Here is a 57,671-nt window from a genome sequence, read left to right as displayed (position 1 = left end):
GGGGAAAACCGAATCCGGGTGCAGCTGGCAGGCATCGAAGACCAGGAGCAAGCACGGGAATTAATCGGTACGTCTGCGCAACTGTCCTTTCGGGATGTGAACGATAACGAGCTGCTAAGCGGTACCGATATTAAAGAAGGAAGCGCCAAGCAGGATTTCGACCCGAATACAAATGCACCTATCGTCACGTTGCAGTTAAAGGATGCGAAAAAATTTGGCGAAGTAACATCAAAAATAGCCGCGATGCCGTCGCCGGATAATGTGCTTGTCATCTGGATGGATTATCGGGAAGGGGATTCCTATAAGGAAGAAGTATTAAAGGAAAATCCGAAATTTGTTTCGGACCCAAGGGTAACGGAAACATTAAACACGACGAATGTTATGATTAGCGGCAATTTTACCGTAGAATCAGCACAGCAGTTGGCAAACATCATTAATTCAGGTTCCTTGCCGGTCCATATGACGGAAATTTATTCCAACTCGGTCGGAGCCCAATTTGGTGAGGAAGCATTAAATGAAACCGTGTTTGCCGGTATCATCGGTGTCGCCATCATTATTTTATTTATGATTGCTGTATATCGTTTTCCAGGTATCATCGCCGGGATTAATATCATTATTTATACTTATTTGGTACTGTTAGTATTTAATTTAATGAATGGCGTATTAACTTTGAGCGGAATAGCTGCCCTTATTTTAGGGATTGGGATGGCAGTGGACGCCAATGTGATTACTTTTGAACGGATCAAGGAAGAACTTCGGGTCGGAAAATCCGTAAAAGGTTCCTTTAAAGCAGGGACGAGCAATTCCTTGAGAACGATATTTGATGCCAATATTACGACGTTAATCGCTGCGGCGGTACTGTTTATCTTTGGTACGAGTTCGGTTAAAGGATTTGCGACGATGTTGATTATTAGCATCCTTGTCAGTTTTCTCACCGCTGTATACGGTACAAGGTTGCTGCTCGGACTTTGGGTTCAGAGCGGATTTTTATCCAAAAAGAAAAATTGGTTTGGCGTAAAGGAAAAAGAAATTCAAGATATTCATGAAGGCGAGCTGGAGCCGACAATCTTTGGAAGAAAAAGGGATATTGTCAGCAACCGGAAAAAGTTTTTCCTCGTTACGGCTTTAGCAGTTATTGTCGGAGTCGTTTCCTTAATTGTGCTGAAAATCAATCCTGGCATTGACTTTACTAGCGGATCCCGAGTAGAAGTGGTAGCGGACACTACCGTTACTGCAGAAGTGGTTGAGGAGGAATTTGCAAAATTAAAGCTAGATCCGAAATCGATCGTATTATCCGGAGACCAAACAAGTGCTGTTTCCCGATTTGATACGGTATTATCAGAGGAGCAAATCGCCGAAGTACAAAACCATTTCAAAAATGAATACGGACAAGAACCGACCATTAGTGTCGTTTCTCCGATTGTCGGAGAGGAACTCGTTAAAAATGCGATTTATGCCGTTGGGATTGCTGCAATATTTATGATTATTTATGTAGCGTTTCGCTTTGAAATTTTCTTTGGAATTACGGCAGTCATTGCGTTGCTTCACGATGTATTTATTATGTTGACCTTGTTTAGCATAACCCAAATGGAATTTGACATTACGATTGTTTCGGCAATATTAACGATTGTCGGATATTCGATCAATAATACGATCGTTATTTTTGACCGGGTAAGGGAAAATATCCGTCACCATAAACGGGTCAGGTCCTTTAAAGTTCTGGCGGAAATTATTAATCGAAGCATCGTCCAATCCTTTACAAGGACATTAAATACAACAATTACAACGCTAATTGCTGTTGTTGCATTCTTAGTATTGGGAGCCTCTTCCATTTTCACCTTTGCATTGGCAATTGCAATCGGCCTGATTGCAGGAATGTATTCGTCATTAATTTTAGCAGCCCAATTATGGCTCGTTTGGAGAGGAAAATTTATTAAAGAAAAACCTCTCGATTTTACAAAGAAAAAACGGGTAGAAGGTCCGCAAGTGTAACTTAATTGGCAAAACCCTTATTGACGATTCGTTAATAAGGGTTTATTTGCTTTTAAGTGTAGCCTTGCTATGCTAAAAGCATTTTGCCAATTGCCCCTAAAATCTCTCTCTTGTATAATAAATAAGTCAGGGGTGAATCTATGTTAAAAAGCAAATGCAATTGGAAATATATCGATACGTCAACAACGACAGGGATCAATGAACTGGAAGGAATATCCCCCATCATGAAAAAGCTCCTACTGCAAAGAGGTATAACGACGATGGAGCAGGCTGATAAATTTTTGTCTCCCCGGTTAGAAGATTTACATAATCCAAATCTGCTCCAGTCGATGGAAAAAGCAGTCGACCGGGTTCATCAGGCGATACAGGATGATGAAAAAATTCTAATTTACGGCGATTATGATGCCGACGGGGTCAGTTCAACAGCCGTAATGCTAAAAACATTAAAGGAATTGAATGCAAAAGCAGATTACTATATACCGAATCGCTTTACTGAAGGATACGGACCAAACGAAGAAGCTTTTATGGAAGCATATAAAAACGGTTATTCCTTGATTATTACAGTCGATACCGGCATTGCTGCCGTCCATGAAGTGGATGTTGCCAATAAATTAGGAATCGATGTCATTATAACCGACCACCATGAAATCCAAAGCGAACTGCCGGATGCTTATGCCATTTTGCATCCGAAATGTTCCCCTGATTATCCGTTTAAAGATTTGGCTGGAGTAGGAGTGGCATTCAAATTTGCGGAAGCATTGCTCGGCTATTTCCCGGAACACTTATTGCCTTTTGCTGCCATCGGTACCATTGCTGATTTAGTTCCTCTTATCGGAGAGAATCGCATATTGGCCTACCACGGGTTAGAAGCACTAAGCAATACGAAAAATCCGGGAATTCAAGCGTTGAAAGAAGTAAGCCAAATTGATGGCAAGGTTAATGAACAAGATGTCGGCTTTTCCCTCGGTCCGCGAATTAATGCGGTCGGCCGGCTGCAGGATGCAAGTCTTGCAGTGGAACTGTTCATGACGGAACAGCTGGAAGAAGCAAAGGATATCGCAAAGGAATTGGAAGAGATTAATGAACTCCGAAAACAGATCGTGCAAGAAATTGTAATTGAAGCGGAGGAAATGATTAAGGAAGAAAAATCGGACGTTTTAGTCGTGGCAAAAGAAGGATGGAATGAAGGCGTTCTCGGCATTGTTGCCTCCAAACTAGTGAAAAAATTTGACCGGCCCGCCATCGTACTGACGATTAAAAAGGACAAACAGGAAGCGAAGGGGTCAGCACGCAGCATCCCAGCATTTGATTTGTTTGAACATGGAATGCGGATTCGTGAGCTGTTCACCCATTTTGGCGGTCATCACCAAGCGGCGGGAATGACATTGCCGGTGGAAAATATTTCATTAGTGAAAGAAAAATTAAATCAGTTTATTCAAGAAGAACTTACAGAAGAAGATTTTAAACAACAAATTGAGATCGCCCATCAATTGTCCATTTCGGAAATAAGTGAGCATTTAATCCGGGAAATGGAATCAATGGCTCCATTTGGGATGAGCAATCCAAAACCGGTTTTTCAATTTACTGGCGTTCCAATGGAAGTCCGTCAAATTGGCAGCACAAAGAACCATTTAAAAATGCTCTTTCAAGAGGATGGATACCAATTAGAAGGAATCGGTTTTGGTCTGGGCGAATATAAAAATAATATTTCCGAGCGGGCGGAAGTTTCCATCGCAGGAGAATTGGGCATTAATGAATGGAATAATGTAAAAAGATTTCAGATAATGATTCATGATATGAAAATTGATGAATGGCAATTATTTGATTTTCGGGGTAAAAGGCATTTTCAGCCTGTACTTCCATCAAATGGAAACAGTATTGCCGTTTTTAACGAAATTAATTCATCGGAAGAATACGTACAGCAAATTACGTATCGTACAGATGTGAATGATATCCCGGAGACGGATTCATTATATATTTATGATTTGCCGGAAGACATGGCGGATTTAAAGAAAATTGTTCAAAAAACGAAGCCCTGGAATATCTATGTATGTTACTATATGAATCAGGGAGCATACTTACAGTCGTTTCCATCCCGGGAAGAATTCGTTTGGTTTTATGCGTTTGTCCGCAAGCATCAAGCGGTGGATCTAAAGCAACACTTGGATTGGCTTAAACGGGAAAAGGGCTGGAGCAAGGAAAAAATAATTTTTCTTACAAAAGTATTTTCCGAATTGGATTTTGTAAGAGTCAAACAAGGTGTCATTTATATAAATCCAAATCCGAAAAAGCAGGATTTGCAAAATTCACCGACCTACCAAAAACGCCTGAAACAGATGGAAATCGAAAAAAAGCTGTATTATTCTAATTATGACGAATTAAAAACGTGGTTCGCCAGCTGTATGGACCATATCGATAATCGCAAGGAGGAACCAGCATATGGACTATAAACAATATATTGAAATTGTGGAAGATTATCCGAAAGAAGGAATCAGTTTTAAAGACATTACACCGCTTATGAATAACGGCGAAGCATTCAAATCAGCAATTGATGAAATTGTTCAATTTGCGAAAGAGAAGAAAATTGATCTTGTAGTCGGTCCAGAGGCTCGCGGGTTTATCATTGGCTGTCCCGTTTCCTACGCTTTAGGCGTCGGATTTGCTCCAGTCCGGAAGGAAGGGAAGTTGCCCCGTGAGGTCATCAAAGTTGACTATGGTTTAGAATATGGCCGAAATGTGCTTACCATTCATAAAGATGCGATTAAACCTGGACAGCGTGTTCTTGTAACGGATGACTTATTGGCAACCGGCGGTACAATCGAAGCGACAATCAAATTAGTAGAAGAACTTGGCGGAATCGTCGTTGGCTGTGCTTTCCTTGTCGAGTTAAGCTACTTGGACGGAATGGATAAATTAAAAGGCTATGATGTCCTGACTTTAATGAGCTATTAACAGTCATAAAATTTAGGTCTGACATGTTTTGGTCAGACCTATTTCCGTATTTTAATGCGAGTATTGTAGTTCATCCTGCGTTGGACAGTATGATAAAATTGTCCTATAATAAAAATATTTAATAAATGAATCTAGTAACGGAGCTGCTATGTTTATCAAAAAACGTCTGATAAACATAGCTTTTATATAAAACCTCCAAAAATTAAAGGTGATCTTATGGCAAAAGATGAAAACGTAACGATTGATGATATTATCCATAAAGCAAAAACCTATCTTTCCGATGAGGACGTGGAATTTATTTATCGTGCCTACGAATATGCGTACAATGCGCATAAAGATCAGTATCGGAAATCGGGAGAACCGTATATTATCCATCCTGTGCAAGTAGCGGGCATTCTAGTTAACTTGGAAATGGATGCAGAAACCGTTGCCTGTGGCTTTTTGCACGATGTAGTTGAAGATACTTCCATTTCATTAGAAGATTTAGAGAAAGCCTTTAACCGGGAAGTGGCGATGCTCGTTGACGGCGTAACCAAATTAGGAAAAATCCAGTACCGGTCGAAAGAAGCGCTGCAGGCAGAAAACCATCGGAAAATGTTTGTCGCCATGGCGAAGGATATTCGGGTAATATTAATTAAGCTTGCAGACCGTTTGCATAACATGCGGACGCTAAAATATTTGCCTCCGGAAAAGCAACGACAGAAAGCAAATGAAACGTTGGAAATTTTTGCCCCGCTGGCCCACCGCCTTGGTATTTCCACGATTAAATGGGAATTGGAAGATACTTCCCTCCGGTACCTTAATCCGCAGCAGTATTATCGAATTGTCCATTTAATGAAGCAGAAAAGGGAAGAAAGGGAAAAATATATCCAAGAAGTAATTTCTGAGATTTCAGAAGAGTTAGAGCGGGTATCGATAAAGGCGGAAATGTCCGGCAGGCCAAAACACATCTACAGTATTTACCAAAAAATGGTAAAACAAAACAAACAGTTTAATGAAATCTATGATTTGTTGGCGATACGAATCATCGTCAACAGCATTAAAGACTGCTATGCTGTTCTCGGCATTATCCATACGAACTGGAAACCGATGCCGGGCAGATTTAAAGATTATATCGCCATGCCGAAACAAAATCTTTACCAATCTTTACACACCACGGTGATTGGACCGAAAGGTGACCCATTGGAAGTGCAAATCCGCACAAAGGAAATGCATGAAATTGCTGAATACGGTATTGCAGCCCATTGGGCATATAAAGAAGGAAAACAAGTAAAGAAAGGCAGCAAATCCTTTGAAGAAAAGCTGACCTTATTCCGGGAAATATTGGAATGGCAAAGTGAAACCCATGATGCGGAAGAATTTATCGAATCATTAAAGGTTGACTTGTTTTCCGATATGGTATACGTGTTTACACCGAAAGGGGATGTCATTGAACTTCCGGCCGGTTCTGTACCGTTAGACTTTGCCTATAAAATTCATACGGAAATAGGAAATCGGACAGTTGGTGCAAAAATAAACGGAAAAATCGAACCGTTAGATTATAAACTGAAAAACGGTGATATTGTCGAAGTTTTAACGTCCAAACACTCTTACGGGCCATCCCAGGATTGGTTAAAAATTACCCAGACTTCTCAGGCAAAAAGCAAAATCAAGCAATTTTTCAAAAAACAGCGGAAAGAAGAAAATATCCTGAAAGGGAAAGAAGCCGTTGACAAGGAAATTCGCGCAATGCAGCTCAATCCGAAGGACGTGCTGACGCCGGAAAATGTTCAGCGGGTTCTTGAACGGTTTAATTTTACGAATGAAGATGATATGTATGCAGCTGTCGGCTATCAAGGAATTACCGCATCTCTTATTGCAACGCGGCTGACAGAAAAGATACGCGAACAGCAGCAAAAAGAAAAAGACTTAGAAAAAACGCTTGATGAAGTAAAGACGGAAACTTCCTGGAAAAAAGAAAACCGAAAGGATTCGGGAGTCCGGGTAGAAGGGGTAGACAATCTGCTTGTAAGGCTTGCGAAATGCTGCAATCCGGTACCTGGAGACAAAATTATCGGCTATATTACGAAGGGCAGAGGCGTTTCCATTCACCGTACCGATTGCCCAAATATATTAACGGAAAAAGCGAAAGAACGCCATTTGCGTGTTGAGTGGATCAATGAACAAACAGATACGAAACAGTATCATGTCGACCTTGAAGTAACCGCCTATGACCGGCGCGGCTTGCTAAATGAGGTTTTAATGGCGATTAATGAGATGAAGACGAACCTTACCCATGTCAACGGACGGTCCGACCGGAATAAAATTGCTACCATCCAAATTACGATTCTAATTCATAATACAAGCCATTTACGGCAAGTGGTGGATCGAATTAAACGGATTAAAGATGTATACAGTGTTACAAGAATATTGCATTAAAGGAGATTAGCATAATGAAAGCAGTGTTGCAGCGGGCTATAGATGCCAGTGTCACCGTCGATTCGGAAGTAATTGGAGAAATAGAAAACGGTTTTGTCTTATTAGTTGGCGTTAAGCACGATGATACGGAAGAAGACGTGGAGTATTTGGCGAATAAAATTGTACACTTGCGCATTTTTGAAGATGACGAAGGGAAAATGAACCGTTCCATTTTGGACGTGAACGGCAGTATCCTGTCTATTTCCCAATTTACATTATATGCGGATACGCGAAAAGGCAGAAGACCGAGTTTTGTCAAAGCAGCGAAACCGGAATATGCTAACCGGATGTATGAATTGCTAAACGAAAAACTGCGGCAATACGGTGTTAAAGTGGAAACGGGGAAATTTGGCGCAATGATGGACGTCCGCTTGACGAACGTCGGGCCGGTAACAATCATTATCGAATCGAAAGAAAAATAGGAACAAGAAAAATGGGAGTGCGTCACTCCCATTTTTTATTGCATCGGTCAGAAAGCAGAAAAATATTTTTGCAATCCTTTCAAAATGCCATTGACAATTTTTTGCTGATACCAATCCATCTTTAAATTTTCTTCCGTCTCGATATTGGAAAGGAATCCTAATTCGATTAAAAGAGCCGGTTTCATCGTTTGCCGCAGCACATAAAAGTCGCCGAAAGTAATGCCCCGATCCTTATCTCCTGTTTCTTTTATAATCTCTTCCTGTATCATTTGGGCGAGCATTTTATTTTGTTCCTGGTTGTAGAATGTTTCGATGCCGATAACGTCAGGCTGTTCGGCAAAGCTATTGTAATGAATGCTTAGGAAAACATCGGCATCGGTCATATTGGCATAGCTTACCCGGGAAGCAAGGGAAATGAATTCGTCCTTTTCTCTTGTCATATATACGGTGGCGCCAATCGAAGCCAGTTTTTCCTTTAGTTTTAATGCCGTCGCAAACGTAAAATCCTTTTCGTATGATCCAGTTGCCCCGATTGCGCCAACATCATGCCCTCCGTGTCCTGCATCGATGACAACCCCAATATCGGATAGCTGCATTTCTCTATGTTCCTTGTTTGTTACAAACGGTTTATATACGAATCCATGCACATTTTCATTTACAATTTCATACCATTCTTCTGTTTCAGAAAGGACTTGAAACGATTCTCCTTTTTTGGCAAAGTAAATGATGTCGCTTTCCGTTGACGGACCGCTGCGGATATGAATATTATCCAATTCTACCGTAATGTTTGAGAGCGGCGGACTGGAATTGTTTTCTTTCGGGCCGGCAATGGTTACATATTGTTTGTTTACCCATCCAGCTTCATTGTTATATGTAATTTTAATCCATTCTCCCTCTTGTTGTAGAACGGAAAATTCCTCTCCAGAATTGACCTTGCCGATAATCGGATAGTCCAATCCTGGACCGCTGCGTACATTGAGTCCGTCAGCAGTTACGGTAATATACATGGCATGGATAGGAATTGCATGGGAAAGGAGCAGAAAAAAAATGAAGATGATACTGCATGTCCTTTTTAACAATATAGTATGACCTCCGCTAGCAATAAGATTACGTCATAAGTATAATAAAAATCCCTCCGATAGGCAAAGATAGATATAACTAAAGGAGGATGACCCGATGCGTATGCAAGATAAACATTATCATACAGCCAACAATAAGGATATTTTCGGCGTAAATCTCCACCAGTTTGTAGAGATGCAAGATCAGACAAATTATATGGAAATTGCTGAAGAGTTCGGAATTTCCATCGGTGAAGTGAAAAAGCTGAAGAAAAAATTACAACGGTCTTGACAATCTGCAGTGGAAAGCTTATTATAATAATCATTAAAAAAGTACGTATATTCGACATACCGATGAAGGAAAGAGTAATTAGCAGACTCTGTCTAGAGAGAAAATGCCGCGGCTGAAAGCATTTTCCAGAAAGGGCTAATGAAAGACATTCCTGAGGATTTATGCCGAAATAGCAGTAGGTATAAACGTATGCAGGCGTTAACTGTGAAAGTGGATGCTCCAAAAGCATCAACTAGGGTGGCAACGCGGGTTAACTCTCGTCCCTTTTATAGGGACGGGAGTTTTTTCAATGTGATTTAGGATACATATATTGAGGAGGTAATTCGAATGATGAAAGCCCCTAGGGGAACGGCAGACTTATTGCCGAAGGATACAAAACGGTGGCAATATGTAGAAAATAAAATAAAGGATATTTGCCGAAGATACAACTATCATGAAATTCGCACCCCTGTATTTGAACATACGGAAGTATTCCAGAGAGGGGTAGGCGATACGACGGATATTGTCCAAAAGGAAATGTATACATTTGAAGACCGGGGCGGACGCAGCATTACGTTAAGACCAGAAGGAACAGCGTCGGTTTCCCGGGCCTTTGTACAATATAAGCTCTATGGCGAGGCGAACCAGCCGGTTAAATTGTATTACTTAGCGCAAATGTTCCGCTATGAACGTCCGCAAAAGGGAAGAATGCGGCAATTAAACCAATTTGGTGTGGAAGTTCTCGGCAGTGACGACCCGAGTGTTGATGCGGAAGTCATTGACTTGGCAATGACAGTATATAAGGAACTGGGACTAAAATCTATAAAATTAGTGATAAATTCGTTAGGCGACCAGGAAAGCAGAGTGGAACATCGAAATGCTTTGGTTAAACATTTTACGCCAGTGCGAAGCGAACTTTGTGAAGATTGTCAATCCCGTCTGGAGCAAAACCCGTTGCGGGTATTGGATTGCAAAAAAGATCATAACCATCCTGCGATGAAAACTGCTCCTTCAATACTGGATTATTTAAATGAAGAGTCAAAGGAATATTTTGAACAAGTGAAAAAATACTTAACGAAAATCGGTATAGAGTACGAAGTGGACCCGACCCTTGTCCGCGGCTTAGATTATTACAATCATACTACTTTTGAAATAATGAGCGATGCGGATGGATTTGGCGCCATTACGACTTTGGCCGGCGGCGGAAGATATAACGGTCTGATTGAAGAATTGGGCGGACCGGAAACACCTGCCATCGGATTCGGCATGGGAATGGAAAGACTTATGATGGCATTGGAGGCGGAGGATATTTCCATTCCGATAGACGAACGGCTGGATTGCTTTGTCGTTGCGGTCGGAGATGAAGCGAAAGAAGAAGCTGCCAGAGTTGTCCGCGAATTGCGTTCCATGGGCATTCAGACGGATCAGGATTATTTAAACCGGAAAATGAAAGGTCAGCTGAAAGCTGCCGACCGTTACCAGGCCAAATTTGTCCTCATACTAGGGGATGAAGAATTACAAGAACAAAAAATAACGGTAAAATCAATGGATACGGGAGAACAAAGGGAAATACCTTTAAATACCCTTTCAGAAACGATGCAAAGGCTGCTTGTAGGAGGTCAAACAGATGCTTAAGAGAATTCATGCAGGAACGATAACCGATTCACAGATTAATGAAGAAGTGCTGTTAAAAGGCTGGGTCCAAAAACGGCGGGATTTAGGCGGATTAATCTTTATCGACTTGCGGGACATTTCCGGTATTATTCAGGTAGTGTTTAACCCGGATGAGTCAAAGGATGCCTTGGAAGTGGCGGAAAACATCCGTTCTGAATACGTCGTTGAAATAAGAGGGCGGGTTGTGGCAAGAAGCGAGGAAACGGTTAATCCCAACTTGCCGACAGGAAAAGTAGAAGTTGTTGCACAGTCAATCCGCGTACTAAATAAGGCGAAGACACCGCCTTTTACGATTAGTGATGACACCGATGTGTCCGAAGATTTGCGTCTGAAATACCGCTATATTGATTTGCGGAGAAAACCATTGCAAGAAGTGATTATTTTGCGGCATAAAACAACCCAGGCTGTACGCAGCTTTCTCAATCAGGAAGGGTTCTTCGAGATGGAAACTCCGATATTGACGAAGAGCACGCCTGAAGGTGCGAGAGATTATTTAGTACCGAGCCGGATACACCCGGGAGAATTTTACGCGCTGCCCCAATCGCCGCAATTATTTAAACAGCTAATTATGGTGAGCGGATTTGAAAAATATTATCAAATTGCAAGATGCTTCCGTGATGAAGACTTAAGGGCAGACCGACAGCCGGAATTTACTCAGATTGATATTGAAACTTCTTTTATGTCGAGCGATGACATTATGGATATGACAGAAAGAATGATGCAGCATGTATGGAAAGAGGTAAAGGGAGTCGATATTGAATTGCCGCTGCCGCGTATCAGCTATGCCGAAGCAATGGAACGATTTGGTTCGGACAAGCCGGATACAAGGTTTGGACTGGAACTGATTCATGTAAGCGACATCGTGAAAAATTCTTCGTTTCAGGTCTTTCGCAATGCAGTAGCAGAAGGCGGCAAAGTAAGCTTATTAAACGTGAAAGGTGCTGCAAGTGATTTTTCGAGGAAGGATATTGATAAGCTTACTGACTTCGTAAAAATTTACGGTGCAAAAGGGCTGGCCTGGATTAAACTGGAAGAAGACCAGTTTAAAGGGCCGATAGCCAAGTTTCTGTCAGCTGAAGAACTGGAAGCAATATCTGCAAAAGCGGATGGAGAAAACGAGGATTTACTGCTGTTCGTTGCAGACAAACCAGCTGTCGTATACGAAAGTTTAGGTGCATTGCGGCTGAAATTAGGCAAAGAACTGCAATTAATTGATGAGGAAAAATTTAATTTCCTGTGGGTTACAGATTGGCCATTATTGGAATATGATGAAGAAGAAGGCCGGTATTATGCCGCTCACCATCCATTTACCTCTCCACAGGAAGAAGATATAGACAAATTAGAAACGGATCCTGGAAGCGTAAAAGCGAACGCTTATGACCTTGTGTTAAACGGGTATGAATTGGGAGGAGGATCCATTAGAATTTACCAGCGGGACGTGCAAAATAAAATGTTTAAAGTGCTGGGCTTTACGGAAGAAACGGCAAGGGAGCAGTTTGGTTTCCTTCTCGATGCCTTGGAATATGGCGCTCCTCCCCACGGCGGAATTGCCCTCGGTCTTGACCGAATTATTATGCTTCTAGCCGGAACGACGAACATCAGGGATACAATTTTATTCCCGAAAACGGCATCCGCATCGGATTTATTGACAGAGGCGCCAAGCCAAGTCAGCAATGCCCAATTGGATGAACTGGCAATCGGCATTAAAGTAAAAAATGATTAACCATCCGTGTAATGGAAATGTAACAAAAGAGGACGCATCTTTTCATACAGGAATTATTGAAAAAGGGAATCTCGTATGTTAAGATAAATTTACAAAGCAGTACGATATTTTATCGTACTACAAATCCTGATTTGTGCGTCTATCGTAAAGTAATTGACCGAACACCATTAACAAAGGGAGCCTGCAGTTTTTATGTTGCATGCAGGCCGCAGCTTTCAGCGGAAGCATAATAAACATAAAACAGGGCACCCACCTGCCAAGAGCGGGATCAAAACGATACGAATAGACGGCATATCGGGATTTGTACATAGGAATGGAATCTTTAGAACCCTCCAGGAGGGTTCTTTTTTTACAAATAAAAACGACTGGATAATTCTTTCTATCCAGTCGCTGCTCTTAATTTGTGCTATTTGCTACCTGTTCCAAATTGCCGTTTTTGTCCATGCGGAACGTTGGGGCTTTCATCGTTCCATGGTCTTCAAAAACGGTCATCTTTCTAGCCCGTTCCATAATTTGAATAAAAGTCTGGTAATCTTCTCTCATTGTTGTTAATTCTTTTTCTTTTACTTTAAGTTCTTTTTCCAATTCGGAAATTTTCTGCTTTAAAGTTTCATTTTCCTTTTGGAACTGTTCCAATGTAGTTTTTGATTGGTTCGATACTTGATATTCTTTTTTTAGCTCTTTTAAAAAATGAATAACAGTATCTATCGTAATGACAGGCGGATTTTCTGAACCCGTTCCTGAATCTATATCACTACTGAGGGAAATTGCTGGTTTTTTCCACTTTTGCGATTGTTTAGCCATTGCCCGCTTTTTCTCTTTTCGCTGGCGTTTTGCAAGTTCAATGGCGCTTTGATACCTCTGCCGCACCTCTGCATTCCAGCGAAAACCGCAGGCGGCGGATGTACGATTTAATTTGTCGCCAACTTCCTCAAAAGCATTTAATTGCGTACTGCCTTCCCGGATATGCCGCAGCACCGTTTCTGCAAGCAATAAATCATCTTCATGGGACCAGGCATCTTGTCTGACTTTTGCCATTTCGTTCAACTCCTTTATCTAGTAGCATTACAGAAGATTCCTTCTTTGATTTACAGTCAGCTAGTTTTGATTTCCATTGCTGGCAATTGGGACAATTGTTATGCATCCAGAGATTTCATTAACTAGTATTCTGACTGTAAATTCTATTTTGATTATGAATCCAAATTGGTACTACTTATTGTTGCCGTAAGGAGCTGAATTTATACCTTAATTCTTTTTTTGCGAACGAATTTTATCATAGACTTGTTTCAAAGATTGCTCGAATTTACCAGAGTTTTTTGGATAGTAGTATTGTTTATTTTTAATAGAGTCCGGCAAATATTGCTGATCCACCCAGCTGCTGTCAAAATCGTGGGGATATTTATAACCTATTCCTCTATCTAATTTTTCCGCCCCTTTGTAATGCGCATCTTTTAAATGTTTCGGGATTTCACCTGCAAGACCGTTCCGAACATCTGAGATGGCCGCATCTAATGCTTTGTATGCGGAATTTGATTTTGGCGACAGACAGAGCTCAATTAAGGCGACGCTTAGCGGAATCCTGGCTTCAGGAAATCCGAGTCGCTCGGCAGCTTCTACAGCAGCAAGGGCGCGCGGTCCAGCCTGGGGGTTGGCAAGGCCGATATCTTCGTAGGCTGTAACGATGAGTCTGCGGGCAATACTGTCTAAATCACCAGCTTCAATTAATCTTGCCAAATAATGTAACGCCGCATCGACATCACTTCCGCGAATCGATTTTTGAAAAGCGGACAATACATCATAATGGGCATCTCCATCTTTATCATGGGAGAAGCTCTTCTTTTGCATACACTCCTCGGCGATGGGAAGATCGATGGAGATCGTCCCTTCTGAATCCGGCGGGGTGGATGCAACCGCCAATTCTAAACCGTTTAACGCTGCCCTTAAATCTCCGCCGGAAGCGAAGGCAAAGTGTTCCAGCGCTTCCTCGGAAATATCAATCGATTTATCGCCATATCCATTTTCCTTATCATGGAGTGCACGCAGCAACGCTTCCATCACATCATCTTTCGTTAAAGGATGCAATTCAAAGAGATGACACCGGCTTCGGATGGCCGGATTGATAGAATGGTACGGATTGCTTGTTGTACAGCCGATTAATGTGATTAAATTGTTTTCCAAGTGGGGAAGCAAGAAATCCTGCTTTCCTTTATCCAGCCGGTGAACTTCATCTAAAATTAAAACGAGATTGCCGGTAAATTTTGCTTCTTCCACGGCAATTTCCATATCCTTTTTTTTATCGGTAACCGCATTAAGCATTTTAGCCTTTAAGCCTAAAGTTTTAGCAAGAGCGACGGCTAAAGACGTTTTCCCGGTTCCCGGAGGTCCGAATAGAATCATGGATGCCAGCCGGTTAGCCTGAACCATCCGCGACAGGATTTTTCCTTCCCCGACCAGGTGTTTCTGTCCGATAATTTCGTTAATATGGGTCGGGCGCATCCGGAATGCAAGAGGTTGTTTCATTGCCATCTTCCTTTTAATAGTATCTTTAATTAAGCTTAATTCCAATCCGGGACAAATGCAAGAACAATACGATTCATGCTATAATAACTAGTATTGTAGGGTAATGTGAATTGTAGATAAGAGGTGCTAAAGTTATGAAAATATCAACAAAAGGAAGATACGGTCTGACGATTATGATCGAACTGGCAAAAAAAGAGGGGGATGGCCCCATTTCCTTAAAATCGATAGCTAGTGACAATAACCTGTCAGAGCATTATTTGGAACAGCTTGCTTCTCCTTTAAGAAATGCCGGTTTAATCCGCAGTGTCCGGGGAGCTTATGGCGGTTATGTTTTGGCGAAGAAGGCAAAAGATATAACTGCAGGGGATATTATTCATGTTTTAGAAGGACCGATTGTTCTCGTGGAAGGAATTGAAAATGAGAAGCCGGCACAGCAGGAATTGTGGAAACGGATCCGGGATGCGGTTAAAAGTGTTTTGGAACAGACAACGTTAGAAGATTTGGCAAACCATGACAATGGGGATGAAAATCAGTCGTACATGTTTTATATTTAGTAGTTTACGAAGAAAGGGAATGAACAATGGAAGCCATTTATTTGGATCATGCTGCAACGACACCGATGCATCCTGACGTTATTGATGTGATGCATCAAGTTGCAAAAGAGGTGTTTGGCAATCCGTCCAGCGTCCATTCATTTGGAAGAAAGGCAAGGCGTCTGCTGGACGAAGCAAGAGAAACGCTGGCGCAGAGCATCGGTGCCGATGAGAAGGAAATTATTTTTACGAGCGGGGGGACGGAAGCAGACAACTTGGCATTGATCGGCACGGCGCTGGCTAATCGAAACCGTGGGAATCATATAATAACAACACAACAAGAACATCACGCTGCCCTTCATACCGCTGAATATTTGGAATCGGCAGGTTTTAGCGTAACTTATTTGCCCGTGTATGAAGATGGGAAAATTAAAGCAGAGGACGTAAAGGAAGCATTAACCGATGAGACCATTCTTGTATCCGTCATGTATGTGAATAATGAAACGGGGATTATCCAGCCTGTGGAAGAGATTGGTGCCTTGCTGAAAAATCATTCTGCATATTTCCATACCGATGCGGTACAAGCTTACGGTCTATTGGACATAGATGTTAAACAGCTCGGCATTGATTTATTGTCCGTATCCGCCCATAAAATAAACGGCCCAAAGGGAATCGGTTTTCTCTATGCTAGAGAAGGAATCGCTTTACAGCAACTGCAATTCGGCGGAGAACAGGAACGAAAAAGACGGGCAGGAACGGAAAACGTAGTGAGCGCCGTCGGCTTTCAGAAAGCAGTGCAATTGGCAATAAAAGAACGGGAACATCGAAATGCATTGTACCAGTCTTATAAACAAATTTTTTTGGAAGTGCTAAAGGAACAGGGAATAGAGTTTGCGATAAATGGAGATATCGAATCCCAAATTGCTACCATCATCAATATTCGCTTTCCCGGAACGAATGTGGAGCAACTCCTTACTAATTTGGATTTAGACGGAATTGCTGCATCGAGCGGATCAGCCTGTACTGCAGGAAGCGTAGAACCGTCCCATGTGCTCGTAGCCATGTATGGCAAAAACAGTCCGTGCATCACCGATTCCATTCGCTTTAGTTTTGGCAGTTTTAACACAGAAGAAAATGTGCGGGAGGCTGCGAAACGGGTAGCGAAGATAATACAACGATTAACGAAAAAAGGATGAAAGGTATGACAGATAAGAAGAATATTCGTGTTGTCGTCGGAATGAGCGGAGGAGTCGATTCCTCTGTCGCAGCACTGCTGCTTAAGGAACAAGGGTATGACGTTGTTGGCATTTTTATGAAAAATTGGGATGATACCGACGAATTTGGCGTTTGTACTGCGACGGAAGATTTTAATGATGTCATCCGTGTTTGTAACCAGTTAGACATTCCGTATTACTCGGTAAATTTCGAGAAGGAATATTGGGACAAAGTATTTACTTATTTCCTTGATGAATATAAGGCGGGAAGAACGCCAAATCCTGATGTCATGTGCAATAAAGAGATAAAATTCAAAGCCTTTTTGGACCATGCCCTTTCCCTTGGAGCAGATTACTTGGCGACTGGCCATTATGCCAGAGTAAAGGAGATCGACGGCAGAATCCATTTGCTGCGAGGAGCAGATGACAATAAAGACCAAACCTATTTCCTCAATCAACTATCGGAAGATGTATTAAAAAAGGTCATGTTTCCGTTAGGTGATTTGCCAAAATCAAAAGTACGGGAAATTGCAAAGGAAGCCGGCCTGGCAACTGCAACGAAAAAAGACTCAACCGGAATCTGCTTTATTGGCGAGAGAAATTTCAAGGAGTTTTTAAGCGAATATTTGCCGGCACAGCCGGGGGAAATGCAGACGCTCCAAGGGGAAGTGAAAGGCAAGCACGACGGGTTAATGTATTATACGATCGGCCAGCGGCAAGGTCTCGGAATTGGCGGTCCGGGAGAACCGTGGTTTGTTGTCGGGAAAAATCTGAAAGAAAATATCCTTTATGTGGAACAGGGATATGATAATGAAAAGCTATACTCCGACGGCCTGATTGCTACGGATGTCAACTGGATTCAGCCGGATGGGGTCGAAACAAGCTTTTCTTGTACCGCAAAATTCCGCTACCGTCAGAAAGATAGTGAAGTTAGAGTAACGCTCTTGGATGGAAACAAAGTGCGGGTTGATTTTGAGGAGCCGCAAAGGGCAATCACTCCTGGGCAGGCAGTAGTTTTTTATGATGGGGATATATGCCTGGGCGGGGCAACGATTGATAAAGTGTATAAAGACGAGAAGACTTTAACCTATGTCGGTTGAGGAGAGGGACGATGGATAAAAATAGACAAGGAATTCAATTTATGCAGGAGCAGCGATACGAAGATGCGGCAAAAATGTTTAACGATGTCATTGAGGAGGAGCCGGAAAACCCGGTAGGCTATATTAATTTTGGAAACTTATTATTGCGCATTGAACAATATGAGAAAGCCGAACGATTTTTTAATAAGGCTATCTCCTTGGACGATAATGCGGTTTCTGCCTACTACGGACTTGGAAACGTTTATTTTGAACTGGAAAATTTTGACCGGGCCCGAACCTATTTTATGAAAGCGATGGAAAAAGGGATGAACGATGGAGATGTCTATTACATGATCGGGCTTTCCTTACAAAAACAGGGTCAGTCCCGGTTTGCTCTCCCCTATCTTCAGCGGGCAGCCGAATTAAATGAACAGGATGTTGATTACTTGTTCCAGTACGGTTTATCATTAGCCCAATGCAATCAATTGGAAGAAGCTGCAGTCTATTTCAACAAAGTATTATCGATTCAGCCGGATCATGCCGATGCCCATTATAATTATGGGCTTATCGAATTTTTTTGGGAACATCATGCTGAGGCACTTGCACATTTTGAGAAAGCAATAGAAATCCAGCCAGACCATCTCTTGGCGTTAAAAGGAAAGCAAACGGCAGAAGAAACGATGAAGAATAAATAGTGAGGTATTTTTATGGAAAAAGTTCGGCCTTCAGTGGAACAGGAGAAATATATCCGGGGAAATTTGCTTTATATGATTTATACAGATGAAGCAGAACATTTTTCCATTGCAAAAATTCGGATAGATGAAACGACAGAAGATTTCGCTGAGAAAGAGATCGTCATCAAAGGATATTTTTCGAAATTGCAAGAAAACATCACCTATTATTTTTACGGTGAACTGGAACGCCACGCCAAATACGGGATGCAATATCGGGTGGAAAAGTATCACCAACATATTCCGGATACAGCAGCTGGATTAATCGGTTATTTATCCAGTGATTTGTTTCCGGGAATCGGAAAAAGAACGGCGGAAAAAATTGTCCAAACATTAGGTGAAGGCGCTATTACAAAAATCATGGAAAACCCTGACTGTTTGCAGAAGGTTCCCGGACTGAAAAAAGGGACAGGAGAAAAACTGATTGCAAAGCTAAGGGAGAACCAAGGGTTTGACCAAGTAGTGCTTTATTTAGGAAAATACCATATCGGCTTAAAAATGGCACAGAAAATTTATCAGGAATATAAAATGGAAGCTCTTGAAAAACTGGAAAAAGATCCGTACGAAATTGTTTTTGAAGTGGAAGGATTCGGATTTCAAACTGCCGATGAAATCGCTGTAAAAAATGGACTTCCTTTTGACCACCCGACCCGAATTGGTGCCGGATGTATTTTTGTCCTCCAGCAGGCGGTTCAACATGGTCATGTCTTTTTGCCGATACTGGAATGTTTGCAGGAAATGGGGAACTTGCTGCAAATTGGCGATGAAAAAAAGCTTATCGACATACTGGAACAGTTAGATAAGGAAAAGAAAGTGATCATACGAGAAGGAAAAATTTATTTGCCTTCGCTTTATTATGCAGAAGATGGCTTTAGTTCCCATGTGAAAAGATTAATGCAGCATCCATTGGAAGTAGAAATTCCCCTGGCAGAACTAATGAAAATGATCGGAGAAATCGAGGAACAAGAAGTCATCAGTTACGGTAGAGAACAATTTGAGGCGATTCAAAAAGCGATTCATTCGAAAATGATGATTCTCACCGGAGGTCCTGGTACGGGGAAAACGACGGTCATTAAAGGAATTTTGCAAGTATACCGGAAAGTGCATCAGATTGAGTTAGAGGAAGGGAAGCAAAGCAAAAATCCCTTTCTGCTTGCCGCACCTACCGGGAGGGCGGCAAAACGCCTGGCAGAATCCACCGGACTGCCCGCGATGACAATTCACCGTTTGCTTGGCTGGAATGGCACGGACAGTTTTGATAAGAATGAACACGAACCGCTAAAAGGGAAACTGCTGATTGTTGATGAATTTTCAATGGTTGATATTTGGCTGGCCAATCACTTGTTTAAAGCAATTCCAAATGATATGCAAGTTCTCCTTGTCGGTGACGAAGACCAGCTTCCGTCTGTCGGCCCTGGACAAGTTTTAGCCGATTTATTAAGCAGCCAATCGATTCCTTCATTAAAATTAAATGAAGTATACCGGCAAAAAGAAGGGTCAAAAATTATCCAGATCGCCCATGAAATTAAAAACGGCAAGTGCAACGAATCCTCATTAGAGAGGGATCAAGGTTTCAGCTTTATTCCGTGCCGGCAGGAACAGCTGATTGACTGTATTCTGCAAGTGTTTCAAAAGGCGATGAAAAAAGGGATCGATGTGAAAAAGGAAATTCAAGTGCTGGCACCGATGTATAAAACCCAAGCCGGTATCCACGAAATTAACCGGCATTTGCAGCAGCTTATAAATCCAAAGACGAATAAAAAAAGGGAAGTAAAACTGAATGACATCGTCTATCGGGTTGGCGACAAAGTGCTGCAGCTTGTCAATCAGCCGGAAGATGGAATATATAATGGCGATATTGGCGAAATTGTCGCTGTATTTAAGGAAAATGAAAATGTGGAAAAGCGGGAACAAATTGTAGTTCGTTTTGATGAAAGAGAAGTAGTTTATGACCGAAAGGACTATAAAAATTTGATGCACGCCTATTGCATATCAATCCACAAATCCCAGGGCAGCGAATTTCCCATCGTCATTCTGCCGATTTTGCATTCCTATTACCATATGCTTCGTAAAAATCTTCTTTATACCGCCATCACGAGAAGTAAAGAATCGTTAATTATATGCGGCGAAAAATCAGCCTTTTTTAAGGGGATTGAAAGGGAGGATACAAATAAACGGTATACGACACTAGAAGAACAGTTGAAAGAAAAATTAGGGGACATCTTGCCGATTTCCGGGAAACGAGAAGAAGACTTGTCACCATACGATTTTTTATAGGTATATTTTTTTTCATATTCGGGCAAGCTGAACGTTGTAACGTTTCGATTAAAGAGGTGGAATGGATGATTTTAAGATGCCCGAATTGTAACGGAAAAGATATTGGGAAAATCGGCGCCCAAAACTATTATTGCTGGAATTGCTTTGTCGAAATGACCGTCGTTGATAATGAACTGGCGGTGCACCAAATAGAAGCGGACGGAAGTTTAAGCTCCCTGAACGATTTATTTAGCGAAGAGGAAAGAAAGCTGTATTAATTCATCCTGAAAATCGTTCGCTTAAGGGGGATGAAGGTTGTTTTTGAACAGTAAGCGGTTAAATTTCCTGTATGGCTTAGTTACTGGAATTTTATTGTTTTTATTTGTTTATTTACTCGTAAAGACCTTCCCCGTGTACGGGGTCGTTTTTTCTTTTCTGTGGAAACTTTTATCCCCTTTTATCATTGCTTCCGTTATCGCCTATTTATTATACCCGGTCATTGAACAGTTACATCGGTGGAATATTCACCGGGGGATAGCCATTCTCTTCATTTATACTTTGTTTTTTGGCGGAATTGGCTATTTGATTTACCGTATTTATCCGAGAATTGTTCATCAAGTCCAAGATTTAGTTGAAAATTTCCATATTTTCACTGATTTGTATAACCGGACGATTTTAAGCGTATATGAATATACTTCTTTTCTGCCAGAAACGGTCCACGATAAAATGGATGAAGTAATTTTTCAGATTGAACATTCCCTGGATGAACTGCTTTCCAACCTAATCGGCGGTTTTACCGGGATTTTCGATGCCATTGTTATGTTTACCGTTATTCCTGTACTCGTCTTTTATTTTTTAAAAGACTTTAAAAAAATGAAAGCATATTTTCAGCGCTTCATTCCCAAAAAGTATCGCAACCGAACGGTAATGGTGCTCCATGCGATTGATGATAGTCTAGGGAAATATATAAGAGGACAGCTCCTCGTTTGTCTTTTTGTCGGTTTAGCATCACTCATATTTTTTAAGCTATTAAAATTAAAATATGCTTTACTTCTCGCTGTCATTATGGCTATAACGAATCTTATTCCTTATTTTGGACCGATTATTGGCGCCATTCCTGCTGCGATTATCACTTTTTCCACGACGGAGTCCATTCAGATTATTTTCTTCCTGCTCTTGGGAATTTTTATTATCCAGCTTATCGAAGGAAATTTATTATCTCCGTATATCGTCGGCAAAAGTGTGGCGATTCACCCGGCTGCAATTATCTTTGCTTTAATCCTCGGCTCCAATTTATTCGGGGTTGCCGGAATGGTCCTTGCCGTACCTGTTCTAACCGTCATTCGGGTAATCGTAAATCATCTTTTGACGCTTCCTGCCAATGATTGACAATTTCTTTGAATTTCATTATACTGGAAACCAGTAAAATTGAATTATTTCAACACGCTGAAAGTGAAGAGTACATGATAACCTTCGTTTTATAGAGAGGGATTTCTCGGCTGAAAAAATCCTAAACGAAAATCATGGAAGCTACACTGGAGTGCGGCTAATCCCCGCCGGTTGCAGACCGTTATCCGAATGAAGTGATGAATGTGAAGCATTCATAATTAGGGTGGTACCGCGATGAAATCTCGTCCCTGCAGAAAGCAGAGAGGAGATTTTTTTAATGGAAAAAATTAATCCACGAAGGAGGAAATAGATAAAATGAAAAAGCTGTCTTCAGCTCAAGTGCGACAAATGTTTATCGACTTTTTTAAAGAAAAAGGCCATCGGGTGGAACCGAGCGCATCGTTAATTCCGGTGGATGACCCGTCATTGCTTTGGATTAATAGTGGAGTGGCCACATTGAAAAAATATTTCGATGGCCGGGTAATTCCGGAAAACCCAAGGATTGTCAATGCCCAAAAATCCATCCGGACGAACGATATTGAAAATGTCGGATATACGGCAAGACATCATACGTTTTTTGAAATGCTGGGGAATTTCTCCATAGGGGATTATTTTAAAAAAGAAGCAATTGAATGGGCGTGGGAATTTTTGACTGATGAGAACTGGCTCGGCCTAGATCCCGATCGGCTGTCTGTTACAGTTCATCCGGAAGATGATGAGGCGTACGATATATGGCTAAATACGATTGGATTGCCAAAGGAAAGAATTATTCGTCTGGAAGAAAATTTCTGGGACATCGGGGAAGGACCAAGCGGACCGAACACTGAAATTTTCTACGACCGGGGAGAACAATATGGAAATAACCCGGATGATCCGGAGCTCTATCCAGGCGGTGAAAATGGCCGTTACTTAGAAATATGGAATCTCGTCTTCTCCCAATTTAATCATAATCCGGACGATACGTATACACCGCTTCCAAAGAAAAATATTGATACTGGTATGGGCTTGGAACGGATTGTATCTGTACTTCAAGATGTGCCAACAAATTTTGAAACGGATCTCTTTATGCCAATCATTGAGGAAACGGAAAAACTGGCAAACCAAAAGTATGGGAGCAGTACAGAAGGGGATACCGCCTATAAAGTTATTGCGGATCATATTCGTACAGTCAGCTTTGCCATCGGCGATGGTGCTGTGCCTTCAAACGAAGGCCGGGGATATGTGTTAAGAAGATTAATTCGCCGTGCCGTCCGCTTCGCAAAAGAAATTGGCATCGATCGCCCTTTCATGTTTGAACTCGTGGAAACCGTCGGTGCAATTATGAAAGATTTCTACCCGGAAGTGCTGGAGAAGAAAGATTTCATCGCTAAAATGATTAAAGCTGAGGAAGAAAAATTTCATGAAACGTTACACGAAGGTTTGCAAATGCTGACAAATATTCTGGAAGAAGGAAGGAAAAAAGGCACTAGGGTCATTCCAGGAGAACATGCTTTTCGTCTATACGATACGTATGGATTTCCGATTGAACTGACGAAGGAATATGTGGAAAAAGAAGGATTTACCATTGATGAAAATGGATTTCAAAAGGAAATGGAGAAACAAAGGGAACGGGCGCGAAAGGCAAGGCAAAAAGTTGATTCGATGCAAGTACAAGATGAGAAATTTGCCAATTTGGATGCAGAAAGTGAATTCGTCGGTTACGATAACTTCGAAGTGTCAACGACGATTACCGCCATCATTGACGATGAAGATAATGAAAAGGAACTATATTTGCTTTTAAAGGAAACACCTTTTTACGCGGAAAGCGGAGGACAGATTGCCGACCGGGGCTGGATTTATACAGACAGCGCCAAGGCATACGTGAAAGATGTGCAAAAATCACCGAAAGGTCAGCACCTGCATCGAGTTGTGATGGAAAAAGGCACGTTCCAGACAGGAGATTTGGTGCAAGCAGCGATCGATACGGAATTCCGCAATTCCATCATCAAAAACCATACAGCAACACACTTGCTGCATCAGGCGTTAAAGGATGTTCTCGGTAATCATGTCAATCAGGCCGGTTCTCTTGTTACACCAGAACGATTGCGATTTGATTTTTCCCATTTTCAGCCGGTTACAATGGAAGAACTGGAAAGAATTGAACAAATCGTCAATGAAAAAATATGGGAAGCAATATCATTGGAGATTGACTATAAACCGCTGGAAGAAGCGAAAGAAATGGGAGCAATGGCCCTCTTTGGCGAAAAATACGGGGATATTGTTCGGGTCGTTCAGATTGACAACTATAGTATCGAACTATGCGGCGGCTGCCATGTAAATAACACCTCAGAAATCGGATTGTTCAAGATCATATCGGAAAGCGGAATTGGTGCAGGAACCCGCAGAATTGAAGCAGCAACGAGCAAATTTGCCTTTGAGCTGCTGGCGGATAAAGTTCGCTTGCTCAAACAGTTGGCGCAAATGATAAAGGCTCCGGAAGGAAAAGTGCTGGAAAGGTTAACAACTTTGCAGCAAGAATTAAAACAGTTACAGAAAGAAAACGAGTCGATGCGGGCTAAGTTAGCAAATTCCCAAGTTTCCAGCTTGCTGGAGCAAGCAGAAAAAATCGGGGATATTGCAGTAGTAGCTGAAAAAGTTGCCGTCAAAGATATGAATGAGCTCCGGAAAATGGTCGATGAGCTAAAACAGAAAATTTCGTCGGGCATTATCTTATTGGCAGCAGAAACTAACGGCAAAGTGCAGCTGGCAGCAGGGGTTACGAAGGATTTAACAGACAAATATCATGCAGGAAAGATTATTAAACAAGCTGCCGAAATTTGCGGCGGCGGCGGTGGCGGCCGAGCTGACATGGCTCAAGCCGGCGGAAAAGATCCGTCTAAAATTGCCGATGCTCTCGCACAGACAAAATCATTCATTGCCGAAGCAAACGAATAATGCATAGATAATTTCCGTACTATTAATAATTGTAAATTCATGGTAAACTATAATGTAATAATTACAGCAATCGTGGAAAGGTCTGCACCAGATGTTTAAAGAAACGGGGTGTCAAAATGAGTTCGATGGATAAAACGATGAAATTTAATTTTTCAGAAGAACCATTTGAACAGAATTTAAAAGAAATATTATTTACCGTACATGAAGCGCTGCAGGAAAAAGGATATAATCCAATAAACCAAATTGTCGGTTATTTACTGTCAGGAGATCCGGCATACATCCCTAGATATAACGATGCAAGGAACCTGATCCGCAAAGTGGAGCGGGACGAAGTAATTGAAGAATTGGTAAAGTTTTATCTAGAGCAGCATAAGAAGAGAGAGCGATAAATGAAAATTATTGGCTTTGATGTCGGTTCAAAAACAATTGGTGTGGCGATCAGTGATGCCCTTGGATGGACAGCCCAAGGATTGAAGACGATTCAGTGGGATGAAGGAAACATTCATTCCGCCGATGAAGAGCTGAAAAAAATAATAAATGAACATGGAATTGGAAAAGCTATTGTTGGTCTGCCAAAAAATATGAATGGCACCATTGGCGAACGCGGCGAAGCGAGTAAAAAGTTTGCGGAGCACATCGAAAAGACCTTTCAAATTCCTGTCGTACTTTGGGACGAAAGACTATCGACAATGGCTGCGGAGCGAATATTGTTGGAGGCTGACGTCAGCCGCAAAAAGAGAAAAAAAGTTATCGACAAAATGGCGGCAGCCATCATTTTGCAAAGTTATTTAGACCAACAATAAATGAGGTGACATTGTGGTATTTGATAAACATGAACGGATTATCGTTCCCGATGAAAACGGGGATGAACATTTATTTGAAGTGTTTTTTACATTCCATATCGATCAGACGAATCAGTCCTATGTAGCTATGGTTCCTGTAGAACAGCTGAATGACGAAGAAATGGAATTATATGCATTTCGATATGAAGCAAATGATAAAGACGACTTTTCTCTCTTTCCAATTGAATCTGATGAAGAATGGGATATGGTTGAAGAGATGCTCAATACTTTGGCAGATGAAGACTTATTAGATGCATAAATTTAAGCTGATGTCGAAGTGGACATCAGCTTATCTTTTTATGAACAGGTGACAATGATATTGACATTTTTCAACAAAAACAATGGATTGTCCATACTATTTTTAGTATAATGAACCCGGTGAAAGGGGGAAAAAGGATGTCCAATGACGATAGAAAAACAAGCTTTATGAACAATCTGAGAAAACAAGGAGAAGAAGCGAAGATTGTGCGCAAAATTGTTTTTATTATTATCCTTGCGTTAACTATTTTGATGATATCTGGCGGCATAATTGGCTATTTATACATAAAAAATGCCTTGGAACCAGTTGATCCGGACAGTGAGGAACAAATTGAAGTTGAAATTCCGTTAGGTTCTTCGGCATCAGCCATTGCTAACATTTTAGAGGAAAATGGCGTAATTAAAAACGGTTTAATTTTTCGCTTTTATATTAAATTAAATAATATAACCGATTTCCAGGCCGGAAACTATGTATTTACGAAATCGATGCATTTGGATGAAATTATCGAAAACCTGCAAACGGGCAAGCTTCTGCTGGAACCGATTTATACCGTTACCATTCCTGAAGGATTGACCATCGAGCAAATAGCGGAACGATTTGCTGAAGTATTGCCGTTTTCTAAAGAAGAATTTTTAGAAGTCGTAAATGATGAGGAGTACATCCGACAGTTAATGCAAATGTTCCCGACGATTTTGACGGAGGACATTTTGGATGAGGATATCATTACTCCTTTAGAAGGTTATTTATTTGCTGCTACTTATGATTTCTACGAAGAATCACCGACCATTCAATCGGTTGTGGAAGAAATGCTCCGTCAAACGGAACTAGTCGTAACCCCTTATATGGAAGCAATTGACGAAAAGGGGCTTACCATTCATGAAGCGATCACCTTTGCTTCCATCGTGGAAAAGGAAACCGGCCATAAAGATCAGCGGGATCAAATAGCTGGAGTATTTTACAATCGACTCGAAGAGGGCATGCCGCTGCAGACAGATCCGACGGTAGCTTACGCCCTTGGCATGCATTTGGAAAAAACGTTAATTGAACATACGGAAACCGAGTCGCCTTATAATACGTACTATATCGAAGGATTGCCTGTCGGGCCAATTGCCAACTTTGCAAAAAGTTCGCTCGAAGCAGTAGTGAACCCGGCTGAATCAGACTATTTGTATTTCCTGCATGATAAGGATGGAAATATTCATTTTGCGAAAACTTATGAAGAACATATGGAAAATCATAAACGATATATAAAGTAAGGGAAATGTGATGAAATATCACATTTTCCTTGTTTTTACACGAAATGGGGGTTAACATGGACGAAAATTGGAGCAATTATATCCAATCATTATTGCCCGCAAAAGAACAGTGGGTGGCGGAGCTGGAGAAAACTGCAATAGAAGAACGAATACCGATAATGGACACAGAAAGTTTGCATTTTCTATTGCAATTAATTCGAATGAAGGAACCGAAAAACATTTTAGAAATCGGGACCGCAATCGGATATTCTGCACTCCGCATGGCGGCTGCCTCTCCCGGAAGCCATATAGTTACGATTGAGAAAGATGAGAATCGGTATGTCCAGGCAAAAGAAAATGTGGAACGGTTGCAAAAAAATGAGCAGATCGAAATCATTCCCGGCGATGCTTTAGAAATTATGGAAAGCCTTGCCAAGGAGGAACGACTTTTTGATGTCATTTTCATTGATGCAGCAAAAGGGAAATACCGGCAGTTTTTCCAATTGGCGACCCCTATATTGGCGCCGAAAGGAATTATTATCAGCGACAATGTGTTATTTCGCGGTTTTGTGCTGGAGGGAGCAGCAGTACCAGCCAGATATAAAAATCTCGTCAATAAACTGAAGCAATATAATAAATGGGTGATGTCCCATCCATCCTTTCACACCTCCATACTTCCTATCGGTGACGGGGTTGCTGTCAGCCAGCATATTGAAAGAGAAGAGGGAATAGAAACATGAAAAGAAAACCAGTTGTCATTGGTGTTGCCGGGGGCAGCGGCAGCGGCAAGACGTCGGTGACCCGATCCATCTGCCGGCGCATTTCCAGTGAATGTATTGTAGTGTTGGAGCAGGATGATTATTATAAAGACCAAAGCCATCTTTCCTTTGAAGAACGGCTAAAGACGAATTATGATCATCCTTCCGCTTTTGATAACGATTTGCTTATCGCCCATCTTCAACAATTAATCAACTATCAGCCTATTTACCGGCCAGTATATGATTACACGGTTCATACCCGCCGGGAGGAAACAGTGCTGGTGGAACCGAAGGATGTTATCATTGTGGAAGGAATTTTAGTCTTAGGTGAACCGCGACTGACTGCAATGATGGATATGAAAGTGTTTGTTGATACGGATGCAGATATCCGTATTATCCGCCGGATTTTACGGGATACGAAAGAACGGGGAAGGAATTTGGATTCGGTTATACGGCAATATGTGGAGAAGGTGAGGCCTTCCCATATACAATTTGTTGAACCGACAAAGAAGTTTGCAGATGTTATCATACCGGAAGGCGGAGAAAACGCAGTAGCAATCGATATGATCGCTTCTAAAATTGAAAGTGTTTTGGGAAAAAATAATTAAGGCAAAAAGTATTGATTATTTCTTGAAAGTTTGCCATAGTATTGATTAGTATCTTTTAATTCCTGCAAGGAAGCGAATGAAATCGCTTTTATAAGAATACACTGGCTGTAAACGGTTTTTTTCATAACCCGGAAATATTACGGTCATATGCTAAAGGAGTGTTTATATGTCATTAGAGAAAAAATATTATATGACAAAAGAGGGGAAAGAAAAATTAGAAAAAGAGCTTGAATACTTAAAAACAGAGAGAAGACAAGAGGTTGTGGAACGGATCAAAATTGCCCGCGGTTTTGGCGACTTGTCTGAGAACTCTGAATATGATGCAGCCAAAGATGAACAAGCTTTTGTGGAACAGCGGATTACCCAGCTTGAAAAAATGATTCGCAACGCCGTCATTATTGAGAATGATGAAAATAATAATACAGTTTCCTTAGGAAAATCAGTTACGTTTATCGAGCTTCCTGACGGGGAAGAAGAAACATATACGATTGTAGGAAGTGCAGAAGCCGATCCATTTGAAGGAAAGATTTCGAACGATTCCCCGATGGCAAAGAGTTTGCTTGGCAAAGAGGTTGGTTCGGAAGTAACTGTTTCGACACCCGGCGGGGATATTCAAGTGAAAATCATAAAAGTCGAATAATGGACCTTCGTTTTCATTGCAATTTATGTTTCATTTTTTTACAATTTAAAGCATAAAAACAAGAAGCAGGATCATCGCATCCTGCTTTTCTGTTTGGAAGACTTTTAGATCAAAATGTATAGACGTGGATGGAAGTTCATACATTGTTTGTACAGCAAACTTCGCCAGATATGGTAAAATATTCGGCAAGGAGGTTTCGTTTATGTATAGCCGTTCGAGGCGCAATAAACTGCAGAAGCGAAAGAGAAATAAAAAATTAATCCGTGTCTTCTCGGTTTTGGCGATTGTCCTATTTCTTGGAGTCTTGGGAACGTGGATTTTTGGAGGAGAGGATAAAGAAAATAAAGCTAAGGAAGAAACGAAAGAAAACGATACAGTTTCTTCCCAGCCGGAGGAATCTTCTGATGAAGTAGTAATTGTGGAAGAAGACTCGGAAAAAGAGGACAATATGGAAGCAACTCAAGAAGAGGAAACAGAAGAAGTTTCTCAACACACTGGCAGCAGCCTGCAAAAGGAGAGAGTAGAGTCAACGGATCCGTTAGTCGTTGAAGCATATGTCGCCAATTGGCAGCCGGTCGGGACGGAACAGGCAGGCCCTCATACGATCGATTATGACGACGGATCTCAGGACCGGATTGAAATGCGCAAGGCGATCATTGCAGCAACAAATTTGCCGGAAGATAATCTTATTGAATGGTGGATAGGCAGGGACGGAGATCAAGCTGTCGTTGCAACGGTGTCAGACAAGGAAGAAACAGAAATATACCGTGTTTATTTATCCTGGATTGATGGCGAAGGATGGCAGCCGACAAAAGTGGAACGCTTGAGAGAAAACGACAAAAAATAGCAGTTGGAGGTAAATGGATGGTTATTGGCATTATTGGAGCAATGGATGAAGAAATTGAAATTCTATTAAAGGAAATGAAAAACAAAGAAGATATTACGGTTGCTAATTGTTTGTTTGTCAAAGGGTATTTATCCGACAAAGAGGCAGTGTTGTTAAAATCCGGAATCGGAAAAACAAATGCTGCAATGGCAACAACGATTTTACATGAACGGTTTGCGCCGTCGTTAATCATTAATACGGGATCGGCAGGAGGATTTCAAGAACATTCCAATGTCGGAGATATCGTCATTTCTACAGAAGTCGTCTATCATGACGTGGACGTAACTGCTTTCGATTATGCTCTCGGACAAGTTCCGGGAATGCCTGCAGCCTTTCAAAGCGATTCCCGATTAGTTCAGATAGCTACAGATGCAGTAAAAAAACTCAAACTTCCTTATGCTAAGGGAATGGTTGCTACCGGAGATTCGTTCATGGCGGACCCGGACCATGTTGCAGCGGTTAAAAAAAATTTTCCAGACCTCATAGCAGCAGAAATGGAAGCAGCAGCAATCGCCCAAGTCTGCTACCAGTATAACGTCCCCTTTGTTGTTCTCCGTGCATTATCAGACATAGCCGGAAAAGAATCTTCGGTAACGTTCGATGAATTTTTGGAAACAGCGGCTAAAAACGCTTCAGCGATTGTGATGGAAATGGTAAAAAAGCTGGGAGAGTAATGCTGGCAAAAAACTTGGCCGGAACTGACTAATAGGAACCGGCCAACATCATTTTATGTTTTGCAATTCTTTGCAGCTATGTTTTCTCTTTTCGTTCTTTACGGTAATATTCATGGAATACTTTCATTAACGCTCTTTTTTCGATCCGGGACACGTAACTTCGGGAAATATTTAATTTTTTTGCGATTTCCCTTTGGGTCATCTCCTGTGTATTGTTTAAACCGTAACGGTACATAATGACTTCCCTTTCGCGGGGATCAAGAATGGAGAAAAATTCCTGCATTTTTTCAATTTCCATATTTAATTGAATGTATTCGATAATGTTTTCATTTTCTGCTTCTAAAATATCGATTAAGCTGATTTCGTTTCCTTCTTTATCCTGACCGATCGGGTCATGGAGGGAGACGTCTTTTTTTACCTTTTTTAATGAACGCAAATGCATAAGTATTTCATTTTCGATACAGCGGGCCGCATAGGTGGCAAGCTTTGTTCCTTTGTCGGGAGAATAACTTTCCACTCCTTTAATCAATCCGATCGTGCCAATGGAAATTAAATCTTCCATATCTTCTCCCGTATTTTCGAACTTTTTTACAATATGCGCCACTAAACGCAAATTATGTTCAATCAGTTTGTTACGGGCTTCTTTGCTCCCGTTCTCCATTTCTTTGATATATTTCATTTCGTCATCAGGGGGTAACGGCTGGGGAAATGCGTGGTTTTTAACATAGGAGACAAAAAAAAGGGCTTCTTTCACAATCATCGCTAAGACAGTGAGTATGCCGGACAAATACATTCACCTCCTAAGTTAAGTACTGTGAAGATACAAGTACAGCACTGGCTGGGTATTTGCCTATATTCCATTGTTATGAGAGTGGAGGTGGTTTCGTGTCTGTCCATACAACAATTGTGGCCATCATATTTAGAAAGCCGAAAAATAATTAACCCTTATCCTGTGGGATAAGAGCAAAATTTGCTATATATGCTACCTTCCTTGTTTCTTGTTCAAAATTAAGTGGGATAACGACCTTCTATGAATCTCGTCTTCAATTAAGGATATAAAATCAGGGCTAAGCTTTAAGCGGGTTGCCGTGAAATAGGACTCGATGAGCAAATCATCGGATAAGTGTTCCATCCTTGCGCCCTCCTAAAAATTTTTAAATTCTAACTCAAAACAAGTTATTTATAATTTAACATGATTCAAATTAATGGACAAGATTCAACTTATCTACACTCGCTTGTAGATAAGTTGTGTATAAAATGTCTAAAATGCTCTAAAAATCGCAAATCTATCGTGTTGATAATGTGAATAAACTTATCCACAACTCAAAAAATATCGAGAAATGTCGAACGATTTTCAAGAAAAACAGTCATTTTCTATAAAAATGAAACATAAAATAGTCCCTTTTCCAACTGCAACTGAATTTAGCTAAAGCTTTTCTTTACTCCCATTCTATTGTAGGATTAGAATTGTATAATTGTCATTAGTCTAGAGGTGTAACGATTGAAGAATCTGATGTTGCCAAATGAATTTGCCAAAAGTATTTTTGAAATTACGCCAGAAAAATTACATAATGAAGGCATTCGGGGAATTATTACCGATCTCGATAATACATTAGTGCCTTGGGATATGAAAGAAGCGACACCAGAAGTACAAGACTGGTTTCAGAAAATGAAGGAAAATAATATAAAAGTAACGATTCTTTCCAATAATAATCGGGAAAGAGTAACCTTCTTTGCCGAACCGCTAAAAGCAAAATACGTGTATAGCGCAAAAAAGCCCCTCAGAAAGGCATTTTTAAAGGCGGCAAAAGAAATGGAACTTAAAAAGGAAGAAATTGTCGTCATCGGTGACCAGCTGTTGACCGATGTACTTGGCGGGAATATGGCTGGCTTAAAGACGATATTAGTTGTACCGATTGTCGAAACGGACGGGAAAATTACGAAAATCAATCGAAAAATTGAACGATTTATTTTTAGGCAATTGCGGAAAAAAGGGAAAATCAGCTGGGAGGAATAAATTTGGAAACCATTTTCTGTAATGGATGCGGCATTCAAATACAAACAACAGATCCGGAAAAATTAGGTTATGCACCAAGCAGTTCCCTTAATCGGGATACAATTCTTTGCCAAAGATGTTTCCGTTTAAAACATTATAATGAAATTCAGGATATCTCCATGTCCGATGAAGACTTTATGCAGCTTGTCAGTTCCATTAGTGAACAGGAAGGATTAGTCGTATATATTATCGATATATTTGATGTCAGCGGAAGTTTCATCCCGGGAATTAACCGCATTGTCGGAAACCATCCGATCATACTTGTCGGCAACAAGGTAGATTTATTGCCGAAGTCGGTGAATAAGCAAAAACTAATCCAATGGCTGCGTTCCCAGGCAAAAGAAGCGGGAATAAAGACAGAAGATGTCTTTTTAATTTCCTCCAAAAAAGGATTTGGCATGGACGAACTGGCAGCTTCTATGGAAGCGCACCGCAAAAATAAAAATATCTATATTGTCGGCACAACCAACGTCGGCAAATCGACCTTTATTAATCGGCTGATTCAAAGGTCTACTGGAGATAAAGATGTCATAACGACATCCTATTTTCCCGGGACAACTTTAGGCTTCATCAAGATTCCTCTGGATGATGCCAGTGCAATCATCGACACCCCGGGGATTATTAATAAGCAGCAAATTGTTCATTATCTGTCAGAAGAGGACTTAAAAATTATCACACCAAAGAAAGAAATTAAGCCGAAGGTGTATCAGCTCAACTCGCAACAGACGCTGTTTTTTGGAGGTTTGGCCCGGATTGACTTTTTAAAAGGAGAAAGGCAATCTTTCGTCTGTTATTTTTCCAACGATTTGAACATCCACCGGACAAAACTGGAAAAAGCAGATGAATTATATGAAAATCATGTTACGAAACTGCTTTCACCGCCTAATGAATTGACACTAAAACAATTGCCGCCGCTGGAAGAGAGGACGTTTCGCATTGGGGAAGAAAAGACGGATATCGTTTTTCCCGGACTCGGTTGGGTCAGCCTTTCAGGAAGTGCATTAACAGTGCGAGTCTTTAGCCCGAAAGGTGTTCCGGCAATTATTAGAAAATCGATTATTTAGGGAGAGGAAAAGAATGAAATTTCAATTAATAGGTTACCCGATTCAGCATTCCTTGTCTCCATGGATACATGGAGAGTTTTTGAGAAAGGCTAAGATGGAAGGGAACTATACGATTAACGAAATAAAACGAAAAGAAGACCTCCCTTTCCAGCTGGAGGAGATGAAAGAAAAGGGCGTTACCGGTTTTAATGTGACAGCACCATACAAACAGGCTATTATCCCATATCTCGATGAATTGGATATTGCCGCTCGTGAGATTGGGGCAGTGAATACCGTTCATTTAAAAAGCGGCAGATGGATAGGGTATAATACGGATGGTTTGGGATATGTCCGTTCGTTAAAGGTGAAATATCCGGAAGAGATGGCGGACCATTCATTAAAGATTCTGCTTATCGGTGCCGGCGGTGCTGCAAGAGGAATTTTTTACGCTCTCTCCTCCGAAGGGTATCAGCATATTGATATTGCCAATCGTACTGCAGAAAAAGCAGAGGAGATTGCAAAACTAGGAAAATCATGGACTGTTTCCAATGTATATACTTTGGAAAAAGCAGAGCAAAAGCTGAATCAGTATGATTTAATCATCCAGACGACTTCCGTTGGGATGAAGCCTGAAGCAGACCAGGCAATTTTTTCGATTTCCTCGCTAAAACCGGGAACCATTGTGAGCGATATCGTTTATCAGCCCATTTTAACCCGATTTTTGCAGATGGCAATGGAGAATAAGGCGAAAGTCCATTACGGCCATACGATGCTTTTATATCAGGCCCAATTAGCCTTTGAAATTTGGACAGGAATTACCGTCTCCCTGGATGACATGGATGAACAACTGCAACGTATTTTGGAAGGAAGATGAACATGCTAACTGGAAAGCAAAAACGATTTCTGCGGTCGGAAGCACATCATTTAAAGCCGATATTTCAAGTAGGAAAAGATGGCGTCAATGAGAATATGATTAAGCAAATCGGAGATGCCCTGGAAAAACGAGAATTGTTAAAGGTGAGCGTGTTGCAAAACTGTTTGGAAGATAAACATACGGTAGCAGAACAGCTTGCTTTCGGCACTTCCAGTGAAGTTGTGCAAATTATTGGAAATAATATCGTCTTATATAAAGAATCGAAGGAAAACAAAAGGATTGAATTGCCATAAGGAGAAGGACATGAGAAAGATCGGCATACTTGGAGGAACCTTTGACCCGCCCCATATCGGCCACCTTATCATAGCAGAGGAAGTGCGCATCGCATTAAAATTGGAGGAAATCTGGTTTATCCCTACGTATACTCCTCCCCATAAGGAGGAGGCAAAAACTACTGCCAGAGACCGTGTGCAAATGACAGAAATTGCCATTTCAGCAAATCCACATTTTCGCCTGCAAACCGTCGAAGTGGAACGGTCCGGCAAGTCGTATACGATTGATACGATCAAACAATTTCGCAACGAATTTCCGGATGTTGATTTTTATTTCATAATCGGTGCGGATATGGTAGAATATTTGCCCCATTGGCATCGAATTGAAGAGCTGGTTCAGCTTGTAAAATTCGTCGGTGTAAAGCGGTCGGGTTACGAACTAAAGACAACTTATCCTTTTATTGAAGTGGAAATTCCGGCAATTGATATTTCATCGTCTCTTTTGAGGGAAAGACTGCGGAACGGGATAGAGTCCCGCTATCTCATTCCCGATTCAGTTTATGCGTATATAAGGGAGAAGGGGTTATATGAAGCGTGAAGAAGCGATCGGCATTGTAAAAAAATATTTGCCGGAGAAACGTTTACAGCATACACTACGAGTAGCGGATACTGCTGCACTCCTGGCTGACAAATATTTTGCCGACAAAGAAAAGGCAGTTCTTGCAGCAATTTTCCATGATTATTGCAAATATCGGCCATTGGAGGAAATGAAGCGGTGTATTATTGAAAGTGATTTGCCGAAAGATTTGCTGGAATATCATCCCGAATTGTGGCATGGTCCTGTTGCTGCAGTTTTAATCGCCCGGGAGCACGGAATTCAGGATAGAGAAATCCGGCTGGCGATTCAGTATCATACGACGGGAAGGGCACATATGTCCTTATTGGAAATGATTGTTTTTTTGGCGGACTATATTGAGCCTGGAAGGAATTTTCCCGGTGTAGAGGAAGTCCGTGCGATGGCAGAAAAAGACATAATTCAGGCTTGTCATCAAGCCTCAAAAAATACGATACAACATTTAATGCGTAAGGGTGAGCCTATCTACCCGGATACATTTTATGCATATAATGATCTTACAAAACGATTAAATGGAGGTAGTGTATTTGGTAGAAAATAAAAAAATCGTTCAGCTTGCAGCGGAAGCATGTGACGATAAGCTTGCGGAAGACATTATTGCTTTAGATATGAAAAACGTTTCCCTAATCGCAGATTATTTCCTTATTTGCCACGGCAACAATGAACGGCAAGTGCAATCGATTGCAAAGGAAATAAAAGACCGCCTGGAAGAAGAGGGCATCCATGTGAAGAGAATGGAAGGTTTTGAACAGGCGAGATGGGTATTAGTTGATATTGGTGATGTAGTATGTCACATTTTCCATAAAGATGAGCGGAATTACTATAATTTGGAACGGCTTTGGGGAGACGCTGCCCGCATTCCGTTACAAATCGGAATGGAAGGATAAGCATGGCGTACTACCAATTAGCGTCTGTCTATGACCGTTTTATGAAGGAAGCCCCGTACAGCCGCTGGGTCGACTTCACGAAGGCAATCATTGGGAACAGGCCTTATCTTCGTATTGCCGATTTAGGCTGCGGCACCGGCGAAATCGCTATTCGTCTTGCAAAAGAAGGCTATCATGTGACAGGTGTAGATTCGTCACGTGATATGCTTACCGTCGCTGATCAAAAAGCCTATGATGAAAAAGTGGATATCCAGTGGGTTTGCCAAGATATTCGGGAGCTCAACGGCTTGGAGAACATCGATGTATGTGTCAGCTACTGTGACGTGATAAACTACATAACGGAAGAAAAGGATTTAGCCGTTGTGTTTGACCGGGTATATGCTTCCCTTGCGAGGGAAGGTTTATTTATGTTCGATATCCATTCGCTAGATCATGTCAGTAACCATTATATCAATCATACTTTTGCCGATGTGATGGAGGATGTATCCTACATTTGGTTTTGTCGTGAAGGCGCTGAGCCGGGGGAAATGTTTCATGACCTTACGATTTTTGTGAAGGATGGTGCCTTATATCAGCGATTTGATGAAATCCATCATCAGCGGACTTATCCTGTACATTTTTATGAACGCTTGCTGGAAAAAGCCGGGTTTCAAAATATATCGGTATATTATGATTTTTCATTAACGAAGGAGCCTGCGCAAACACCAGAGAGAATTTTCTTTGTTGCAGAAAAAATACCGGAGTAATACTCCGGTATTTTTTTATGAAAAGAAGGGTTTTGTGAATTTTTGTCGAATTGAAATATCACCTTGCTATATCCCCCTTTCCTTCCCCGACAAGGAGTGGAGATGCCTCAGATGATACACCTCGTAAAACAGTATTCCGTCTATTTTATTCTGGGAATAGCATTAATTATCCTTTTTCTGTTGCTGCCCGAAAAGGAAAAGGACATGCATATCGCTTCCATGGAAGAATTGGAATCTCCGGAAGAATTGGAGACCCAATCGGTCGTACCGGAGGAAATTGTTGTTGACGTTAAGGGGGCAGTTCAGTCACCGGGTATTTATATAACTGACAGCAATGCCCGAATTCATGACGTAATTGAAATGGCGGGAGGCTTGACAGAAGATGCGGATGCAAATCAAGTGAATTTTGCCCAAAGGGTACAGGACGAGATGGTGATTTTTGTCCCGACAAAAGATGCAGCTGTGGAGATAGCTGCGGGGAATAGTTTTACCCAAGCGGATGGGAAAATAAAAATAAACTATGCGACGAAGGAAGAAATTGAAACCCTTCCCGGCATTGGCCCGGCCAAGGCAGAGGCGATTATTCAATATCGGGAAGAAAACGGTTTTTTTCAATCCCCGGAAGATTTATTAAACGTATCCGGAATTGGCGAAAAAACATTGGAAAAATTGAAAGACGAGATTCAAGTGCCCTAAGCGAACATTGACGAAATTTGTCTAATACAGGTAAACTAATAGAAAGGAAAAGGGGGAATAGCACGATGCAAAGAATTTCGTGGGACCAGTATTTTATGGCCCAAAGCCATTTATTGGCGCTTCGTTCAACGTGTACAAGATTAATGGTCGGCGCAACGATTGTTCGTGATAAACGGATTATTGCGGGGGGATATAATGGCAGCGTTTCTGGAAGTGTTCATTGTGTTGACGAAGGCTGTTATATGATTGACGGCCATTGCGTCCGCACTGTTCATGCCGAAGCCAACGCCCTTTTGCAATGTGCCAAATTTGGGGTACCCACAGACGGAGCCGAACTATACGTTACCCATTATCCGTGTTTGCAATGTTCGAAGCAAATCATTCAGGCTGGAATTAAAACGGTCTACTATGCTGAAGATTATCGCAACCACGAGTATGCGATTCAATTATTCAAAGAAGCGGGCGTGGAAACGAAGAAAGTGCCATTGAAATACTTAACCTTTGAAATGAACGGCCAAGAAAAGAAAGCATTTGTCAAGGAATTGCTTGATAAAGTTCCGGCAGGTGATGCCGAATTACTGAAGAAAAAAGCCGACGAGTTATTTAACATGCAATAATAGGGTGTATGCCAGTTGAAAGGATATATGCATATCGTAGCGTTTAGTACGATTGCTTCCTTGTTGTCACATTATTATGGCAATATTCTCTTTAGCGCACTTTATATTTTATGGATCGGTTTTTTATATTGGAACAGGAGGTTAGGAAAACAAGTTTTATTGTGCTCCGCCGCCTCCCTCCTCTTTTTCTTCTTCTATTTTCCTCCCCTCTACGAGAAAACTTCCATAAGTGAACCACACTCGGAAAAATACGCTGGTCAAGGAGAGATAATTAAGCCTCCAAATATTTCCGACAAAAGGATTGAATTTATCCTGAAAGAAAAGGATAGCGGCCGCCTATTGCTCGTCCTTTATTTCCATTCCGAAGACCAGATGGATAACAAGCAACTTAGTAAACTGAAACACGGTGCTTTATGCATGCTGGAAGGAGTAAGCGAACATCCCCAATCAAGCAGAAATCCGGGTCAATTTGATTACCGTAAATATTTATATACAAAAAATATATCCAACCAGGTAATCATTGCGTCATTGGATGACATCGTCTGTAAAGGGGAAAGTTTCTGGCACCGATTTTATCAGCTAAGGAATTTTCTGATTAACCATATAGAATCAATTTACGATCCGTACACCGCATCCTGGGCAAATTCCCTCGTATTCGGTGATGACTCCAAGCTGGATAAAGAGATCGTCCAATTGCTGCAGCGGTGGGGGTTGTCCCACCTTATCGCCATTTCCGGTACCCACGTCGGAATCCTTATTGCCTTTCTTTATTTCGTTCTGAGAAAAGGGGGAGTCGTGACAAAGGAAAAATTGCGGCAAATACTGATCTTTTTTCTTCCTTTCTACGCGTTTTTGGCGGGAGGGGATCCTCCAGTCCTTAGGGCATGTTTTATGGTCATCGTCTTTCTCTTCGTGCAGAAATGGCAGCTAAAGTTTCCGCCCCTCGATGTGCTGTCATTAATTTATTTGTTCTTCCTTCTATATAACCCGTATTTTATTTTCCATGTCGGTTTTCAATTATCCTTTTTAGTTACCTTTGGTCTCGTCCTGGCAAGGAATTGGCTTTTTCAAGTCCCAAACACTTTTATGCAGCTGCTCCGAATTAGTTTTGTATCCCAAATGGTGATTATTCCGCTTCAGTTACACTATTTTACAATTTTTGAACCTTTATCCATATTGCTAAATGTCATCATCGTCCCGTATTTTTCCCTTTTTGTCATACCATTCATGTATATCCTCGTTATCCTGTCCCTTTGTTTCCCGCTCCCGAAAATAGGCATGCTATTTTCTTTCATCCATGAAAAAATCGTTTCGATAATTTTTCTTACCGATCAATATTTCCGTCATCCGTTTTTAGCGGACGACATCCCGTTCCTATGGATTGGTTTATACTACATCGTTTTTTACTTATTAATGAAAAAGCTGATAGAAATAAAAAGAAAACAAGCGTTTGGGTATGGAATGATATTAACCGGCTGGTTTATTCTTATTGCTGTTCACCCATATTTTTCTCCGACAGGAAAGGTGACTATGCTGGATATTGGGCAAGGGGATGCATTCGTTATCGAATTGCCTTACCGGAAAGGCGTTATCATGGTCGATGCGGGAACACGTTATGATTATGCAAAAGAGAGGCCGTCCGAACATATTTATGAACAGATTATTAAGCCCTTTCTTTACGCGAGCGGGATTAAACGAATCGACAGTCTCGTCATTACCCATGAAGATTTAGACCATAACGGAAGCATGCCGTTTATGATTAAGGATGGAATGGTAGACCAAATTATTATCAGCAATTATTATGACGTGACAGAAGAGGAAAGAAAATTGTGGAAAGAACATGGGATTGAGGTAACAAGGGTAGGAGAGGGGGATGTTCTGTCCATCGGCGGCCAACAGATTTTTGTTTTAGGACCGGAAAAAGATTATGCATCTTCCAATGGTAATTCGCTTATATTATTTACGACATTCGGTGAATATAGCTGGTTATTTACCGGTGATATCGAACAGGAGCAGGAAATGGCACTCCTTCATCGCTATCCGAATTTGAATGTAGATGTGTTAAAGGTAGCCCACCATGGCAGTGCAACGTCCACCGCTGAAACATTTCTCCAGCAAATTAATCCGGAAATTGCCCTCATATCGGTTGGAGAAAATAATCCTTTTCACCATCCGTCCCCGGATGTCATCGCCCGTCTCCAGAATAAAGAGATCGAAATACTGCGGACAGACGAGCACGGTGCCGTCCAATTTATCTTTGGCGAACGCAGTGGAACGTTTTTCACGTATTTGCCATAAGATAGTAACAAAAGAAGAACGGAAATCTTGAGAAAAATTTGACCCTTACCTCGCCGGTAAGGGTCAAAAAAATCAGCATTGCATATGTAATTAGCCGTTTAAAACACTTATCGTCACACCGATAAAAAAGATCAATACGAAGAATATGAATGAAAAACTGAAACCTTTAATGGAATCAACGACGTCGTTCGTTTTTTGTACATCTTTTTCGAATTCGTTCACAAGTATCCCTCCTATTTCATGACTAGTATATAGGAAATATTAAAAAAAATCCACTTCTGTAAGAAATTTGTCATAAAAAATATAGAAACCCAAATTTAGCAACACTTTACATCTATAGTTTTATTCCTTCGACACAATCTAATAACAAACATCGTTTAACATATAGTTTCTAGAGCTATATGTTAAACGTTTATATAGATACTCGGAGGGACAGATATTAGAAAACCCCTCCGTTTTTATTGTTGCTAATTTTTGCCGAAAAAATTACCATAAAGTTGGGGTATTGAATTGAATGATTACGGAGTGATAACGTGTCTTACATAAAAATCGTGAATGACATTAAAAAAGGGAAAGTGGATCCGGTTTATTTCGTCTATGGAACGGAACAATATTTTATTGACCATATAAAAAAGGTCATTGCCGAAAAAGCAGCAGGCGGAGAAAAGGATAATATTTCATTTTTTGATTTAGAAGAAATCCCTGTCCAGGAAGTTATCCAAGATGTAGAAACCTTCCCGTTTTTTGGCGAGCGCAAAGTTGTTTTTGCGTCTAATCCGGTTTTTTTAAAGGCGAAAATGGACAAGCTTCCCTTCGAGCATGATGTATCTCTATTGGAACAGTATGTAGCAAATCCGGCAGATTATTCTGTCCTCGTCTTGGTTGCTCCTTATGAAAAAGTCGATGAGCGGAAAAAAGTTGCTAAAGTATTGAAAAAATATGCTACAGTCGTACCTTGCCAACCGGTGAAAGAAAAGGAAATTGGGGATTGGATCAGCAGTATTGCAGAAGAGCTGCATATTACGGTGACCGAGGACGCCCGTGAGGTGCTGGAAACCGAGTTGGCCGAGAATCTCCAGCTTTTGGAGGAAGAATTAAAAAAATTTGCCCTCTTCGTCGGGGAAGGCGGACTCGTAACAAGGGAAGTGGTTGGGCAGCTCCTTTCCCAAACAGCAAACAGCACTTCATTGCGCCTTGCGGATGCGGTGATGGGAAGAAACTTGGCTGAGGCGATTCGTATTTTTAAAGATTTGGAAAAATTAAAAGAGGATCCGATATCGCTAATCGGTTTGTTAGCTTTTCAATTTAGAACGATATTACGGGTGAAGCTGCTGCGACAAAAGGGCTATACCCAATATCAGATACAAAAGCAATTAAAATTGCATCCGTACGTTGTCAAAATTGCGATGAACCGGGAAAAGCATTTTTCTGTGGAGAAGTTAGAAAACATTATTCACCAAATTGCCGAAACCGATGGAACGATGAAAAGAGGAGAGATGGAAAAAGACTTGGCATTTGAAATGCTGCTGTATAAATTAATTGAGCAATAAGAAAAGCAAGGCGGAGAAACGTCATCGTTCTCCGCCTTTTTCTTTATGCGCCTAAGCTGTTAACTTTTTTTGCTAAACGAGCTTTTTGGCGATTGCCGGTGTTTTTATGGATAATGCCTTTTTGAACTGCTTTGTCAATTTTTTTGATTGTTACTTGCAAGGCAGATTTTGCATTTTCCACGTCATTCGCTTCTACAAATTTTTCTACCTGTTTAATGGCAGTGCGCATATCCGATTTTTGCGATTGGTTTAATGCGCGTTTTTTATCGTTAATTTTCACCCGTTTAATTGCCGATTTAATATTTGCCATGTTGCTTCACCTCCTAGTAAAACTTCCGCGTCAGAATGAATCAGAATAATCATTCCTATATTTTAACATTTGCATAAAGTAACAAATGATATTTTACCAAAGGAAATTATATATTTCAATCATTTTTATGAAACGACCGCAATTATCAGCCGTAAGCTCCTGCATGTTTTTCTCGTTATGGTTCATTCTATTACTAAGTCTAACTGGAAAGGATGGACAACGATGGAAGAGTACAAAGAGTATCAAGTGCGAACCGATTTGGCAGTTGAAGCAAAAGATATGTATGTCGAAGAAAAAACGGCAGAGCCGGGGGAAATAAAAGGAGTTACATTTAAAGATAGAGAAGTGGATGGCATAAAAATTTCCTACGTGGATATTGATGAGGAAGGAGGCAAGCTCCTGCAGAAAAAGCCGGGATCGTATGTCACCATCTATGCAGACGGAGTGAAAAGACAGGATACAAAACGGCAGGAGAAAGCGGCGAAAATTTTAGCAAAAGAATTGGAACAAATGATACGAAAAAATAATATACCGTCCGATGGCACCGGATTAATCGTCGGTTTAGGAAACTGGAACGTTACTCCAGATGCTCTCGGACCAATGGCGGTTGAAAAGGTGCTTGTTACAAGCCACTTATTTAAGCTGGAATATGAAACGGTAGCGGACGGATACCGGCCTGTTGCCGCCATTGCACCGGGAGTCATGGGAATTACCGGAATGGAAACGAGTGACATCATCTACGGAATTACAGAGAAGCTGCAGCCGGATTTTATTATCGCTGTAGACGCCCTTGCATCGAGGTCGATAGAAAGGATTAATGAAACGATTCAATTATCCGACTCCGGCATTCATCCGGGATCAGGCGTCGGAAATAAACGGAAAGAATTAAGCAAAGAGACGCTAGGTGTTCCTGTATTAGCGATCGGAGTGCCGACAGTCGTTGACGCGGTAACGATTACGAATGATACCATTGACTTTTTATTAAAGCACTTTGGCAGAGAATGGAAAGAAAAGGACAAACCTTCAAAAGCTTTAACACCGGCAGGAATGGTTTTCGGAAAAAAACAGCTGACTGAAGCGGATATGCCTGATGAAGAAAAACGCCAAACCTTTTTGGGCATCGTCGGAACATTATCGGACAACGAGAAACGGCAATTAATTTCCGAAGTGCTGACGCCAATCGGGCATAATTTAATGGTAACCCCGAAAGAAGTGGACAGCTTTATGAAAGATATGGCCAGTTTAATTGCTGAAGGGATTAATGCAGCACTCCATGAGAAAATAGACGTGAGCAATTTTGCTTCTTATACGAGATAATTCTATTAAAAATTTTCTGTAAAAGAATGGTTCTATCTTTTCTTTCCCTTTCATAGATTGGGATAAGAGACTATTAGTAGAAAGGATGGAACCATGGCCTTCAAGCATCCGTACCGGAAACCTTCGCTATGGAAAGGAAGCACGCTATATTTATTCAGTATTGTTATTCTATTTTTTTCCATCGGAATATTTACCTCTATGAAACCTGCTTACCGCATTACTTCCGACGTCATACAATCATGGACAAGTGATATGGACGGAAGTGTGTTTAGTCATATATTGGCAATGGAAAACAAAGCTTTTCAATATGTAATGAAGGAAGAACATGATACGTTAGGCATTGCCTCTTTGTTGTTTGAAGTTGCCACAAGCATTAAGCCGAATGATCCGAGAAGTTTGCTTGGCAATGAAATTCCGGGCTTTTCCATTTATGACCGGAAGATTTTTATCGCAGGCACAGGAACGGATTATACGAATCTTCCCTTTGAATCGTCCCCGCCTTTGGAAGAAGTGTTAAAAGAGCGAGAAGCAGTATTTGAAGAAGAAGAGCTGGAACAGGATGACGGACAGGATGAAGGAAATACTCCGTCAACTGGAGGGCGGGATGTTGTGTTTATTTACAACACCCATAATCGGGAATCATTTCTTCCACACTTGCCTGGAGTCAATGACCCGAATAAAGCCCTTCACCACGAAGTGAACATAACATTAGTGAGCGAACGGCTCGCAAAATCTTTGGAAGCAAAGGGCATCGGCGCACAAGTAGATAAAACAGACTTTGCGAAAAAGTTAAGCGAACGAAATTGGGAGTACTGGCGGTCCTATGAAGTGTCAAGGGAATCTGTCGTTGCAGCGTTTAACAATAATAAAGATTTACAATATGTATTTGACCTTCACCGGGACGGACTTGGCAAAAAACATACAACGGCAGAAATTAACGGGGAAAGTTATGCAAAGATTATGTTTGTCATCGGGGAAGACCATCCGAATATGGAAAAAAATCTTGAATTGGCGACAGAACTTCATTATTTGGTGGAAGAAAAATATCCTGGACTAAGCCGGGGAGTTATACCACAAGGCGGTTCCGGCAATAATGGTGTCTATAATCAAGATTTATCCGAACATGCGCTCCTCATTGAGATCGGCGGCGTTGAAAATCATTTAAATGAATTGTACCGGACGGCAGATGCACTGGCAGAAGTGTTTAGCGACTATTATTGGGATGCGGAAGAAGTGGATGCAAATCCATAGGAGGAATATTTATGGTGAGAGGATTTATTATATTGCTTTTCATGGTCATATTCTTTCTCGCTGGAGCGGTATATGGCATGAAGGAGACGAAAGGTGTGGAAGAAAAACCAATAACTGAAGATACACCTGTTTCAGTAATTGTTGAAGAAGGCGAGAATGCTGTTCAAGAGGATCCTCTTCAGGAGGAGGATATAGAGGAGTTGCTTCCAACGGAACCGACACTTGCGGAAAAAACGGCTTCTGCTCTCGAAGCAGGAGTACAAGGGTTTTATGAACTGGTCGTCAACATATTGTACGGAATTGCAGCATTGTTTTTCTAAGGAGGGGGAGGCCGCGGCCTTCCTCTTTTTTGTTAATCGTTGAATATCAATAACCCTGTTGTTATAATAAATTTTATGAGTTAACGTAATAATTGCAATAAGACTTGGGTAGGAGTGAAGGACATAAATGGGGAACAAAAATAGAAAGGTACGGAATTTTTCTATTATCGCACATATTGACCACGGTAAATCCACCCTTGCCGACCGAATTCTGGAAAATACGAATACCCTCTCAAAAAGGGAAATGAAAGAGCAAGTATTAGACGGAATGGATTTGGAAAGGGAACGGGGCATTACGATAAAATTAAACGCGGTCCAATTAAAATATACGAGCAAAAATAATGAGGAATACATTTTTCATTTAATTGATACACCAGGCCACGTGGATTTTACATATGAAGTATCGAGGAGCTTAGCTGCCTGTGAAGGTGCCATTTTAGTTGTCGATGCTGCCCAGGGCATCGAAGCACAAACTTTGGCAAACGTCTACCTGGCGATGGAAAATGATCTGGAAATTATTCCCGTTATCAATAAGATTGATCTTCCAAATGCTGACCCGGACAGAGTAAAGCAGGAATTGGAGGATGTATTGGGGATTGACGGGGATGAGGCCATCTTAGCTTCGGCAAAAGCGAACATCGGAATCGAGGAAATTTTAGAAAGGATTGTGGAAGTCGTGCCGGAGCCAGCAGGAGACCCGGATGCGCCGCTGAAAGCGCTGATCTTTGATTCGATGTATGATTCTTATCGCGGGGTTGTCGCCTATGTTTGTATAAAAGAAGGAACATTGAAAGTCGGCGATAAAATCCGCATGATGGCTACAGGAAAAGAATATGAAGTGAATGAAGTTGGAGTATTCACCCCGAAAGCAAGTGCCCGGGAACAATTAACTGTCGGCGATGTCGGTTATATTACCGCGTCCATAAAATCCGTCGGGGATACCCGGGTGGGGGATACGATTACCCATGCCAACCGCCCGGCAGAAGAGGCGCTGCCCGGCTATCGCCGCCTGAATCCAATGGTTTACTGCGGATTATATCCTGTTGATACGAATGATTATAATGACTTGCGGGAAGCGCTGGAGCGGCTGGAATTGAACGATTCGGCGCTGCATTACGAGCCGGAAACTTCCCAGGCGCTAGGTTTTGGATTTCGCTGCGGCTTTTTGGGGCTCTTGCATATGGAAATTATTCAGGAGCGGATTGAAAGGGAATTTAATATTAACTTAATCACGACAGCCCCAAGTGTTATTTTTGAAGTGGAAAAAACTGACGGAGAAGTCATCCGGATCGATAATCCTTCCAAAATGCCGGAACCGCAGCAAATTCAGGAAATTCGTGAGCCATATGTAAAAGCGACAATCATGGTTCCGAATGACTTTGTCGGCAGTGTTATGGAAATATCCCAGAAAAAACGGGGAACGTTTATCGATATGCAATATGTGGATGATATTAGGGTGAATGTGATTTATCACATCCCGCTCGCAGAAATTGTTTATGACTTTTTTGACCAGCTTAAATCCCATACGAAAGGCTATGCGTCTTTTGACTATGAATTAATCGGCTACCAGCCGTCCAAACTGGTGAAAATGGACATTTTGCTTAATGGCGACAAAATTGATGCGCTGTCCTTTATCGTTCATCGGGATTTTGCTTATAACCGCGGAAAACAAATCGTGGAAAAACTGAAGGAACTCATCCCGAGACAACAGTTTGAAGTTCCAGTGCAAGCAGCAATCGGCAACAAAATTATTGCCCGCTCTACGATTAAAGCAGTGAGAAAAGATGTTACGGCCAAATTATACGGCGGAGACATTTCCCGAAAACGGAAACTATTGGAAAAACAAAAAGAAGGGAAAAAGCGGATGAAAATGGTCGGTTCTGTAGAAGTGCCTCAGGAAGCCTTTATGGCCGTATTGCAGATGGATGAAGATTAATACTAGGAAAAAGGAAAAACGGCAATTTGTTTTTCCTTTTTCCATTAAGAAAGGAATCTAACATGGAACAGGTCCAATCGGTATATATTCACATACCTTTTTGCTTAAAAATTTGTCATTATTGTGCTTTTGTCAAATATTTTTATCATGAAAAACTGGCAGATGAATATTTAATTGCACTGGAAAAGGAAATGGATACAAAATTAAAAGGGGAGAAAAATAAAGTACGGACAATCTATATTGGCGGCGGCACACCATCCGCATTAAGTGCGGAACAATTACATTATTTGCTGAAGATTATCAGCCGCAAGTTTGATATAAGTGCCTGCAAAGAATTTACGATCGAAGTAAATCCCGGAGATATTGACGATGAAAAGACAGCCCTTTTAAAACAATACGGAATTTCGCGTATATCCTTTGGCGTACAAACGATGGATGATCAATTATTGGAAGAACTGGGCAGGCGCCATCGGGCCAAGGACGTATACCGGACCGTTGAACTGCTGCAAAAATATCATTTTACGAATATAAGCCTGGATTTAATGTTCGCTTTGCCCCACCAAACGATTGCCAAATTTGAATCGACGCTGGACGAAGTATTCCGTTTCCAGCTTCCCCATTATTCCATTTATGGTTTGCAAATTGAGCCGAAAACTTTATTTTATAAGCAGCACGAGCGGGGCGTGCTCCATCGGCCGACGGAAGAGGAAGAAATCCAAATGTATTCCTTACTTCGGAACAAAATGGAGCAGCATAGGGTAAAGCAGTACGAAATCAGCAATTTTGCCGTACCCGGATTTGAAAGCAAACATAATTTAACGTACTGGTCGAATGATTATTATTACGGTTTTGGCGCCGGGGCGCACGCCTATTATCCGGGTAAACGGGCAGTAAATATTCATGGCTTGCGGGAATATATAAAAAAAGCGATGGAAGACGGAAAGCCTATATTCCAAACGGAAACAATTACAATAAAGGAAAAACTAGAAGAGGAAATGATGCTCGGTCTTAGGAAAATTGCGGGAATAAATAAACATGCATTTAAGGAAAAATTCGGTTTCTCCCTTGAGAGTGTGTATTCCGATCAAATAAAGGAACTGACAGATAGGGGATTGCTTGCAGAAACCGAGAATGTCATCCGCTTAACGGACGAAGGACTGCTCTTAGCCAACAAAGTATCCGAGTATTTTATGCTGACAGATACAGATAAATTGCCGGCTGGATAAAGTTTAAGTTCATTGACAAAAAAATTATGTTTTGTTACTTTATTAGTAGAATTAGCACTCGATGATAACGAGTGCTAACAGGGGTGGTCGCGTTGCTGACGGAAAGACAATTGTTAATACTACAAATGATTATAGATGATTTTATCGAAACGGCGCATCCTGTTGGTTCGCGGGCATTGGCTAAAAAGAAAAATATGCCGTACAGTGCTGCAACGATCCGCAACGAGATGGCTGATTTGGAGGATTTGGGCTTTCTGGAAAAGACCCATTCTTCATCCGGCCGAATACCTTCGGAAAAAGGATACCGTTACTATGTGGATCATCTGATTGCTCCTATTTCAGATAAAAGCAATAAAAAAATTTTAAAGGATATTATTGACCAGGAGATTTACGAGCTGGAGCAAATTGCGCAAATATCTGCCGAAGTTTTATCTGAACTGACCAATTATACGTCCATCATTTTGGAGCCGGAATTGCTCGAAACGAAACTAAAGCAGCTGCAAATTGTCCCGCTTTCATCCCGATCGGCAGTGGCGATCCTTGTAACGGATACTGGACATGTGGAACATCGGACGATGAAAATGAAAAACGACATTGACCCGAGCGATCTGGAAAAGGTCGTCAATATATTAAACGACAAACTCCAAGGTGTGCCGATTGTCCGTTTAGAAGAAGTATTTCAGCGCGAAATCACGAAACTTTTAAAGCAGTACGTTCGTAATTTTGATGAATCCTATGAGTACATTAAAAATATTCTGGCTCACGAACAGCCCGTCAACTTATATATCGGCGGAAAGGCGAATATTTTGCTGCAGCCGGAATTCCGTGATATTAGCAAAATATATTCCTTTCTTACGATGATGGAAAATAAAGAACAGATTGCCGAACTGTTAAAAAATACAAAACATGGGATTGAAGTAACAATTGGCAACGAAAATGAAATTGAGGCCATTAAAGATTTAAGCTTGATTACAACGACCTATCATTTCGGCGAAGGACAGGTGGGAACAATCGCCTTGCTCGGTCCGACAAGAATGGAATACAGAAAGGTGATTTCCCTTTTATCCAGTTTATCGAAAGAAATGTCAGATGTTTTACACAAGTATTTCCCGTCCTCATAGGGATTTATGTGGTAAGGAGGCTTACCTTACCACTTTTTCAAGTTACATAACTATTTTCTGGAGGTGGAATTCGTGGAAGAAAAAGACATAACGAATGATGAAGCAAAACATGAAGCAGGAACAGAAGAAGCAAATGCAGCTGAAGAAAAGCCTGAAAATGACAATAACGAAGTCGAAGCAAAAGATAAACAAGAAGAAACAGCAAAGGAAGCAGAAGAAATTGCTGAGCTGAAGGCAAGTTTAGAAAAAACAACAAAGGAAAAAGAAGAATTTTATGAAAGACTATTGCGATTGCAAGCCGAATTCGATAATTATAAAAAGAGAACATTAAAGGAAAAACAAGCAGATCAAAAATACAAGGCGCAAGAGCTGGTAACTGCGCTGCTTCCAGTTTTGGATAATTTTGAACGGGCACTCCAAGTAAAGGCTACGGAAGAAACAAAGAGCTTGCTTGACGGTATTACAATGGTGTATCGTCAGTTTCTTGATGCGCTTAAAGAACAAGGTGTATCGGTTATCGAATCCGTCGGAAAAGAGTTTGACCCGAATTTCCACCATGCCGTCATGCAGGCAGAAGTGGAAGATAAGCCATCGAATACGGTAATCGAAGAATTGCAAAAAGGGTACATGTTAAAAGATCGAGTTATCAGGCCAGCAATGGTTAAAGTAAACAAATAACAGGAGGAATTGTTATGGGTAAAATAATTGGAATTGATTTAGGTACAACAAATTCTTGTGTTTCGGTAATGGAAGGCGGAGAACCTGTCGTTATTACAAACCCGGAAGGAAACCGGACAACGCCATCCGTTGTGGCGTTTAAAAACGGTGAGCGGCAAGTTGGTGAAGTTGCCAAACGGCAGGCGATTACAAACCCGAATACGATTCAATCGATTAAACGCCATATGGGTACCGATTATAAAGTAAACGTGGAAGGCAAAGAGTATACCCCACAAGAAATTTCCGCGATTATTTTGCAGTATTTAAAATCCTATGCGGAAGATTATCTTGGCGAAAAGGTGGATAAAGCAGTTATTACCGTTCCAGCCTATTTTAACGATGCCGAGCGGCAGGCAACTAAGGATGCCGGAAAAATTGCAGGGCTGGAAGTGGAACGGATAATTAATGAACCAACAGCTGCTGCCCTTGCATATGGTATTGATAAGGAAACGGAAGATCAGACCATTCTCGTCTATGACCTGGGCGGAGGTACTTTTGACGTTTCCATATTAGATATTGGTGACGGCACCTTTGAAGTTATCGCCACGGCAGGAGACAACCGCCTTGGCGGAGATGATTTTGACCAAGTTATTATTGACTATTTAGTGCAAGAATTTAAAAAGGAAAACGGCATTGACTTAGCCAACGATAAAATGGCAATGCAGCGTTTGAAAGATGCCGCGGAGAAAGCGAAAAAAGAATTGTCCGGCGTGACCCAAACGCAAATTTCTCTTCCGTTTATTACAGCCGGGGAAGCAGGACCGCTCCACTTGGAAATGAACTTGACCCGGGCTAAATTTGAAGAATTATCATCCGAACTGGTGGACCGGACGATGGGGCCGGTAAGACGGGCTTTATCCGATGCCGGATATACTCCGAATGATATCGACAAAGTATTGCTCGTTGGAGGATCTACCCGTATTCCGGCAGTACAGGAAGCCATCAAACGTGAACTAGGAAAAGAACCTTCAAAAGGTGTAAATCCGGATGAAGTAGTTGCACTTGGAGCAGCGATTCAAGGCGGAGTACTTCAAGGTGATGTGAAAGATGTTCTATTGCTTGACGTAACGCCGTTATCATTAGGAATCGAAACGATGGGCGGAGTATTTACAAAGCTGATTGAACGGAATACAACAATTCCAACGAGCCATTCGCAAATTTTCTCTACAGCAGCAGACAACCAGACTGCAGTAGATATTCACGTATTGCAGGGCGAACGGGAAATGGCTGCAGATAATAAGACATTAGGCCGTTTCCAGCTGACTGATATTCCTCCAGCTCCTCGTGGAGTACCGAAAATTGAAGTTACTTTCGATATTGATGCCAATGGTATTGTAAATGTTCGGGCAAAAGATTTAGGAACGAACAAAGAACAATCGATTACAATCCAATCGTCCTCCGGCTTATCCGATGAAGAAATCGATCGGATGATTAAAGAAGCGGAAGCGAATGCGGAAGCAGATAAGAAACGCCGGGAAGAAGCGGAATTGCGCAACGAAGCTGACCAGCTTGTCTTTACGACAGAAAAAACGTTGAAGGATTTAGGCGATAAAGTAACAGCTGATGAAAAACAAAAGGCAGAATCATTAAAAGATGAGCTGAAAAAAGCTTTGGAATCCAATAATATCGATGAGATAAAAGCGAAGAAAGAAGCATTGCAGGAACATGTACAGCAGCTGACGGTGAAATTATATCAGCAGGTGCAAAGTGCTCAACAGGCTGGACCGCAAGAAGAACAGAACAATACGAAAGCAAAGGCCGATGATGATGTCGTTGATGCGGATTATCAAGAAGTCGATGACGATGAGAAAAAATAAATTCGTTCGCTGATATTTTAATATAGGTAAAATGGTCAAAGTCAAAGTCAGGTATTTCTTGACTTTGACTTTTTTCACGAATTGTTTGCATTCTTAAAGAATGATACCGTTCCTTTGCAAATGGTGCCGCTGTCTGGCTTGCGGAAACGATTGGTTGCCTCTAAAAGCGGGTTAGTGATAATATTAAACGTATGCTAGTGTCGGGAGAGTGATTTGTCAGTGAGTAAACGGGATTATTATGAAGTGCTCGGAATATCCAAAGATGCAACAAAAGAAGAAATAAAAAGAGCTTATCGCAAATTAGCCAGAAAATATCATCCGGATGTGAACAAAGAGCCGGATGCTGCCGAAAAATTTAAAGAAGTAAAAGAGGCTTATGAAGTGCTGAGTGACGATAATAAACGGGCCCAATACGACCAATTTGGCCATGCCGGAGCAAACTCCCAAGGTTTTGACGGTTTCGGCGGATTTGGCGGAGCAGATGATTTTGGCGGCTTCGGCGATATTTTTGATATGTTTTTTGGCGGCGGAGGAAGACGGCGTGATCCTAATGCCCCTAGACAAGGAGCCGATTTGCAATATACGCTCACGTTGGAATTCGAGGAAGCTATTTTTGGAAAAGATACAGAAATTCGGATTCCAACCGAAGAATCGTGCTCCACCTGCCATGGTTCCGGCGCAAAGCCGGGAACGAACCCGGAAACATGTACCTACTGTCACGGTACCGGTCAATTAAGTCAGGAACAAACGACGCCATTTGGGAAAATTGTTAATCGGAGAGTATGTCATTACTGTCAAGGGACAGGAAAGATTATCCGCAATAAATGTTCGACGTGCGGCGGCTCCGGAAAGGTGAAAAAATTCAAAACGATTCAAATCAATGTGCCGGCTGGAATTGATGACGGACAAAAAATTCGCATTGCAGGGAAAGGGGAACCAGGCATAAACGGCGGTCCTGCGGGGGACTTGTACGTAGTCATCCGTGTGAAACCCCATGACTTTTTCGAGCGGGAAGGGGACCATATTTACTGTGAATTGCCAATCCACTTTACCCAGGCAGCATTAGGAGATGAAATCGAAGTTCCGACGGTCCACGGAAAAGTAAAGCTGAAAATACCAGCAGGAACACAAACGGGAAAAATGTTTCGTCTGAGAGGAAAAGGAGCGCCTAATGTCAGAGGAAGAGGCACGGGGGATCAAATCGTTAAAGTCCGTATCGTCACGCCAACGAAATTAAGCGAAAAACAAAAACAGCTGTTACGCGAGTTTCATCAATTAAGCGGCAATAGTACGCTCGACGAAGAAGATAGTTCCATATTTAAGAAATTTAAAAATGCTTTTCGAAGCTCTATGGATTAATCAATTTAGGAAACGGGTGGAATGTTAATGAAATGGACGGAAATTTGCATTTTGACTACACATGAAGCGGTGGAGCCAATTTCAAACATATTGCATGAAACTGGAGCCGGCGGCATTGTCATCGAGGATTCGCTGGAACTGGAGAAAAAACAGCGGTCCCAATACGGCGAAATGTATGAACTGGATCCAAACGACTACCCTGAAGAAGGGGTGCGAATTAAAGCGTATTTGCCTGTGAACAGTTATTTAGGGGAAACGGTGGAACAAATTAAGTCGGCAATCAATAATTTGCTTATTTATGATATTGATTTAGGCAAAAACGAAATTACGCTCAGCGAGGTCAATGAAGAAGATTGGGCTACGTCGTGGAAAAAATATTATAAACCGGTTAAAGTCTCTAACCGAATTACGATTACTCCGTCTTGGGAAGATTATCAGCCGTCAAAGGAAGATGAAATTATTATTGAATTGGATCCGGGAATGGCATTCGGTACCGGGACCCATCCGACGACCGTTTTAAGCCTTCAAGCTTTGGAAAAGCATGTGAAGAACGGGGATATTGTCCTTGACGTTGGCAGCGGTTCTGGCGTGCTTAGCATTGCTTCCGTATTGCTTGGTGCAAACAAAGCATACGCTTTTGATTTGGATGAAATCGCAGTTAAAAGCACGAAAATCAATGCGAAATTAAATCATTTAGGGGATAAAATCATAGCAAAACAGAACAATTTGCTCGATCACGTGGATATTCAGGCGAATATTATCGTTTCCAATATTTTAGCTGAAATTATCGTCCGCTTTGTTGACGACGCATGGAACTTGCTTGTAAAAGGCGGACTCTTTATTACTTCAGGAATAATCCAAAACAAGAAAACATTAGTCTTGGAAAAACTGCAGGAACAAGGATTTGAAATTATTGCATTGAGTGAGATGGATGATTGGATTTCCATCGTTGCGAAAAAGAATTAGCAGCAAATACATCTGAATCTCCACCCTTTCCATGTTGAAAAGCCGGCAAATATTTTAGAGTAGGTGTTAAATTTTGCAAAGATACTTTATCATGCATCCGCTAAAAGAAAAGAAAGTAAATATTATTGGCGAAGACGTCCATCATATTATTAGAGTGATGCGTTTTAAAAAAGGGGATAAAATTATTTGCAACGACCCGGAAGGAAATGCCAGCATATGTGTCATTACGAATATCACGAAAGACATGGTCGAAGCAGAAGCGGTCGAACCTTTGCTGGAAAACCGGGAAATGCCGGTTCGTGTCACGATTGCTCAAGGATTGCCTAAAGGGGATAAGCTGGATCTGATTATTCAAAAGGGAACGGAACTGGGGGCGTGCGGGTTTATCCCTGTTCAGATGGAGCGGTCCGTTGTTCAATGGGATGCCAAAAAATCCGCAAAGAAGCTTGCTCGCCTTCAAAAAATTGCCAAGGAAGCAAGCGAACAATGTCACCGGAATAAAATTCCGGAAATTTATCAAATGATGAATCTAAAGCAATTGGTTGAAACGAGTGAAGCGTTTGACGTAAAATTGTTTGCCTATGAAGAAGAAGCAAAAGTGAATGTCTATAGTTCCCTTGGAGATATTTTAATGCACGTGAATCTAGAGGATAAAGTCCTTCTCTGCATCGGTCCAGAGGGCGGTTTCAGCGAAAAGGAAGTGAATGAGCTGAAAGAAAGCGGTTTTTTGCCCGTCCGTTTAGGTCCGAGAATACTGCGTGCCGAAACCGCTCCAATTTATGCGTTGTCTGCTATATCTTACCATTTTGAAGAATTACATAATAAAGGAGTACGTTCAGATGGATAATCAATTTGCAAGTTATATTGATCATACGTTATTAAAACCAGAAGCAACTCAAGAAGAAATAGAACAATTAGTAAACGAAGCAAAGGAATATAAGTTTGCTTCTGTATGTGTCAACCCGTACTGGGTTTCCTTTTGTGCTGAAAAATTAAAGGAAACTTCTGTAAAAGTATGCACGGTCATCGGTTTTCCGTTAGGGGCAACGTCTACCGAAACAAAAGTTTTTGAAACGAAACAGGCAGTACAGAACGGTGCCGAAGAAGTCGATATGGTAATTAATATCGGCGAATTAAAAGCAAAAAATGATTCTGCAGTAAAGAAGGATATTGAAGCGGTTGTAAACGCTGCAAAAGGTTCGGCAATAACAAAGGTTATTATTGAGACGTCGCTGCTTTCCGATGAAGAAAAAGTACGGGCATGCCAATTGGCAAAGGAAGCTGGAGCTCATTTTGTAAAAACATCCACTGGTTTCAGCAATGCAGGTGCAACAGTAGAAGATGTGAGATTGATGAGAGAAACCGTTGGACCGGAAATGGGAGTGAAAGCTTCCGGCGGCATTAGAGACTATGAGAAGATGAAAGCGATGATAGATGCTGGCGCAAACCGGATTGGTGCCAGCAGCGGTGTGAAAATCATGCAGAGTTTGCAATAAGGCAAATAAAGTGTCTTATCGAATGAATAACTTGTTGACCGATGAATAGGATTATATTATACTTTAGAGAGGCATATGAAAAGATTCCTATGCCTGGATAATTTTTTGTTTTTGTGCTTCGGAGGGAGGGAAATAAGTATGTCTAACGTAACTCGCGTTCGTAAAAACGAGTCTCTTGAAGATGCTCTTCGTCGCTTTAAACGTAGTGTTTCAAAAAGTGGTACATTAACCGAATACCGCAAGCGTGAATACTATGAAAAACCAAGCGTTCGACGGAAGAAAAAATCGGAAGCTGCTAGAAAACGCAAATATTAAAGAGGGTGCACGGATTTGTCATTAATGGAAAGATTGAACGAAGATATGAAGCAAGCAATGAAGAACAAGGATAAAGAAACCCTTAGCGTCATTCGCATGTTGAAAGCTGCAATCCAAAACGAAATGATAAAACTTGGAAAAGATACTCTATCTGAAGAGGAAGAATTAACAATTCTTTCGCGAGAGTTAAAGCAGCGCAATGATTCCCTCCACGAATTTAAAGCAGCAAAACGCGACGATTTAATTCAAAAGGTTGAAAAAGAGATAACAATTGTAAAAAATTATATGCCTGAACCTCTTTCCGAAGAAGAACTTGCGGAATTTGTAAAACAAGCAATTGAACAGGTAAATGCAACTTCGAAAAAAGATATAGGAAAGGTCATGGGTATATTAATGCCGAAAGTGAAAGGCAAGGCAGACGGCTCTGTCATTAAAGACATGGTTATGCAACAATTGAAATAAACGTTTTAAGGAAAAGACTTTTATCTGATATGGCGATAAAAGTCTTTTCTTATTTTGCATAGTGGCAGTTTCTTACTTTACATGAATGTGTTAGTATCAAATTAGTAAAATAATGCAATACAATTGAAACCTTTTCCCGATTATTATCGTAGTAAAAGGCAACAGGGTAGTGTAAAAAGTTCTATGAAAACTACCCCAAAATAAAAATTCTAACCATTTTGGTTAGAGGAAAACTACCGCCATCGCTCTTGACAAACACGACAATGGTTTCTGTGTAA

At 41.3% G+C, this 57,671-nt stretch carries 58 protein-coding genes, 1 other RNA gene and 2 other annotated features (1 of these 61 running past the window's edge); of the genes, 52 read left to right on the top strand and 7 right to left on the bottom strand.

Annotation, left to right across the window (positions count from 1 at the left end):
* The 5 genes from secDF to dtd form a co-directional block, all read left to right on the top strand.
* Positions 1-1,992: the 3' portion of a protein translocase subunit SecDF gene (gene secDF, locus IEV18_RS00785; RefSeq protein ID WP_188390457.1), read on the top strand. The gene continues 258 nt to the left of window position 1, outside the view; 1,992 of the gene's 2,250 nt are visible here — the last part of the coding sequence; its start codon lies beyond the left edge, outside the window; it ends in the stop codon at positions 1,990-1,992.
* 140 nt (positions 1,993-2,132) lie between these two features.
* A complete protein-coding gene (recJ, locus tag IEV18_RS00780) occupies positions 2,133-4,442 on the top strand; it encodes a single-stranded-DNA-specific exonuclease RecJ (protein ID WP_188390456.1) in 2,310 nt (769 codons plus the stop codon).
* Positions 4,432-4,944 (top strand): adenine phosphoribosyltransferase, encoded by a 513-nt coding sequence (locus IEV18_RS00775; protein ID WP_188390455.1) that lies wholly within the window; start codon positions 4,432-4,434, stop codon positions 4,942-4,944. The genes recJ and IEV18_RS00775 overlap by 11 nt, the downstream gene beginning before the upstream one ends.
* Before the next feature lie 216 nt (positions 4,945-5,160).
* Complete coding sequence (locus IEV18_RS00770; RefSeq protein WP_188390454.1) at positions 5,161-7,362, top strand: RelA/SpoT family protein; 2,202 nt, start codon at positions 5,161-5,163, stop codon at positions 7,360-7,362.
* Between the two features lie 14 nt (positions 7,363-7,376).
* Positions 7,377-7,823: a D-aminoacyl-tRNA deacylase gene (dtd, locus tag IEV18_RS00765; protein ID WP_188390453.1), complete on the top strand. Its 447-nt coding sequence runs from the start codon at positions 7,377-7,379 to the stop codon at positions 7,821-7,823.
* Positions 7,824-7,870: 47 nt separating this feature from the next.
* Here the strand turns inward: dtd and IEV18_RS00760 are convergent, their stop codons facing one another.
* Positions 7,871-8,902: an N-acetylmuramoyl-L-alanine amidase family protein gene (locus tag IEV18_RS00760; RefSeq protein WP_188390452.1), complete on the bottom strand. Its 1,032-nt coding sequence runs from the start codon at positions 8,900-8,902 to the stop codon at positions 7,871-7,873.
* Between the two features lie 97 nt (positions 8,903-8,999).
* Here IEV18_RS00760 and IEV18_RS00755 point away from each other — a divergent pair, with 97 nt between their 5' ends.
* The 4 genes from IEV18_RS00755 (at position 9,000) to ssrS (ending at position 12,854) form a co-directional block, all read left to right on the top strand.
* On the top strand, positions 9,000-9,173 hold the full coding sequence (locus IEV18_RS00755; RefSeq protein WP_188390451.1) for a helix-turn-helix domain-containing protein: 174 nt from the start codon (positions 9,000-9,002) through the stop codon (positions 9,171-9,173).
* A 53-nt stretch (positions 9,174-9,226) separates the two neighbouring features.
* Positions 9,227-9,441, top strand: a binding site (T-box leader).
* Positions 9,442-9,503: 62 nt separating this feature from the next.
* A complete protein-coding gene (gene hisS, locus IEV18_RS00750) occupies positions 9,504-10,787 on the top strand; it encodes a histidine--tRNA ligase (RefSeq protein ID WP_188390503.1) in 1,284 nt (427 codons plus the stop codon).
* Positions 10,780-12,549, top strand: coding sequence for an aspartate--tRNA ligase (gene aspS, locus IEV18_RS00745; RefSeq protein ID WP_188390450.1), 1,770 nt, complete (start codon positions 10,780-10,782; stop codon positions 12,547-12,549). Before hisS ends, aspS begins: the two co-directional genes overlap by 8 nt.
* 120 nt (positions 12,550-12,669) lie before the next feature.
* Positions 12,670-12,854: non-coding RNA, 6S RNA (ssrS, locus tag IEV18_RS00740), on the top strand.
* Between the two features lie 91 nt (positions 12,855-12,945).
* On the opposite strand, the gene IEV18_RS00735 is transcribed toward ssrS, so the two are convergent.
* Together IEV18_RS00735 and IEV18_RS00730 are read right to left on the bottom strand one after the other, a co-directional pair.
* Positions 12,946-13,587: an RsfA family transcriptional regulator gene (locus IEV18_RS00735; protein ID WP_188390449.1), complete on the bottom strand. Its 642-nt coding sequence runs from the start codon at positions 13,585-13,587 to the stop codon at positions 12,946-12,948.
* Positions 13,588-13,794: 207 nt separating this feature from the next.
* Entirely contained in the window at positions 13,795-15,069 is a 1,275-nt protein-coding gene (locus IEV18_RS00730; RefSeq protein WP_188390448.1) for a replication-associated recombination protein A, read from the bottom strand.
* A gap of 134 nt (positions 15,070-15,203) precedes the next feature.
* Here IEV18_RS00730 and cymR point away from each other — a divergent pair, with 134 nt between their 5' ends.
* The 17 genes from cymR to mtnN all read left to right on the top strand — a co-directional run bounded on the left by cymR (position 15,204) and on the right by mtnN (position 31,107).
* On the top strand, positions 15,204-15,623 hold the full coding sequence (cymR, locus tag IEV18_RS00725; protein ID WP_188390447.1) for a cysteine metabolism transcriptional regulator CymR: 420 nt from the start codon (positions 15,204-15,206) through the stop codon (positions 15,621-15,623).
* Positions 15,624-15,649: 26 nt separating this feature from the next.
* Positions 15,650-16,798 carry a cysteine desulfurase family protein gene (locus IEV18_RS00720; RefSeq protein ID WP_188390446.1) on the top strand — a complete coding sequence of 383 codons (1,149 nt, stop codon included), beginning with the start codon at positions 15,650-15,652 and terminating at the stop codon, positions 16,796-16,798.
* Between the two features lie 5 nt (positions 16,799-16,803).
* On the top strand, positions 16,804-17,916 hold the full coding sequence (mnmA, locus tag IEV18_RS00715; RefSeq protein ID WP_188390445.1) for a tRNA 2-thiouridine(34) synthase MnmA: 1,113 nt from the start codon (positions 16,804-16,806) through the stop codon (positions 17,914-17,916).
* 11 nt (positions 17,917-17,927) lie between these two features.
* On the top strand, positions 17,928-18,590 hold the full coding sequence (locus tag IEV18_RS00710) for a tetratricopeptide repeat protein (RefSeq protein ID WP_188390444.1): 663 nt from the start codon (positions 17,928-17,930) through the stop codon (positions 18,588-18,590).
* Positions 18,591-18,602: 12 nt separating this feature from the next.
* The gene (gene recD2 / locus IEV18_RS00705) at positions 18,603-20,903 is read left to right on the top strand and encodes an SF1B family DNA helicase RecD2 (protein ID WP_188390443.1); all 2,301 of its coding nucleotides are present in this window, start codon (positions 18,603-18,605) and stop codon (positions 20,901-20,903) included.
* Between the two features lie 65 nt (positions 20,904-20,968).
* Complete coding sequence (locus tag IEV18_RS00700) at positions 20,969-21,160, top strand: YrzR-like zinc ribbon domain (protein ID WP_188390442.1); 192 nt, start codon at positions 20,969-20,971, stop codon at positions 21,158-21,160.
* 37 nt (positions 21,161-21,197) lie between these two features.
* Positions 21,198-22,271 (top strand): AI-2E family transporter, encoded by a 1,074-nt coding sequence (locus IEV18_RS00695; protein ID WP_188390441.1) that lies wholly within the window; start codon positions 21,198-21,200, stop codon positions 22,269-22,271.
* Between the two features lie 48 nt (positions 22,272-22,319).
* Positions 22,320-22,524: a binding site (T-box leader), on the top strand.
* A 62-nt stretch (positions 22,525-22,586) separates the two neighbouring features.
* A complete protein-coding gene (alaS, locus tag IEV18_RS00690; protein ID WP_188390440.1) occupies positions 22,587-25,205 on the top strand; it encodes an alanine--tRNA ligase in 2,619 nt (872 codons plus the stop codon).
* Between the two features lie 116 nt (positions 25,206-25,321).
* The gene (locus IEV18_RS00685) at positions 25,322-25,594 is read left to right on the top strand and encodes an IreB family regulatory phosphoprotein (RefSeq protein ID WP_188390439.1); all 273 of its coding nucleotides are present in this window, start codon (positions 25,322-25,324) and stop codon (positions 25,592-25,594) included.
* Positions 25,595-26,008 carry a Holliday junction resolvase RuvX gene (gene ruvX, locus IEV18_RS00680; RefSeq protein ID WP_188390438.1) on the top strand — a complete coding sequence of 138 codons (414 nt, stop codon included), beginning with the start codon at positions 25,595-25,597 and terminating at the stop codon, positions 26,006-26,008.
* Positions 26,009-26,021: 13 nt separating this feature from the next.
* On the top strand, positions 26,022-26,306 hold the full coding sequence (locus IEV18_RS00675; RefSeq protein ID WP_188390437.1) for a DUF1292 domain-containing protein: 285 nt from the start codon (positions 26,022-26,024) through the stop codon (positions 26,304-26,306).
* A gap of 137 nt (positions 26,307-26,443) precedes the next feature.
* Entirely contained in the window at positions 26,444-27,562 is a 1,119-nt protein-coding gene (mltG, locus tag IEV18_RS00670; protein ID WP_188390436.1) for an endolytic transglycosylase MltG, read from the top strand.
* 56 nt (positions 27,563-27,618) lie between these two features.
* On the top strand, positions 27,619-28,281 hold the full coding sequence (locus IEV18_RS00665; RefSeq protein ID WP_188390435.1) for an O-methyltransferase: 663 nt from the start codon (positions 27,619-27,621) through the stop codon (positions 28,279-28,281).
* The gene (udk, locus tag IEV18_RS00660; RefSeq protein ID WP_188390434.1) at positions 28,278-28,907 is read left to right on the top strand and encodes a uridine kinase; all 630 of its coding nucleotides are present in this window, start codon (positions 28,278-28,280) and stop codon (positions 28,905-28,907) included. The genes IEV18_RS00665 and udk overlap by 4 nt, the downstream gene beginning before the upstream one ends.
* A gap of 166 nt (positions 28,908-29,073) precedes the next feature.
* Positions 29,074-29,547, top strand: coding sequence for a transcription elongation factor GreA (gene greA / locus IEV18_RS00655; RefSeq protein ID WP_188390433.1), 474 nt, complete (start codon positions 29,074-29,076; stop codon positions 29,545-29,547).
* Positions 29,548-29,749: 202 nt separating this feature from the next.
* Positions 29,750-30,394 (top strand): YrrS family protein, encoded by a 645-nt coding sequence (locus IEV18_RS00650; protein ID WP_188390432.1) that lies wholly within the window; start codon positions 29,750-29,752, stop codon positions 30,392-30,394.
* A 17-nt stretch (positions 30,395-30,411) separates the two neighbouring features.
* A complete protein-coding gene (gene mtnN, locus IEV18_RS00645) occupies positions 30,412-31,107 on the top strand; it encodes a 5'-methylthioadenosine/S-adenosylhomocysteine nucleosidase (protein ID WP_188390431.1) in 696 nt (231 codons plus the stop codon).
* A 76-nt stretch (positions 31,108-31,183) separates the two neighbouring features.
* On the opposite strand, the gene sigK is transcribed toward mtnN, so the two are convergent.
* Together sigK and IEV18_RS00635 are read right to left on the bottom strand one after the other, a co-directional pair.
* Positions 31,184-31,894: an RNA polymerase sporulation sigma factor SigK gene (gene sigK, locus IEV18_RS00640; RefSeq protein ID WP_188390430.1), complete on the bottom strand. Its 711-nt coding sequence runs from the start codon at positions 31,892-31,894 to the stop codon at positions 31,184-31,186.
* Positions 31,895-32,089: 195 nt separating this feature from the next.
* Positions 32,090-32,239 (bottom strand): sporulation histidine kinase inhibitor Sda, encoded by a 150-nt coding sequence (locus tag IEV18_RS00635; RefSeq protein ID WP_188390429.1) that lies wholly within the window; start codon positions 32,237-32,239, stop codon positions 32,090-32,092.
* Positions 32,240-32,620: 381 nt separating this feature from the next.
* Here IEV18_RS00635 and IEV18_RS00630 point away from each other — a divergent pair, with 381 nt between their 5' ends.
* From IEV18_RS00630 to IEV18_RS00580, 11 genes are all read left to right on the top strand, one after another.
* Positions 32,621-33,124: a YqeG family HAD IIIA-type phosphatase gene (locus IEV18_RS00630; protein ID WP_188390502.1), complete on the top strand. Its 504-nt coding sequence runs from the start codon at positions 32,621-32,623 to the stop codon at positions 33,122-33,124.
* A 2-nt stretch (positions 33,125-33,126) separates the two neighbouring features.
* A complete protein-coding gene (gene yqeH / locus IEV18_RS00625) occupies positions 33,127-34,227 on the top strand; it encodes a ribosome biogenesis GTPase YqeH (RefSeq protein ID WP_188390428.1) in 1,101 nt (366 codons plus the stop codon).
* Between the two features lie 13 nt (positions 34,228-34,240).
* Positions 34,241-35,080, top strand: a complete 840-nt coding sequence (gene aroE, locus IEV18_RS00620) for a shikimate dehydrogenase (protein WP_188390427.1) — start codon at positions 34,241-34,243, stop codon at positions 35,078-35,080.
* A 2-nt stretch (positions 35,081-35,082) separates the two neighbouring features.
* A complete protein-coding gene (yhbY, locus tag IEV18_RS00615; protein WP_188390426.1) occupies positions 35,083-35,373 on the top strand; it encodes a ribosome assembly RNA-binding protein YhbY in 291 nt (96 codons plus the stop codon).
* A gap of 10 nt (positions 35,374-35,383) precedes the next feature.
* Positions 35,384-35,950, top strand: a complete 567-nt coding sequence (locus tag IEV18_RS00610) for a nicotinate-nucleotide adenylyltransferase (RefSeq protein ID WP_188390425.1) — start codon at positions 35,384-35,386, stop codon at positions 35,948-35,950.
* Positions 35,940-36,527 (top strand): bis(5'-nucleosyl)-tetraphosphatase (symmetrical) YqeK, encoded by a 588-nt coding sequence (yqeK, locus tag IEV18_RS00605; RefSeq protein ID WP_188390424.1) that lies wholly within the window; start codon positions 35,940-35,942, stop codon positions 36,525-36,527. The genes IEV18_RS00610 and yqeK overlap by 11 nt, the downstream gene beginning before the upstream one ends.
* Positions 36,514-36,873, top strand: a complete 360-nt coding sequence (gene rsfS, locus IEV18_RS00600; protein ID WP_229733503.1) for a ribosome silencing factor — start codon at positions 36,514-36,516, stop codon at positions 36,871-36,873. Before yqeK ends, rsfS begins: the two co-directional genes overlap by 14 nt.
* Before the next feature lie 2 nt (positions 36,874-36,875).
* Positions 36,876-37,619, top strand: a complete 744-nt coding sequence (locus IEV18_RS00595) for a class I SAM-dependent DNA methyltransferase (protein ID WP_188390422.1) — start codon at positions 36,876-36,878, stop codon at positions 37,617-37,619.
* 111 nt (positions 37,620-37,730) lie between these two features.
* Entirely contained in the window at positions 37,731-38,315 is a 585-nt protein-coding gene (locus IEV18_RS00590) for a helix-hairpin-helix domain-containing protein (RefSeq protein WP_188390421.1), read from the top strand.
* 65 nt (positions 38,316-38,380) lie between these two features.
* Complete coding sequence (locus IEV18_RS00585; RefSeq protein WP_188390420.1) at positions 38,381-38,932, top strand: ComE operon protein 2; 552 nt, start codon at positions 38,381-38,383, stop codon at positions 38,930-38,932.
* A gap of 15 nt (positions 38,933-38,947) precedes the next feature.
* Complete coding sequence (locus IEV18_RS00580; protein ID WP_188390419.1) at positions 38,948-41,230, top strand: DNA internalization-related competence protein ComEC/Rec2; 2,283 nt, start codon at positions 38,948-38,950, stop codon at positions 41,228-41,230.
* Positions 41,231-41,320: 90 nt separating this feature from the next.
* On the opposite strand, the gene IEV18_RS00575 is transcribed toward IEV18_RS00580, so the two are convergent.
* Entirely contained in the window at positions 41,321-41,452 is a 132-nt protein-coding gene (locus IEV18_RS00575) for a YqzM family protein (protein WP_188390418.1), read from the bottom strand.
* Between the two features lie 311 nt (positions 41,453-41,763).
* Between IEV18_RS00575 and holA the strand changes: the two genes are divergently transcribed.
* Complete coding sequence (gene holA, locus IEV18_RS00570; protein ID WP_188390417.1) at positions 41,764-42,780, top strand: DNA polymerase III subunit delta; 1,017 nt, start codon at positions 41,764-41,766, stop codon at positions 42,778-42,780.
* A gap of 43 nt (positions 42,781-42,823) precedes the next feature.
* On the opposite strand, the gene rpsT is transcribed toward holA, so the two are convergent.
* A complete protein-coding gene (rpsT, locus tag IEV18_RS00565) occupies positions 42,824-43,090 on the bottom strand; it encodes a 30S ribosomal protein S20 (RefSeq protein ID WP_188390416.1) in 267 nt (88 codons plus the stop codon).
* A gap of 222 nt (positions 43,091-43,312) precedes the next feature.
* Between rpsT and gpr the strand changes: the two genes are divergently transcribed.
* From gpr to IEV18_RS00495, 14 genes are all read left to right on the top strand, one after another.
* Positions 43,313-44,407 carry a GPR endopeptidase gene (gpr, locus tag IEV18_RS00560; RefSeq protein ID WP_188390415.1) on the top strand — a complete coding sequence of 365 codons (1,095 nt, stop codon included), beginning with the start codon at positions 43,313-43,315 and terminating at the stop codon, positions 44,405-44,407.
* Positions 44,408-44,500: 93 nt separating this feature from the next.
* Entirely contained in the window at positions 44,501-45,658 is a 1,158-nt protein-coding gene (gene spoIIP / locus IEV18_RS00555; protein ID WP_188390414.1) for a stage II sporulation protein P, read from the top strand.
* Positions 45,659-45,669: 11 nt separating this feature from the next.
* On the top strand, positions 45,670-45,978 hold the full coding sequence (locus IEV18_RS00550; RefSeq protein WP_188390413.1) for a hypothetical protein: 309 nt from the start codon (positions 45,670-45,672) through the stop codon (positions 45,976-45,978).
* 127 nt (positions 45,979-46,105) lie between these two features.
* On the top strand, positions 46,106-47,914 hold the full coding sequence (gene lepA / locus IEV18_RS00545) for a translation elongation factor 4 (RefSeq protein ID WP_188390412.1): 1,809 nt from the start codon (positions 46,106-46,108) through the stop codon (positions 47,912-47,914).
* A gap of 62 nt (positions 47,915-47,976) precedes the next feature.
* Positions 47,977-49,140, top strand: a complete 1,164-nt coding sequence (gene hemW / locus IEV18_RS00540; RefSeq protein ID WP_188390411.1) for a radical SAM family heme chaperone HemW — start codon at positions 47,977-47,979, stop codon at positions 49,138-49,140.
* 92 nt (positions 49,141-49,232) lie between these two features.
* Positions 49,233-50,261, top strand: coding sequence for a heat-inducible transcriptional repressor HrcA (gene hrcA / locus IEV18_RS00535; protein WP_188390410.1), 1,029 nt, complete (start codon positions 49,233-49,235; stop codon positions 50,259-50,261).
* Between the two features lie 72 nt (positions 50,262-50,333).
* Positions 50,334-50,939 carry a nucleotide exchange factor GrpE gene (gene grpE, locus IEV18_RS00530; protein ID WP_188390409.1) on the top strand — a complete coding sequence of 202 codons (606 nt, stop codon included), beginning with the start codon at positions 50,334-50,336 and terminating at the stop codon, positions 50,937-50,939.
* Between the two features lie 14 nt (positions 50,940-50,953).
* A complete protein-coding gene (gene dnaK, locus IEV18_RS00525) occupies positions 50,954-52,795 on the top strand; it encodes a molecular chaperone DnaK (protein WP_188390408.1) in 1,842 nt (613 codons plus the stop codon).
* A gap of 219 nt (positions 52,796-53,014) precedes the next feature.
* The gene (gene dnaJ, locus IEV18_RS00520) at positions 53,015-54,154 is read left to right on the top strand and encodes a molecular chaperone DnaJ (RefSeq protein ID WP_188390501.1); all 1,140 of its coding nucleotides are present in this window, start codon (positions 53,015-53,017) and stop codon (positions 54,152-54,154) included.
* Positions 54,155-54,181: 27 nt separating this feature from the next.
* Positions 54,182-55,120 carry a 50S ribosomal protein L11 methyltransferase gene (gene prmA / locus IEV18_RS00515; protein ID WP_188390407.1) on the top strand — a complete coding sequence of 313 codons (939 nt, stop codon included), beginning with the start codon at positions 54,182-54,184 and terminating at the stop codon, positions 55,118-55,120.
* A 73-nt stretch (positions 55,121-55,193) separates the two neighbouring features.
* Entirely contained in the window at positions 55,194-55,967 is a 774-nt protein-coding gene (locus tag IEV18_RS00510; RefSeq protein ID WP_188390406.1) for a 16S rRNA (uracil(1498)-N(3))-methyltransferase, read from the top strand.
* Complete coding sequence (deoC, locus tag IEV18_RS00505) at positions 55,960-56,616, top strand: deoxyribose-phosphate aldolase (RefSeq protein WP_188390405.1); 657 nt, start codon at positions 55,960-55,962, stop codon at positions 56,614-56,616. The genes IEV18_RS00510 and deoC overlap by 8 nt, the downstream gene beginning before the upstream one ends.
* Before the next feature lie 138 nt (positions 56,617-56,754).
* On the top strand, positions 56,755-56,931 hold the full coding sequence (gene rpsU / locus IEV18_RS00500) for a 30S ribosomal protein S21 (protein WP_188390404.1): 177 nt from the start codon (positions 56,755-56,757) through the stop codon (positions 56,929-56,931).
* 15 nt (positions 56,932-56,946) lie between these two features.
* Positions 56,947-57,393 carry a GatB/YqeY domain-containing protein gene (locus tag IEV18_RS00495; protein WP_188390403.1) on the top strand — a complete coding sequence of 149 codons (447 nt, stop codon included), beginning with the start codon at positions 56,947-56,949 and terminating at the stop codon, positions 57,391-57,393.
* Positions 57,394-57,671 lie beyond the last annotated feature (278 nt).

The sequence above is a fragment of the Compostibacillus humi genome, assembly GCF_014637175.1.
GTDB classification, from domain to species: Bacteria; Bacillota; Bacilli; order Bacillales; family Amphibacillaceae; genus Oceanobacillus; species Oceanobacillus humi.
The sequence above is the reverse complement of the archived record's forward strand: the minus strand, read 5'-3'. Positions and strand labels throughout refer to the sequence as shown.

Excerpts from the sequence above, each read along its gene's own strand:
- recJ (WP_188390456.1), top strand. The coding sequence starts at position 2,133 with ATGTTAAAAAGCAAATGCAATTGGAAATATATCGATACGTCAACAACG.
- IEV18_RS00775 (WP_188390455.1), top strand. The coding sequence starts at position 4,432 with ATGGACTATAAACAATATATTGAAATTGTGGAAGATTATCCGAAAGAA.
- IEV18_RS00770 (WP_188390454.1), top strand. The coding sequence starts at position 5,161 with ATGGCAAAAGATGAAAACGTAACGATTGATGATATTATCCATAAAGCA.
- dtd (WP_188390453.1), top strand. The coding sequence starts at position 7,377 with ATGAAAGCAGTGTTGCAGCGGGCTATAGATGCCAGTGTCACCGTCGAT.
- IEV18_RS00755 (WP_188390451.1), top strand. The coding sequence starts at position 9,000 with ATGCGTATGCAAGATAAACATTATCATACAGCCAACAATAAGGATATT.
- hisS (WP_188390503.1), top strand. The coding sequence starts at position 9,504 with ATGAAAGCCCCTAGGGGAACGGCAGACTTATTGCCGAAGGATACAAAA.
- aspS (WP_188390450.1), top strand. The coding sequence starts at position 10,780 with ATGCTTAAGAGAATTCATGCAGGAACGATAACCGATTCACAGATTAAT.
- IEV18_RS00735 (WP_188390449.1), bottom strand. The coding sequence starts at position 13,587 with ATGGCAAAAGTCAGACAAGATGCCTGGTCCCATGAAGATGATTTATTG.
- IEV18_RS00730 (WP_188390448.1), bottom strand. The coding sequence starts at position 15,069 with ATGAAACAACCTCTTGCATTCCGGATGCGCCCGACCCATATTAACGAA.
- cymR (WP_188390447.1), top strand. The coding sequence starts at position 15,204 with ATGAAAATATCAACAAAAGGAAGATACGGTCTGACGATTATGATCGAA.
- IEV18_RS00720 (WP_188390446.1), top strand. The coding sequence starts at position 15,650 with ATGGAAGCCATTTATTTGGATCATGCTGCAACGACACCGATGCATCCT.
- mnmA (WP_188390445.1), top strand. The coding sequence starts at position 16,804 with ATGACAGATAAGAAGAATATTCGTGTTGTCGTCGGAATGAGCGGAGGA.
- IEV18_RS00710 (WP_188390444.1), top strand. The coding sequence starts at position 17,928 with ATGGATAAAAATAGACAAGGAATTCAATTTATGCAGGAGCAGCGATAC.
- recD2 (WP_188390443.1), top strand. The coding sequence starts at position 18,603 with ATGGAAAAAGTTCGGCCTTCAGTGGAACAGGAGAAATATATCCGGGGA.
- IEV18_RS00700 (WP_188390442.1), top strand. The coding sequence starts at position 20,969 with ATGATTTTAAGATGCCCGAATTGTAACGGAAAAGATATTGGGAAAATC.
- alaS (WP_188390440.1), top strand. The coding sequence starts at position 22,587 with ATGAAAAAGCTGTCTTCAGCTCAAGTGCGACAAATGTTTATCGACTTT.
- IEV18_RS00685 (WP_188390439.1), top strand. The coding sequence starts at position 25,322 with ATGAGTTCGATGGATAAAACGATGAAATTTAATTTTTCAGAAGAACCA.
- ruvX (WP_188390438.1), top strand. The coding sequence starts at position 25,595 with ATGAAAATTATTGGCTTTGATGTCGGTTCAAAAACAATTGGTGTGGCG.
- mltG (WP_188390436.1), top strand. The coding sequence starts at position 26,444 with ATGTCCAATGACGATAGAAAAACAAGCTTTATGAACAATCTGAGAAAA.
- IEV18_RS00665 (WP_188390435.1), top strand. The coding sequence starts at position 27,619 with ATGGACGAAAATTGGAGCAATTATATCCAATCATTATTGCCCGCAAAA.
- udk (WP_188390434.1), top strand. The coding sequence starts at position 28,278 with ATGAAAAGAAAACCAGTTGTCATTGGTGTTGCCGGGGGCAGCGGCAGC.
- greA (WP_188390433.1), top strand. The coding sequence starts at position 29,074 with ATGTCATTAGAGAAAAAATATTATATGACAAAAGAGGGGAAAGAAAAA.
- IEV18_RS00650 (WP_188390432.1), top strand. The coding sequence starts at position 29,750 with ATGTATAGCCGTTCGAGGCGCAATAAACTGCAGAAGCGAAAGAGAAAT.
- mtnN (WP_188390431.1), top strand. The coding sequence starts at position 30,412 with ATGGTTATTGGCATTATTGGAGCAATGGATGAAGAAATTGAAATTCTA.
- IEV18_RS00635 (WP_188390429.1), bottom strand. The coding sequence starts at position 32,239 with ATGGAACACTTATCCGATGATTTGCTCATCGAGTCCTATTTCACGGCA.
- IEV18_RS00630 (WP_188390502.1), top strand. The coding sequence starts at position 32,621 with ATGTTGCCAAATGAATTTGCCAAAAGTATTTTTGAAATTACGCCAGAA.
- aroE (WP_188390427.1), top strand. The coding sequence starts at position 34,241 with ATGAAATTTCAATTAATAGGTTACCCGATTCAGCATTCCTTGTCTCCA.
- yhbY (WP_188390426.1), top strand. The coding sequence starts at position 35,083 with ATGCTAACTGGAAAGCAAAAACGATTTCTGCGGTCGGAAGCACATCAT.
- IEV18_RS00610 (WP_188390425.1), top strand. The coding sequence starts at position 35,384 with ATGAGAAAGATCGGCATACTTGGAGGAACCTTTGACCCGCCCCATATC.
- yqeK (WP_188390424.1), top strand. The coding sequence starts at position 35,940 with ATGAAGCGTGAAGAAGCGATCGGCATTGTAAAAAAATATTTGCCGGAG.
- IEV18_RS00595 (WP_188390422.1), top strand. The coding sequence starts at position 36,876 with ATGGCGTACTACCAATTAGCGTCTGTCTATGACCGTTTTATGAAGGAA.
- IEV18_RS00590 (WP_188390421.1), top strand. The coding sequence starts at position 37,731 with ATGATACACCTCGTAAAACAGTATTCCGTCTATTTTATTCTGGGAATA.
- IEV18_RS00585 (WP_188390420.1), top strand. The coding sequence starts at position 38,381 with ATGCAAAGAATTTCGTGGGACCAGTATTTTATGGCCCAAAGCCATTTA.
- rpsT (WP_188390416.1), bottom strand. The coding sequence starts at position 43,090 with ATGGCAAATATTAAATCGGCAATTAAACGGGTGAAAATTAACGATAAA.
- gpr (WP_188390415.1), top strand. The coding sequence starts at position 43,313 with ATGGAAGAGTACAAAGAGTATCAAGTGCGAACCGATTTGGCAGTTGAA.
- spoIIP (WP_188390414.1), top strand. The coding sequence starts at position 44,501 with ATGGCCTTCAAGCATCCGTACCGGAAACCTTCGCTATGGAAAGGAAGC.
- IEV18_RS00550 (WP_188390413.1), top strand. The coding sequence starts at position 45,670 with ATGGTGAGAGGATTTATTATATTGCTTTTCATGGTCATATTCTTTCTC.
- lepA (WP_188390412.1), top strand. The coding sequence starts at position 46,106 with ATGGGGAACAAAAATAGAAAGGTACGGAATTTTTCTATTATCGCACAT.
- hemW (WP_188390411.1), top strand. The coding sequence starts at position 47,977 with ATGGAACAGGTCCAATCGGTATATATTCACATACCTTTTTGCTTAAAA.
- dnaK (WP_188390408.1), top strand. The coding sequence starts at position 50,954 with ATGGGTAAAATAATTGGAATTGATTTAGGTACAACAAATTCTTGTGTT.
- prmA (WP_188390407.1), top strand. The coding sequence starts at position 54,182 with ATGAAATGGACGGAAATTTGCATTTTGACTACACATGAAGCGGTGGAG.
- deoC (WP_188390405.1), top strand. The coding sequence starts at position 55,960 with ATGGATAATCAATTTGCAAGTTATATTGATCATACGTTATTAAAACCA.
- rpsU (WP_188390404.1), top strand. The coding sequence starts at position 56,755 with ATGTCTAACGTAACTCGCGTTCGTAAAAACGAGTCTCTTGAAGATGCT.